Origin of the sequence: Siminovitchia fortis, from assembly GCF_003605365.2 — a bacterium.
Lineage (GTDB): Bacteria > Bacillota > Bacilli > Bacillales > Bacillaceae_C > Siminovitchia > Siminovitchia fortis.
On the sequence record NZ_QYTU02000005.1, the window covers coordinates 57,374 to 115,044 of the forward strand.

At 43.2% G+C, this 57,671-nt stretch carries 52 protein-coding genes and 1 riboswitch (2 of these 53 running past the window's edge); of the genes, 7 read left to right on the forward strand and 45 right to left on the reverse strand.

All coding sequences use genetic code 11. From position 1 onward, the window contains the following. The 7 genes from D4N35_RS04160 to D4N35_RS04190 all read right to left on the reverse strand — a co-directional run. Positions 1-85 carry the beginning of an ABC transporter ATP-binding protein gene (locus D4N35_RS04160; RefSeq protein ID WP_120070452.1) on the reverse strand. 671 nt of this gene lie to the left of the window's left edge, so 85 of the gene's 756 nt are visible here — the first part of the coding sequence; the start codon lies at positions 83-85; the stop codon falls past the left edge of the window. Continuing rightward, positions 82-846 carry an ABC transporter permease gene (locus D4N35_RS04165; RefSeq protein WP_120070455.1) on the reverse strand — a complete coding sequence of 255 codons (765 nt, stop codon included), beginning with the start codon at positions 844-846 and terminating at the stop codon, positions 82-84. The genes D4N35_RS04160 and D4N35_RS04165 overlap by 4 nt, the downstream gene beginning before the upstream one ends. Continuing rightward, positions 846-1,136 (reverse strand): MTH1187 family thiamine-binding protein, encoded by a 291-nt coding sequence (locus tag D4N35_RS04170; RefSeq protein ID WP_120070458.1) that lies wholly within the window; start codon positions 1,134-1,136, stop codon positions 846-848. The genes D4N35_RS04165 and D4N35_RS04170 overlap by 1 nt, the downstream gene beginning before the upstream one ends. A gap of 2 nt (positions 1,137-1,138) precedes the next feature. Continuing rightward, positions 1,139-2,146, reverse strand: coding sequence for an ABC transporter substrate-binding protein (locus D4N35_RS04175; RefSeq protein ID WP_120070461.1), 1,008 nt, complete (start codon positions 2,144-2,146; stop codon positions 1,139-1,141). A gap of 66 nt (positions 2,147-2,212) precedes the next feature. After that, positions 2,213-2,324: riboswitch (TPP riboswitch) on the reverse strand. Positions 2,325-2,516: 192 nt separating this feature from the next. Further along, complete coding sequence (locus tag D4N35_RS04180) at positions 2,517-3,755, reverse strand: helix-turn-helix domain-containing protein (RefSeq protein ID WP_120070464.1); 1,239 nt, start codon at positions 3,753-3,755, stop codon at positions 2,517-2,519. Between the two features lie 89 nt (positions 3,756-3,844). Next, a complete protein-coding gene (locus D4N35_RS04185) occupies positions 3,845-4,750 on the reverse strand; it encodes a TIGR01777 family oxidoreductase (RefSeq protein WP_120070467.1) in 906 nt (301 codons plus the stop codon). Between the two features lie 18 nt (positions 4,751-4,768). Continuing rightward, entirely contained in the window at positions 4,769-5,221 is a 453-nt protein-coding gene (locus D4N35_RS04190; protein ID WP_120070470.1) for an SRPBCC family protein, read from the reverse strand. 98 nt (positions 5,222-5,319) lie between these two features. Between D4N35_RS04190 and D4N35_RS04195 the strand changes: the two genes are divergently transcribed. After that, positions 5,320-5,880, forward strand: a complete 561-nt coding sequence (locus D4N35_RS04195; RefSeq protein WP_120070473.1) for a hypothetical protein — start codon at positions 5,320-5,322, stop codon at positions 5,878-5,880. A gap of 360 nt (positions 5,881-6,240) precedes the next feature. Here D4N35_RS04195 and D4N35_RS04200 read toward each other — a convergent pair whose 3' ends face one another. The 9 genes from D4N35_RS04200 to D4N35_RS04240 form a co-directional block, all read right to left on the reverse strand. After that, complete coding sequence (locus D4N35_RS04200) at positions 6,241-6,699, reverse strand: hypothetical protein (protein ID WP_120070476.1); 459 nt, start codon at positions 6,697-6,699, stop codon at positions 6,241-6,243. 137 nt (positions 6,700-6,836) lie between these two features. Next, on the reverse strand, positions 6,837-7,964 hold the full coding sequence (locus tag D4N35_RS04205; RefSeq protein ID WP_164876283.1) for a glycerate kinase family protein: 1,128 nt from the start codon (positions 7,962-7,964) through the stop codon (positions 6,837-6,839). A gap of 267 nt (positions 7,965-8,231) precedes the next feature. Next, entirely contained in the window at positions 8,232-8,891 is a 660-nt protein-coding gene (locus D4N35_RS04210) for a hypothetical protein (RefSeq protein ID WP_120070478.1), read from the reverse strand. A gap of 117 nt (positions 8,892-9,008) precedes the next feature. Beyond that, the gene (locus D4N35_RS04215; RefSeq protein WP_120070480.1) at positions 9,009-10,349 is read right to left on the reverse strand and encodes an ISL3 family transposase; all 1,341 of its coding nucleotides are present in this window, start codon (positions 10,347-10,349) and stop codon (positions 9,009-9,011) included. Between the two features lie 115 nt (positions 10,350-10,464). Beyond that, entirely contained in the window at positions 10,465-11,361 is an 897-nt protein-coding gene (locus D4N35_RS04220) for a DUF2268 domain-containing putative Zn-dependent protease (RefSeq protein ID WP_091772775.1), read from the reverse strand. Then, positions 11,345-12,118 carry a MerR family transcriptional regulator gene (locus tag D4N35_RS04225; protein ID WP_120070483.1) on the reverse strand — a complete coding sequence of 258 codons (774 nt, stop codon included), beginning with the start codon at positions 12,116-12,118 and terminating at the stop codon, positions 11,345-11,347. The genes D4N35_RS04220 and D4N35_RS04225 overlap by 17 nt, the downstream gene beginning before the upstream one ends. A gap of 406 nt (positions 12,119-12,524) precedes the next feature. Beyond that, positions 12,525-15,671 carry an Ig-like domain-containing protein gene (locus D4N35_RS04230; RefSeq protein ID WP_120070486.1) on the reverse strand — a complete coding sequence of 1,049 codons (3,147 nt, stop codon included), beginning with the start codon at positions 15,669-15,671 and terminating at the stop codon, positions 12,525-12,527. 173 nt (positions 15,672-15,844) lie between these two features. Then, positions 15,845-16,273, reverse strand: a complete 429-nt coding sequence (locus D4N35_RS18355; RefSeq protein ID WP_120070489.1) for a hypothetical protein — start codon at positions 16,271-16,273, stop codon at positions 15,845-15,847. Between the two features lie 83 nt (positions 16,274-16,356). Further along, positions 16,357-17,553 (reverse strand): CdaR family transcriptional regulator, encoded by a 1,197-nt coding sequence (locus D4N35_RS04240; RefSeq protein WP_164876281.1) that lies wholly within the window; start codon positions 17,551-17,553, stop codon positions 16,357-16,359. Between the two features lie 158 nt (positions 17,554-17,711). Here D4N35_RS04240 and D4N35_RS04245 point away from each other — a divergent pair, with 158 nt between their 5' ends. After that, positions 17,712-18,869: an NAD(P)/FAD-dependent oxidoreductase gene (locus D4N35_RS04245; protein WP_120070496.1), complete on the forward strand. Its 1,158-nt coding sequence runs from the start codon at positions 17,712-17,714 to the stop codon at positions 18,867-18,869. 37 nt (positions 18,870-18,906) lie between these two features. Here D4N35_RS04245 and D4N35_RS04250 read toward each other — a convergent pair whose 3' ends face one another. The 14 genes from D4N35_RS04250 to D4N35_RS04315 form a co-directional block, all read right to left on the reverse strand. Beyond that, entirely contained in the window at positions 18,907-19,500 is a 594-nt protein-coding gene (locus D4N35_RS04250) for a Uma2 family endonuclease (protein WP_208646265.1), read from the reverse strand. Positions 19,501-19,588: 88 nt separating this feature from the next. Further along, complete coding sequence (locus tag D4N35_RS04255; RefSeq protein WP_120070502.1) at positions 19,589-20,920, reverse strand: (Fe-S)-binding protein; 1,332 nt, start codon at positions 20,918-20,920, stop codon at positions 19,589-19,591. Continuing rightward, the gene (locus tag D4N35_RS04260) at positions 20,917-22,323 is read right to left on the reverse strand and encodes an FAD-binding oxidoreductase (RefSeq protein WP_120070505.1); all 1,407 of its coding nucleotides are present in this window, start codon (positions 22,321-22,323) and stop codon (positions 20,917-20,919) included. The genes D4N35_RS04255 and D4N35_RS04260 overlap by 4 nt, the downstream gene beginning before the upstream one ends. 138 nt (positions 22,324-22,461) lie before the next feature. Continuing rightward, entirely contained in the window at positions 22,462-24,330 is a 1,869-nt protein-coding gene (locus tag D4N35_RS04265) for a sigma 54-interacting transcriptional regulator (protein WP_120070508.1), read from the reverse strand. 115 nt (positions 24,331-24,445) lie between these two features. Next, the gene (locus D4N35_RS04270) at positions 24,446-26,086 is read right to left on the reverse strand and encodes a thiamine pyrophosphate-dependent enzyme (RefSeq protein ID WP_120070511.1); all 1,641 of its coding nucleotides are present in this window, start codon (positions 26,084-26,086) and stop codon (positions 24,446-24,448) included. A 110-nt stretch (positions 26,087-26,196) separates the two neighbouring features. Beyond that, positions 26,197-26,925 carry a cyclase family protein gene (locus D4N35_RS04275; RefSeq protein WP_120070514.1) on the reverse strand — a complete coding sequence of 243 codons (729 nt, stop codon included), beginning with the start codon at positions 26,923-26,925 and terminating at the stop codon, positions 26,197-26,199. Positions 26,926-26,987: 62 nt separating this feature from the next. Continuing rightward, positions 26,988-27,965 (reverse strand): ornithine cyclodeaminase family protein, encoded by a 978-nt coding sequence (locus D4N35_RS04280; RefSeq protein WP_120070517.1) that lies wholly within the window; start codon positions 27,963-27,965, stop codon positions 26,988-26,990. A gap of 11 nt (positions 27,966-27,976) precedes the next feature. After that, the gene (locus D4N35_RS04285; protein WP_120070519.1) at positions 27,977-28,231 is read right to left on the reverse strand and encodes an FCD domain-containing protein; all 255 of its coding nucleotides are present in this window, start codon (positions 28,229-28,231) and stop codon (positions 27,977-27,979) included. Next, complete coding sequence (locus D4N35_RS04290) at positions 28,228-28,944, reverse strand: ABC transporter ATP-binding protein (RefSeq protein WP_120070522.1); 717 nt, start codon at positions 28,942-28,944, stop codon at positions 28,228-28,230. The genes D4N35_RS04285 and D4N35_RS04290 overlap by 4 nt, the downstream gene beginning before the upstream one ends. After that, entirely contained in the window at positions 28,941-29,714 is a 774-nt protein-coding gene (locus D4N35_RS04295) for an ABC transporter ATP-binding protein (protein WP_120070525.1), read from the reverse strand. Before D4N35_RS04295 ends, D4N35_RS04290 begins: the two co-directional genes overlap by 4 nt. 19 nt (positions 29,715-29,733) lie before the next feature. Continuing rightward, positions 29,734-30,726 (reverse strand): branched-chain amino acid ABC transporter permease, encoded by a 993-nt coding sequence (locus D4N35_RS04300; RefSeq protein ID WP_120070529.1) that lies wholly within the window; start codon positions 30,724-30,726, stop codon positions 29,734-29,736. A gap of 3 nt (positions 30,727-30,729) precedes the next feature. After that, on the reverse strand, positions 30,730-31,632 hold the full coding sequence (locus D4N35_RS04305) for a branched-chain amino acid ABC transporter permease (protein WP_120070532.1): 903 nt from the start codon (positions 31,630-31,632) through the stop codon (positions 30,730-30,732). A gap of 80 nt (positions 31,633-31,712) precedes the next feature. Next, positions 31,713-32,897: a branched-chain amino acid ABC transporter substrate-binding protein gene (locus D4N35_RS04310; RefSeq protein ID WP_235870285.1), complete on the reverse strand. Its 1,185-nt coding sequence runs from the start codon at positions 32,895-32,897 to the stop codon at positions 31,713-31,715. Between the two features lie 769 nt (positions 32,898-33,666). Then, positions 33,667-35,148 (reverse strand): aldehyde dehydrogenase family protein, encoded by a 1,482-nt coding sequence (locus tag D4N35_RS04315; protein WP_120070535.1) that lies wholly within the window; start codon positions 35,146-35,148, stop codon positions 33,667-33,669. Between the two features lie 258 nt (positions 35,149-35,406). Between D4N35_RS04315 and sspO the strand changes: the two genes are divergently transcribed. Continuing rightward, the gene (gene sspO / locus D4N35_RS18270; protein WP_186306524.1) at positions 35,407-35,631 is read left to right on the forward strand and encodes a small acid-soluble spore protein SspO; all 225 of its coding nucleotides are present in this window, start codon (positions 35,407-35,409) and stop codon (positions 35,629-35,631) included. A 112-nt stretch (positions 35,632-35,743) separates the two neighbouring features. Then, entirely contained in the window at positions 35,744-37,423 is a 1,680-nt protein-coding gene (locus D4N35_RS04325) for a SulP family inorganic anion transporter (RefSeq protein ID WP_120070538.1), read from the forward strand. Between the two features lie 486 nt (positions 37,424-37,909). Here D4N35_RS04325 and D4N35_RS04330 read toward each other — a convergent pair whose 3' ends face one another. The 10 genes from D4N35_RS04330 to D4N35_RS18635 all read right to left on the reverse strand — a co-directional run bounded on the left by D4N35_RS04330 (position 37,910) and on the right by D4N35_RS18635 (position 49,454). Next, positions 37,910-38,830, reverse strand: coding sequence for a glycine betaine ABC transporter substrate-binding protein (locus D4N35_RS04330; protein ID WP_120070541.1), 921 nt, complete (start codon positions 38,828-38,830; stop codon positions 37,910-37,912). Between the two features lie 20 nt (positions 38,831-38,850). Continuing rightward, entirely contained in the window at positions 38,851-39,591 is a 741-nt protein-coding gene (locus D4N35_RS04335) for an ABC transporter permease (RefSeq protein ID WP_208646266.1), read from the reverse strand. Positions 39,592-39,603: 12 nt separating this feature from the next. Further along, positions 39,604-40,608 (reverse strand): ABC transporter ATP-binding protein, encoded by a 1,005-nt coding sequence (locus tag D4N35_RS04340; protein ID WP_120070545.1) that lies wholly within the window; start codon positions 40,606-40,608, stop codon positions 39,604-39,606. A 19-nt stretch (positions 40,609-40,627) separates the two neighbouring features. Continuing rightward, positions 40,628-41,284, reverse strand: a complete 657-nt coding sequence (locus tag D4N35_RS04345; protein WP_328591058.1) for an ABC transporter permease — start codon at positions 41,282-41,284, stop codon at positions 40,628-40,630. 158 nt (positions 41,285-41,442) lie between these two features. Further along, on the reverse strand, positions 41,443-42,315 hold the full coding sequence (locus D4N35_RS04350; protein WP_120070551.1) for a DUF6282 family protein: 873 nt from the start codon (positions 42,313-42,315) through the stop codon (positions 41,443-41,445). A 154-nt stretch (positions 42,316-42,469) separates the two neighbouring features. Beyond that, entirely contained in the window at positions 42,470-43,837 is a 1,368-nt protein-coding gene (locus D4N35_RS04355) for a sigma-54-dependent transcriptional regulator (protein ID WP_120070554.1), read from the reverse strand. 105 nt (positions 43,838-43,942) lie between these two features. Then, entirely contained in the window at positions 43,943-46,033 is a 2,091-nt protein-coding gene (locus tag D4N35_RS04360) for a PAS domain-containing sensor histidine kinase (protein WP_120070557.1), read from the reverse strand. A 124-nt stretch (positions 46,034-46,157) separates the two neighbouring features. Beyond that, positions 46,158-47,933 (reverse strand): nitrilase-related carbon-nitrogen hydrolase, encoded by a 1,776-nt coding sequence (locus D4N35_RS04365; protein ID WP_120070560.1) that lies wholly within the window; start codon positions 47,931-47,933, stop codon positions 46,158-46,160. Between the two features lie 74 nt (positions 47,934-48,007). Beyond that, a complete protein-coding gene (locus tag D4N35_RS04370) occupies positions 48,008-48,919 on the reverse strand; it encodes an alpha/beta hydrolase (RefSeq protein WP_120070563.1) in 912 nt (303 codons plus the stop codon). A gap of 367 nt (positions 48,920-49,286) precedes the next feature. Then, positions 49,287-49,454 carry a histidine phosphatase family protein gene (locus D4N35_RS18635; protein ID WP_120070612.1) on the reverse strand — a complete coding sequence of 56 codons (168 nt, stop codon included), beginning with the start codon at positions 49,452-49,454 and terminating at the stop codon, positions 49,287-49,289. 145 nt (positions 49,455-49,599) lie between these two features. Between D4N35_RS18635 and D4N35_RS04380 the strand changes: the two genes are divergently transcribed. Further along, positions 49,600-50,229 carry an SGNH/GDSL hydrolase family protein gene (locus D4N35_RS04380; RefSeq protein ID WP_120070566.1) on the forward strand — a complete coding sequence of 210 codons (630 nt, stop codon included), beginning with the start codon at positions 49,600-49,602 and terminating at the stop codon, positions 50,227-50,229. Positions 50,230-50,348: 119 nt separating this feature from the next. On the opposite strand, the gene D4N35_RS04385 is transcribed toward D4N35_RS04380, so the two are convergent. The 4 genes from D4N35_RS04385 to D4N35_RS04400 all read right to left on the reverse strand — a co-directional run bounded on the left by D4N35_RS04385 (position 50,349) and on the right by D4N35_RS04400 (position 55,992). After that, entirely contained in the window at positions 50,349-53,480 is a 3,132-nt protein-coding gene (locus tag D4N35_RS04385) for an MMPL family transporter (protein ID WP_120070569.1), read from the reverse strand. Then, entirely contained in the window at positions 53,477-53,926 is a 450-nt protein-coding gene (locus tag D4N35_RS04390) for a MarR family winged helix-turn-helix transcriptional regulator (protein WP_120070572.1), read from the reverse strand. The genes D4N35_RS04385 and D4N35_RS04390 overlap by 4 nt, the downstream gene beginning before the upstream one ends. A gap of 142 nt (positions 53,927-54,068) precedes the next feature. Next, complete coding sequence (locus D4N35_RS04395; RefSeq protein ID WP_120070575.1) at positions 54,069-54,623, reverse strand: nitroreductase family protein; 555 nt, start codon at positions 54,621-54,623, stop codon at positions 54,069-54,071. 76 nt (positions 54,624-54,699) lie between these two features. Then, complete coding sequence (locus D4N35_RS04400) at positions 54,700-55,992, reverse strand: pyrimidine-nucleoside phosphorylase (protein WP_120070578.1); 1,293 nt, start codon at positions 55,990-55,992, stop codon at positions 54,700-54,702. 152 nt (positions 55,993-56,144) lie between these two features. Here D4N35_RS04400 and D4N35_RS04405 point away from each other — a divergent pair, with 152 nt between their 5' ends. Continuing rightward, on the forward strand, positions 56,145-56,678 hold the full coding sequence (locus tag D4N35_RS04405) for a YceI family protein (protein ID WP_120070581.1): 534 nt from the start codon (positions 56,145-56,147) through the stop codon (positions 56,676-56,678). A 48-nt stretch (positions 56,679-56,726) separates the two neighbouring features. Here the strand turns inward: D4N35_RS04405 and mscL are convergent, their stop codons facing one another. Then, positions 56,727-57,125, reverse strand: coding sequence for a large conductance mechanosensitive channel protein MscL (gene mscL, locus D4N35_RS04410; protein WP_120070584.1), 399 nt, complete (start codon positions 57,123-57,125; stop codon positions 56,727-56,729). A 148-nt stretch (positions 57,126-57,273) separates the two neighbouring features. Between mscL and lepB the strand changes: the two genes are divergently transcribed. Then, positions 57,274-57,671: the 5' portion of a signal peptidase I gene (gene lepB / locus D4N35_RS04415; protein ID WP_390615269.1), read on the forward strand. The gene runs 166 nt beyond the window's last position; the window shows 398 of its 564 coding nt (coding positions 1-398); the start codon lies at positions 57,274-57,276; the stop codon falls past the right edge of the window.

The window sequence follows — 57,671 nt, forward strand, 5'->3', positions numbered from 1 at the left end:
CTTCCTCAACCGAAAGCTGTAAATCCTTCAATATTTCTTTTCCCGCAAAGCTTTTGGACAAATGTCTGATTTCCAAGTGGCTCATCTATTAACCTTCTTTCTTCTCCATTTGACAAGCTTAGCTTCAGCAAATGTAATGACGGCAAAAAACAGCAGGCTCAACATCATGATGATAAAAATCGCTACAAATACCCGGTCCGTGCGGAAAGATGAAGAGGCCAGTGTCATATAGACTCCAATCCCGCTTTTTGCCCCGAGCCATTCGGAAATCACGGCTCCCATCACACTGTAGGTCGCTGAAATTTTCAAGCCTGAAAAAACGGAGGAGAGGGCATACGGCCACTCCAGCTTTGAAAACATCTGGATTTTGGAAGCCCCCGCCATCAGCATGTAATGCTTCATATCATGCGGAACATTCCGGAAACCGTCCATAGCCGCAACGGTCACCGGGAAAAAGCAGACAAGCGTAATGACGATGATTTTGGGCAGCAGCCCGAAGCCGAACCAAATGACCAATAGCGGGGCCAAGACGATGATTGGAACATTTTGCGATAAAATCAATAGCGGATAAACTGACTCCTGGACTCCCGGGAGTAAATGCAAAATGACGGCAGTCAGCAGGCCGACAGCACAGCCGATCACAAAACCTCCGGCTGCAAGCCCCACGGTCGATTGAAGATGCGGCAGAAGCCCCTCGAAACCTTCTATTCCTTCGGCAAAGATGGAAGAAGGTGCAGGAAGGAGCCACTCGGGAATATCGAGCATTTTTACCGCCAATTCCCATATACATAATAAAAGGAGGAGGACCGCTGCCGGCCTCCATCCTTTCTTTGCGACCCACTCCATTATTGGTATTTCTCCGTCAATTGGCCCATTGTTATCCCTTCCGGCTGATATAGTATTTTCACCTGGGAAATGACATTGCTGCTGCCTATTTCAATCATGCGCTCATTCATTCTTCTGATGACTTCCATCAACTCGGAGAATTCGCCTTCCATCGTTGTTTCCAACGGGTGCACCTCATATTTGACCCCTGCTTCCTGTATCACTTTGATCGCTTCATCCACATAGGGAATGACGTCTTCGCCGTTCTTTGTTTTCGGGATGATTTGTATGCTGACTAATGAGTTGGCCATTTTCAGTCCTCCTTTTCAGGTAAAAATTCATTGGTGAATGCTTTATCCACATTAATTTCTTTTTCAAGCAATCCTTTTTCGAGCATCCAATCCATATAATTTTGCCACACTTCGGCTTTTTGTTCTCCCCAGCGCGGGGCATCATCCTGATAGCGCGGTGCCAGCCATTCCTGGCTTTTCTTTACAAGTTCTGCGTCCAGATCTGGAACGGCTTTGATTAAAATATCAGCGGCCTCTTCAGGCTGGTCGATGGCAAATTCATAGCCTTTTGATACTGCAGCCATGAACGCTTTGACAGTCTCCGGATCTTTTTCAATCATTTTTTCGCTCGTCGAAATAACAGGTGTGTAATAATCGAGCTTGTCCGAGTAATCCGTAAGGTAGACCATATTGATCTTTTCACCGCGAAGCTCCGCTTCCACTCCGGTCCACGCATAATAGATCCAGGCGAAGTCAATATCTCTTTTTACAGCCGTAAAAAAGTCGGCATCCCCCATGTTTACGATGTCCACCTTCTCAACATCCGCACCTTCCGTTTCCATCAGGGATGCCAAAACCGCTTTTTCAAGCGGAGCCCCCCATCCACCATACGCTTTTCCTTCAAAGTCCTTTGGCGACTTGATATTTTTTTCTGCCGGGGATGCAAATCCCGATGTGTTATGCTGGATGACCGCGCCAATTGAAACAATCGGGACATTCTGAACACGCGCTTCCGTTATGCTCTCCTGATAGCTGACACCAAACTCGGATTTCCCTGAAGCCACAAGCTGATCCGCTCCGGCTTCCCCTGGCAGGATGATGTCCACATCCAATCCTTCCTCTTTGAAAAAGCCTTTCTCCTGTGCAACATATAACCCTGTATGGTTCGTGTTCGGCGACCAATCCAGGACAACAGACACCTTTTTAAGACTTTCCTCTTTCCCGGCTGAATCGCTCTTTTCCTTCGCTTGTCCACCGCAGCCGGCCAACAGTAATAAAACACTAAAGATACTTGCCAACCATTTTTTCATTGAATTTCCTCCCTGATGTCATATAAGAAATGGCGCCAAGGGAAAATGAACCCAAGGCGCCAAGGCATGCTAAAATTTGACGTTCCCTTCGCTGGTATGAGCCAGATCAGGTTCAAAGGGTCAGCATTTTCCCCGAATGCTTTCTCAACCGGCACCACCGGTTCCCCTACTTCATCATTATTTAATTCCCCCTCATTATAGCAGAAAAAAAAGAAAACTGCTCCAAAAAGAGCAGCTTCCCTGATCTGTACGCCAAATCAAACTGGTGGAAAAATAGGCGGTGACTGCGGAGTGATTCCGCCTCCGATAATCGGAGCAATGTAAAATACCCATGCAATGCTTGCGGTTACAAATAGTTTTTTCATTTTCATCACCTCTCTGCTATTTTTTTATAATAATAAAGTGCTCTATCCGTATCTCTAGCTAAATAATATTCTGCTAAGGATAAAGCATATTTATTATAATCTTCAATGAAAAAGAACTTTTCCAAAAACGGCAAGACATCGTTTTCAAGAAATGCCATTGCCTTTTCTTTATGGTCTTTTAATAAATATTGATAATATCGAAAAATCAATTCTTGCTTTTTCATAGAGTTAGCCTTTGTTTCCCCCAAAATCTTAGAAATATTCCGAAGTGCTTTTTCTTTCTCTCCTAGGGAGATCAAAAGCTCAGTATAGCTGCATAAGCTTACCAGGTATTCTTTCTGTGATTGGGCTTTTTCCATTGAAAGGAGGTAGTAATCAGCGGCCTCTTCGAATTTTCCCGTTTTTTCAAGCAACAGGGCGTAGTTGTTATACATGGTAGAAATTAATTCTTCTGTATTGATTAAATTCATGTTCCTGAATATAAAACGATACTGCTCTGCAGCATTTTCGTATAAACCCAGATCTGTGTATGCGATACCCAACAAAAACTGAGTATGTAGTATACGCAAATAGTTAAAAGTCCTGGAGTATGCCTCCAAAGCACTGTGACCATAAGCAACACTGCTGCTGTTGTCTTTCAAGTTGGCATAATTAAGTGCAATAAAATAATACATTTCCGCTTGCCAAGGGGAGGGCAATAAGTCGTTTGCCTCAAGTTTCAACAAAGTATCCAGTGACTTTTTATAATCTCCTTTAATAATATCAAATGCAGCATTGATATATTCATAAAGCTCTTTTTCTTGGGCACTTAAAGAATTCAAAATTTGCCTCAGTGTTTCCTGTTCCTTCACGGCTCTCTCAAAGTCATTGACGAGCAAAAAATATCGATATAAGTATAGGTGGTAGCGTGCAATGTAATTGGAGAAAGTAATGTATTCCCGCTGTTCTTCAACACGTTGGTAGCACTCTTCTGCGCGCTTCTTATCGTACGAAAGGACAGCATCCAATAAATCAGAGAGGTCGGCTGCAATCGTTTCCGAAGCTCTTTGAATCGAGTCTAACGAAATGCCCAAACGCTCGAGCAGGAGCATGATAGTTTCCTGATTCACTTCTTTGTTGTAATTCTCAAACTTGCTCAAATGTGTAACGGAACATATGCCATTGCACAGCTCAGATTGCGTCATATTTCGTAATTGGCGGTGATATTTAATCATTGCGCCGATATTCATTTTCTCCAAATTCATCTTTTCATCCTCTGGTCATACTACTTGTATAGATAAATAGTAGCACAATTTGGATAATAAATCTATTTTTTTCATGAACTTGTAATTTTTTACACTGAAAAAATATCTTTTAATGCCTCTTTTAAATCCGGAAACAAATAATCATATTGATTCTCCATTGCTTTTTCCGGAATCACGCGCTGGCCGCTTACCAGCATGCTGCTCATTTCTCCAAGCATTAATTTTAAAGCAAACTCGGGGACTGGAAGCCAATGCGGCTTTTCCAGAACGGAACCGATCACCTTCCCGAAATTTTTCATCTGTACGGGGGTTGGTGCAGTGACGTTGAGCGGGCCTTCAATGGCTGGAGTGTCGATCGCGAACTTGATCATGCCGGCGGCATCTTCCACATGAATCCAAGACACCCACTGTCTCCCGGACCCCACGGTCCCGCCGATGCCGAATTTATAGGGCAGCGCCATGAGCGGAAGCGCACCCTTATTGCCGAGAATGATTCCGAAACGGGCAAAAACTGTCCTGACATCAAGCCGGCTGGCTTCGGCCGCTTTTTCTTCCCACTTCTGCACAGTGCCGGCAAGAAAGTCACTGGCATTGCTTGTGCTTTTTTCAGTAAAAGTGTCTGTGTCCGACATACCGTAATATCCAACGGCGGAAGCGTTGATCAGGACTTGGGGCTTGCTCTCCAATTTTTCAATCAGCCGAATGATTTCCCCTGTGGCCTCCATCCGGCTTTTGATGATCCGCTCTTTCTTTTGCTTTGTCCAGCGAAAACCGTTGATTGATTCTCCGGCCAAATTCACGATGGCATCTACGTTTTCCAAATTTTCTTCTGGACGGCTGCCCTGCTTGAGCCACTCGACGGCCTGCATCCGGTCCGTCTGTCGGATCTTTTCAGCGTTTCTTGATAAAACCGTTACTTGGTTGCCATCAGCCAACAGCTTTTCCTGCAAAACCTGTCCGAGAAACCCGCTTCCGCCTGCAATGACTACATGCAATTGCTCCACACTCCCTTCTTACGAAAATATTTTTTTCACTTTATCATTCCGGTATGTAAACATCTCAGTCATTTTTCCTTTGACAAAGGGATGAAAAGCCGTACCTATCGCGCCGAATGGAAGAGCATACTGCAAATGGTCGCGGACTTCCGTCCCTTCTTCATTGTGGAAAAACAGATGTTCATGCCGCCAATAGGCGAACGGTCCTTTTTGCTGCTCATCTATGAAACGTTTAAGTTTTGCAACTTCTTTTATTTCGCCTTCCCACCTGGTGCGAAAGCCTGGAAAAGGGGACAGGGAATAGCTGATCCTCTGGCCTGTGAGCATGGAAGAAGGCGGTTCCTGCACGAATTGGAGTTTAAACTTTGGCGGCGTAAGTACGGCCAAATTATTTGGATTTGAAAAAAATTCCCACACTTCACTAATCGGAGCATTTACAATCAGGCTGTTTTCCATCGTATATATCTTCAAGCCGGCACCCCCTTTTCCCTTTATTATATGGTTTTATACGTTAAAAAACTGAGTAAAGCCAAATTAATAGGCTATAATGAAGAATCAGGTGATCTTTTATGAAAAATGATAGAAAAGCCCGGCTGAAAAAGCTGGTAAAAGAAAACAAAATAAAACGAGCGAAGATACAGCTTGCGGACGATTTATTGAAACACTACGGCATCAATATTTCCGGGAAAGAATATGCTGATTTTCAGATTTCCGAGAAAGTGCATTATGAAGTTTATGAGCAAATTAAAACTGACGAAACCAAATCTATGAGTTTCTCTTATAATGAAGAAATGCTCAAGTCGAAGATGAATTTTCTCTTTGACTACTTTCGGGATTACGGAAAAGAAACCATTTTGTTTTACCCATCCACATTCGGCTTTTACTTTAGAAGCAGCAATCAGCTTTATCTTGATTACCCAATTGCCCTCAAAATTCCGTTGGCAGAATGCAAAGAGATGGTAATAAAATTGATGTTGGACATGCGAGATGACTTAATTGTTGTATCGGAGAACTTAAAATTTGGGTTTGTTTTAAGTGAAGATGAATATTCATATGTGACGATAGATTATTGGGTAAAAAACAAAGGCGCAAGCGCCGGTTTATCGACGTACAGACTGGAGCGCTTCTGACGAGATAAAGGAAACACGCGCAGCGCAGCGGAGCGATGTTGCCTTATCGTAGGAAAGCTACTACTTGAGATGGCTTCGTGTGATGCTTCCTTGAGTTGGCGTCGTGCAGCTTTGCGACGAGGTGAGCCCATACCTCTTAGAGTAAGCTGCGCCGCAGGAGCACATTAAGCGTGAAGTCTGCTAGTCGATAGGCGCTGGCCTCCTTAAAGCGCCACGTCCTGTGGCGCCGGCGGCACTAGGACTTCCTGTCCGTCGGAGCCGGACGTAGCACAAAAAGATAATGAGTTATCAACAACTTAAGCGCTTTATACGCTAAACATATAAAAAGCCGATCGTTTAATGGATCGGCAATTTACATACTTATGTTAAGCTGATTGATTTTAATTCTTCCTGCTTTTTTTCAGTAACGGTAAATCCCAGTTTTTCAAGTGTCCGGATGATGCCGCTACAATAGTCTTTGTGTGCAATGAGGAACGTGCGGTCCGCTTCAATTTTTTCCTTTACGCTGGAAAGCATTGAGAAAAGTGCCGCCGTTTTTTCGTACGTTTCGTCTTTCGGCATATCTTCCAAAAGTGAGGTTGCTTCTTCTGTGACCGGCAAAATCCATATTTCGCACGGATTCGGAATTTCAAGCAGTTGATTGAATACATCCATTTTTTCCAACGGGGTTCTAAACGTAAAATCGGTCAGTTCATAAACACATGTTGTAGAATAATCGATATCAGGAAAAGGTGAAGGATCGCCTTTTACGAAAGATTTGACTTTTAAATTGGTTTCGCCAAGCGTATGGTCATCCGAGTGAGAAGAAATCGTATTCACTGTTATGCCCCCTCTCCAAATTTAGAGCTGTTCTTTTCTCTAAAAAGAGAAATACCCTTCTTTCCGGAATGTTAAACAGGGGCTCTCCTATAAACGCATCGCAAACAGCGGACGCTTTGAAGGATAAGGGAGGATATTTATTTGAAAAAGGTACGGCAAACCTGCTCAGCAGTATGTTCAAGGAGCTCGGGAGCTGATTCCATTGCTTCAGCAAGTGTCATTGGCCTCGTCATAATGCTGTGGACACTGACCACTCCAAATTGGTAAAGTCTTTCGATATCTTTCCCGACAGATCCTGCGATAATGATGGTTGGTACCCCCATATTCTTTGCTGCCTGCGCTGCTCTCATCGGCGTTTTGCCGAAGGCTGTCTGGAAGTCGGCCTGCCCTTCACCTGTGATTAACAAATCAGCACCTGCCAGCTGTTCCTTTAGCCTTGTATATTTCATTACAACCTCGGCACCCTTTTCCATTACAGATGGAAAAAATGCCTGAAAGGCACCGCCGAGTCCTCCGGCCGCCCCGGCACCCGGCATGTTGTGCAGCTTTACGCCCATAATTTCTTTTACCTTGTTCGCCCAATGCGTCATGTTTTGATCCAAAATTTGGGCGGTTTCTTCCGTAGCTCCTTTTTGGGGGCCGAAAACAAAGGAAGCGCCGCTTTTACCGACGAGCGGATTTTCAACGTCCGACGCGATAGCAAAATGACTTTCCTTGATGCGCGGATCAAAATTTTCTAAAGATATTTTGTGAACTTGGTTTAGTTTTCCGCCCCCGAATCCGATTTCTTTTTTTTCCTTATCTAAAATCTTTATCCCGAGCGCCTGCAGCATTCCTGCTCCGCCATCATTTGTCGCGGACCCGCCAAGCGCTACAATGAAGCTTCTAAAACCTTCGGAAAGGGCGCTTTTGATCAGTTCGCCTGTCCCATATGTCGTTGTAATAAGCGGATTACGTTCCTTTTCTGGGACCAGATCCAAGCCGGAAGCGCTCGCTATTTCTATGACGCATGTTTTTTCATCTCCAAGAATGCCGTAAAAAGCTTCGACCGGCTTTCCAAGCGGACCCGTTACTGTAACAGCAGTCTTCTTTCCGTTCGTTGCTGCCACAAGCGTATCCATCGTTCCTTCACCGCCGTCGGCCAAAGGGACAGTGATTGTTTTGGCGGCGGGAAAAGACTTTTTTATCCCTTTTTCAATGGCTGATGCGGCTTCAAAAGCGGAAATGCTGCCTTTGAAAGAGTCGGGTGCAATCACAATTTTTATTTTCAACTGCCTCCTTTGGAATTTCACTCTCCCTCATGGTATATCAACTTGTAGTCCGAATTAACCTTTCCCTTCCTCCCCGGTTACATATCCTTCCTATTCCAAGTTAATCTCTTTGATCACTTCGGAGTATTTCTGATCAATGAACTCCAGGATCACATCTTTCATTGTTCGATCAGTTAAAACAGCAATCTCTCTTATTTTTTTTGTAACCAGGTTCAGCTTCGATGACGATCCGGTCAAAAACCGACATAAAAAACTCCCTCCCTAATTTGTTTCAAAATAAGCGCTGTTAAGTAAATGGTGGGTCACTTCGCCCACATCCCCATCAAAGGCATCAGTAACACCCCATACCTCTTTCACCTTTGTACCGTTGATATGATGGTCCAGATCATGCAGGATCCGGTGAACATAGTGTAAGGCATCCTCATCTTTTTTCATGAAGGCCAACTCCAGGAGCGCCTCAGCATTTTTTAAATCATTCTCCATTTTGCTCGGTTCAACAAAATCATGTAGATCCAGGAGATACTCCGCCATTTCAGCTGGATCCAGGGTCTCCCAAAGTATTTGTTCACCTTTTTCCCATCCTAAAAGTTGATTATAATAATCATGCAGCTTTTTCAGTTTTCCTTTGCCATCTACTTCATAGCCAGACTTCCAGACAACATTTTGATCATACTCTTTTATTTCCGGCATGGGAGGACCGACATCCGACTGCGGCCAGTTACGGTAATCTTTTACCCACTCAGCGCCCGCCGGAGCGTCCGCTGGCTCAATCTCTGGTTCCGTTCCATCCAGCAAGGAATTCGCTTCAGCTTGAATCTTTGCCTCAGCAGAAATATCACTCGTGAATTTATAAACACCTACACCGATCAAAGCCGCCAGAGCGACCGCCCCGGCGATCACCAGACTCTTTAATTTGGGCATCGATTTTCTTTCCTCCCTTTTATTTATCACTTGATGTAGAAGCCCCGCAATGCAAATGTTAATGCTAGTACTAATGTTAATAATATTGGGTAATCGGAAAATAGTGTGGAAAGAGGGTTAAAAAGTACCCTCTTCCATAGCCTTAGACAGTGTGGAAAAATCAGCACCATAAATTTCTTCATACACCCATTCATAACCAGTTTGTGACCAACTTGGGAATTGATCGGGTAACATTTTTCCAAAAGTAACTTCAACTTCTTTGAATTTCTTTTTCTTTTTAACTTTACGATAGCCTTGAGTAAACAAAATCTTTGCTCTAAGGGCTTCAAAAGAATAACCACGACCAACATGGTTCATTGTCTTAATTAAACGATTGAGGGATTCCGTATAAGCGTTTGTAATAGGAGAATTGAAATAGTTGAATATTTCTTCTTCCCAATTATTCATAGCCCTAATCAGATCTTCAAAATAAGTCATTAATTCTTTAGGTACATTTGAAACCCAATTTTGATAGAGTATATAGGCATCGTTGATTGATTCAGCTTCATAGATGTCAAAGAATTGCTCTTTGAGTTCATAAGCCTGTCCGAGTAATGGAAAGTTCTGAGTCCATACCTGTAGCTTTATCTGGTCATCAAAGTCTGTTAAGTCTTTACTCCTTGTAAGAAGCACATAACGATCTCTCATAAGTTGTCTACGTTCTTTGGCTGTAATATTTTTACGGTTAGCTTTTCGGATTTTCTCTAAGGCTTCATTGGCTAATTTAACGACATGGAATTTGTCAATTACGATTTTGGCATGTGGTATCACTGTGTTAACAGCACTCTTATAAGGATTCCACATATCCATTGCTACAAGTTCAATTTTATCAATGTCTTGGAGCTTTGAAAGATAACTGATAACATTATCTTTATTGCGTTTGCGTAAGATGTCAATTACTGACTTGTTTTCAACATCTGTGATGACACAACGATAGTTTTTAAGTAAATGGACTTCATCAATACCAAGCCATTTAGGAGTTCTAAAATCAGTTTGAGCTTCAAGCTCATCAACGTAGTCATTAAAGATGTTTCGTACAGTCTTTTCGTCAACGCCAATCTCTTCTGCAACACTGGTAAACGTTTTTACAAGGCTTGCTTCTTGAATCCAATTAATTAGCCTATTGGTAACAGAACGGCCTTCATCTATATCTGGAAGACTTTCAAAGAATGTAGCCCCACACTCATTACATTTGTAACGTTGTCTTTTAACGAAGATGCCAACTCGTTTAGCGTGCATCGGCAAATCAAAGAATAATTGTTCCTTTTTACCATGCTTATATAGATTAGCAACCGTACCACATTTTGGGCAATAAGAAGGAGGTGGCAATGTAGTCTCAACTAAGAACCTATAATCATATTCACTCTCCTTCATATCAAGAATCTTAAAACTTGGTAGATTGAGCATATTAGTTGTCATTATTTCATTTCCCTTTGTTTTATTGAGCATTTAATAAGAAAATCATATGAATTGCAGTTAAATAAGAAAGGCATTACTTAGCTATCACAGTAATGCCTTCATTAGTACAAACAGGTTATTTAGAAAACAGTCCACAATTGCTTAGTATTTCATCTGTGCCAAGTAAGGTAGCTTCTTCTATCCCCACATTATTGGTTTCCATGAAAGACTGCACTGCATGGTAGCCTACTGCATAACCAGCAAATGGTGATAAGCCAACAGGTTGATAGCCTTGTTCCTTTGCAATGGTATCACCAAACATATAACTGCTGACCTCAGCAAACCCTTTAATATCTAAAGCATCCTTTATAACTTCTTTTGAATATTCTAAGTCCTCTTTATCAAAAGAAGTAACCCAAGGTCCTAAAAGATCTTCTCCATAAAGTTCTTTTGCAAATGACTCAGCTAAACCCTCTATAATTAAGTAATCACCAACGGTAACGTCTCCATGATCCCAATCAAAATATGAAAAACGGATATTATGATGGAATTCATGTGCAATTACAGCAGGAATCCTTGGAATATTATAGGAGTTTGGGTAAATAGATACTTGAATAAACCCTGGAATTCCTCCAAAACCACAATAACCTTTTTGTAATTCGAGCTTCTTCGGGTCAGCTATATACATACCAAATCTCAATTCATCAGCATTAATATTTATATTATTTTTTTCAATAAAATCAATACAATGATTCAAAGTGCTATGTGCTGTTTGAAGAGCCTGAATTTCTTTTAAACTTTCTAATGCTTGTCTTCCAGTTTGAGTATCTGATACATTAAGATAGCCAAGCATATTTGTAGCCATTATTACATCATACCCATTAGGTTGCTTAGCCTTTAATGGAACATTAATCATATTCCACATCTTTTCAAAAGGCTTCATCATTGAGTACCGATAAAAATTTTCTTTATCTTCTTCCATTGAAAACAATTTATCGTATTGTTCAATTGTATCCTCAATTATTATTTTCATTGCTACCACCTCTTATTTGATTATTCGTAAAGACCTCCATCGCCTTACTCATGAGTTTTGCTAAACCCTCACCATACTGATCTATATTTTTTGTGAAACGTTCATCATTAATATAAAGTTGACCTAATCCATAAAAGGCATCAAGAGAGTACTTACTAAAATTTTCATTTAAAAAGTCATACCATTGTTTAATTGTTGCTTGTACCTCTTGGGATTCGGGGGATTGATCACGAAGGCATGCAAGTTTATTGAAGATCATATCCCATCTATCAGATAAATCATTTTGTTCATCTTTGGACATTCCCTTTAGTTTTGCGTTTATCTCATCAATAGATTGATTTCCCCAACGGCGACGAGCCTCTTCTTCAAATTGGTTGAATCCAACGTTAATTCCCTCAAACCTCTCTTCATTCGTCATTTGTATTTCTCCCGCCATATGTTTAATCGTCTTATCAATGGTTTCAATCATTTTATCGACTTTTTTTCGTTTCTCAATCAACATTTTTCGTTGTAAAATCAATGCTTCTTGTCGGTTAAATAAAGGGCTGTTAATAATCTTTTTAATTTCCTTTAAGGTGAATCCAAGTTCCTTGAAAAATAAAATTTGTTGTAATGTTTCAAGGTTTTCTTCTGAATAGAGTCGATAACCAGAATCAGTGATTTCTTTTGGGGTCAACAATCCAATCTGATCATAATGATGAAGTGTACGAATACTAACACCAACCAATTCTGCCACTTCTTTTACCTTCATATCCATCACTTTGCACCTCCTTCAATTACCACTATAGAGTATTAAGTTACGTTAGAGTCAATAGAAAGAAGATACTTTATGAAAAGGGATTTTGTATTGAAATACTTATTTTTAAATGAAGAGCTTTTTTGTGAGCAATTATGAGGGTTTATAAGAATTCCACACTATTATCCGATTTACGATAAGATAAACATTATCTATTTATTTGGGGTTTTCCACACGATAATCCGAATACCCATAATATTTTTATTAATAATGCTATCGTTAATGCTAATGTAAAATCAAATTATCATCCCCTGACACCGCAAGTCAAGGAGACGATTGTTTGTTATTTAGAAGCTTGATTTCAGGCTCCTTCTCATTATAATTGGCCGAATACTAAAACCCCCGGCAGGCCGAGGGTTTTAGTAAATTATTTTTTATATTTTTTCACCTTCACTTTTGCAGCTTTGCTTGTATTTCCGGCTGCGTCTTTTGCTGTCACAGACAGCGTAGTTCCGGCTTTTTGCTTCTTGATTTTCACTTTGAACTTGCCTTTTGCATCGGCCTTTTTCTTCCCAAGCGTTTTTCCTTTATGTTTTACATAAACAACGGCATTCTTTTCTGTTTTACCGGAAACAAATTTGTCCCGATCCGTCACCTTGTTTACCTTAGGCACCGTCGGAGGAGTTTTGTCCTTAACCGTCACTTTAACTGCCTTGCTTTCATTTCCTGCAGCATCTTTTGCTGTCACATAAAGAACAGTACCGGCTTTTTGTTTCTTAATCGCGACTTTAAAATTACCCTTCGCATCAGCTTTTTTCTTCCCTATTGTCTTCCCTTTATGCTTCACGAAAACCATTGCACCGGATTCCGTTTTACCGGTCACAGCCTGATCCGAATCGCCGACCGACTTCACCTTCGGCTCTGCAGGCGGTGTTTTATCAATCACAACAATTTTGGCTGCTTTGCTCTCTTTTTTGGAAACACTCTTAGCAGTAATAGAAAGCTCCGTCCCGGCTTTTTGTTTCTTAATCTTTACTTTGAATTGGCCTTTGTTGTCGACTTTGGCCTCCCCAAGCAACTGTTTCTTTGCTTTAACAGCAACGGTCGTTCCTTTTTCCGCCTGGCCTGTCACAACTGTATCACCGTCACTTACCGGCTTTACTTTAGGGGTTTTAGGAACCGGTGTTTCCTGGACTGCAACCCTGATGGAAGCCACTCCGTCATTTGCCACCAATTGCAGGACTTTATTCGCTTGCTGCGGGCGAATCGGAATTGAAAATGTCCCGTTTTTCTCCGCTGTCCCTTCTGCGATAAGAGTTTTACCATCCTTTAATTCAAGCTTCGTTCCACTTACTGCTTTCCCCGTGATTTTTGTATCATTGTCGCTTAAAGGATTGATAGCAAGTCCCAAGCCAACAGTATTGAAGGCGCTCCAGACATTCAGCCTGCCCCAGCCGGAAACTTCGTCGTATCCCGGTTCTAAGACTCTGACCGGATAATCGTCGTCCACGTAATCCGGTTCACTCACAGGCTCCTCAACAGCAATATCGTCTGCTGTTTCGGTCAATATCCTTCTTACTTTTTCCGGTTCCAATTTCGGATTTTCAGACAGTAATAATCCTGCAGCAGCCGCAACATGAGGGGTTGCCATCGATGTACCGCTGAGATAAGTGACATTTCCGTTCGGAAGCAAGCTCGGAATGTCTGCCCCTGGAGCCACGAGATCAAGTCCTTCTCCGTAACTCGAAAAGTCGGAAACAATATCAAGCCTGTTAGATGCCCCCACGGCAATGGAATACTTGGAAGCAGCCGGGTAATCCAACATATCCACCCCATCATTCCCGCTGGCGGCGACGATGGTCACATTTTTAGATGCAGCATACTTTAACTGTTCTTCTATTACCCTGCTATACGGCCCGCCGAGACTAAGGTTAATGACACGGGCCCCTTTGTCTACAGCGTACTTGATTCCCAAAGCAATTTTCTCAGTATCGCCGCTTCCGCTGGCATCAAGGACTTTTACAGGTAAAATTTTCGCGTTTGGATGGATACCCGTCATGGAATAATTATTATCCACTCCTGCTGCAATGATTCCTGTAACGTGAGTTCCATGGCCTTCGTCATCGTATGCATCATCATCTCGGTTCGCAAAATCATACCCCGGAATAACTTTTTCTTCCAAGTCAGCTAGAGTATGATCAACTCCTGTATCCACGACTGCAATGACAACATTTCCGAGCTGTTTTTTCTTATAAGTTTCATAGAGTTTTTCAAATCGGATATCGGCGTTAGCCTTACCATGATCTTGCCCTGTATTTTTCAGGCTCCATTGCGAGCCGGACTGGACATCTGTAAAAGGTGGAACAGGTGGTTTATCGGAGGCATTTTTATGATATGTATACACAGGCTCCGCATACTCTACTTCCGGTAATTTCTCCAAATTTTTAGCTATTGTCTCCGGTTTTTCACCCGCGTCCAGAACATACATATTATTCAGGGAAGTGGCATTCCCCTTAACCGTTTTGATAGAAGTTGATTTCGCGATCCCTTTAGCCTTCTTTTGAAATTCAGAAGCGGCTTTTCCACTCTTTAATTTAACGATGACCCGGTCTGTATCCGATTGTGAAACAGCCATTCCATTTTCTTGTAAAATTGTAGAAATCTTTTTATCTATCAACTTGTCAATGCCGATCTCTTTTGCGATTTTTTCAATTTCCGGCTTAAGCCAGCCGGGCACATTTTGGATGACAATCTCATACAGTTCATTGATCGCTTTCTGATCCTTTTCGGTCAAAGAATAGTCACTGCCATCCCCTTTTTCCGCCAGCTCACTGAAAATCGGCTTCAATTTGACCAAATCGTTATAAACTTGATCTTTAGTCTTTTTGTCAAAAGTCATTTTGGCGACAAGGAAAGGCGCCACCTTATAGTACAGGGAAGTCAATTCTTGTCCCTTGTCCGTTTTTGACAGCAGTTCGTCTCTTACCAGCCGGAGTTCTTTTAAAATTTCCACACCCGCTTCCCGTTTATTTACACTTAATTCAACGGGACAAGCCTCCTCTGGCAAGTCGGCCGGGGACAACGTTTCTCCTTTATAGCCGATAGTATAATCGACTGCCTGCGGTTCTTCCATTTCACCTTCGTTTTCTTCTGTTTCTATCTCTTCAAAGGTGCCGTAATATTCCACTTTAATAAAATAAGCGCCTTTCCAGGCGTGCGGCATATGAATGACTGCAGATGCCCCTTCAGTGATTTCAGCTCTATAGTTATCAAACGTAAAATCCTGTTCAGCCCTGTTTTTATCAGGATAAACTGAAACATTTCCTTCAAAATCTCCGGAGACTTCTATTTCCATATGCGTATCTTGTTTAATCTCCTCGTCCGTCGGCTCTATTTTATACCATCGAACTTCTCCAGGTTCACTGAAACTTCCATTCAGCGTCTCGCCTTTTTTAAGCCGAATCGCCTCATCTGCAGTTCCCGGACTGGCTTGCGGAGCAAGCGGCTGCACTACACTAAGAAACAGCATAATAGCTAGCAGAAATGCAGTGTACTTAATTTTCCCCTTTTTCATACATTCACCCCATTAATTTAATATAATAGGATTATACGATAATTCAAGATTAATTAATAGCTACTTTGGAAATATTTTTTATCTATTGAAAAAACTCCCACCATGAAAGTAGCGCACAAAAAAAAAGAAACCCTTAATAATTCCGGATTTCTTAAGTAATTATATCTATCCATTTAACCCTGTCTGATCAGGCGTTGTATTTCTGTCTCCAAAACAAAGACCCGCTTGTTTAATGCAGCGTTTTGGTCATCCACATGTTGGGTGATTCGGTCGGTGTAGTCTCCAAGATGTTGAATAATGCTTTTATGCAACTGTTCCTGTCCAGTTTTCAAATCTTTTACTTCCTTTTCTATAACACCCATTCGTTCATCGATGTTGTCGAAACGTTGCTCAAAGGCATCCATTCGACGATCCATGTTATCAAGCCGCCGGCCAAAGTCGTCCATTCGGCGATCTACTTCATCAAACCGCTGGCCTAAACCTGCCATTTGGCGGTCCATGCTATCTAAATGATGTTCAAAACTGCCAATTTGCTCTTTAATAGGTTCTATTTCTTCTTTGATGACTGTCCGGAGCGCTTTTATTAATTCTTCATTCATCATTTGATACCCCCGATAGTCCTTAACCCATTAAATTATATCACAATTCAAATGAGACCAGAGCTTAACCGATTTTTTATCACTTTTCAAAAGCTGCCGGCAGAATGATTTTTTCCTTTTTTCAACGCCACATACAAAACAAGACACTGTTCAAATGACTGCGTATCAATATGAAAAATCTCGCTGATTTTATTAAGGCGGTAGATGAGGGTGTTCCGGTGTACATACAGATTGCGGGCCGCCCGGCTGATGTTCATGCTGCTTTCACAGTATGCAATGAATGTTTTTACAAGCATATCCACCTCAGGATGCTTCCAGATGACATCGATATCATCAGCAAATGATTCCAGGAAGGAAAGATTGATTCCTTCCAGAAATATTTCGGGCAAAATTGTCCAACTGTCAAACGAGTAAACCGCATCTTCCGGCTCTTTCTCCAATCCTACCATCAATGTTTTGTATGCCTGATCATAAGAACGCGAAGCGCCTTCGAAACCTTTGTAGCTTTTTCCGTGTGATATGGATACCTTGCAATGAAGATTTTGCTGTTCCATAAAGGATGTCAATTTTTCCGCCGCATATTCACAAAGGTTCTTTAATTTCGGGAAGTCACAGGCCTTCATTTCCTTGATGACAATCCATTTATCCTGGGCAATGGGACAGACAATATCATCCATGTTATTCTGAAACAAATGGCAGATGAGGTTATTCAGTTCAAGAAGCGACAGATTGGCAAATTGTTTGGCTTCCGTATGGGTCCTGACAAGCGACGGAAGATGGACCAGGATGCAGACCCTGGGCTCGTCAAATTGAACGCCGAGCAACTCACAATAGCTTTCAAGTTCTCTCTCATTCTCCCATTCTTTATAGTGAATCAGGTGCTGGGCAAACACTTCCGTCGTTTTCATTTGTACGAAGTAAGCTTCTGTGCGGAAATTTTCCTGAAGCATCATTTCCACATGATTCCGGACGAACTTGACATATTTTTTGACTTCCGAAGGCTCACCGATAATCCCGAGCACACCGATGACTTGATTGTTAAAACGAATGGGGACAGCCACTCCCGGCAGGACATTTTCAAGCGCTGCCGCTTCTTCTTTTGTAAAAGCAACCTCTCGTCCCTCTTTGATCACCTGGATGGACACGCGATGGAGGGTGCCGACACGTTCTTTGCGGTCGCATCCGATAATCAGGCCCTCGGCATTTGTAATACTCATGGAAACTCCCAATAAAGCTGAAGTTTGTTCTACAATGGATTGTGCAACTTGCTCAAGAACCTTCACGCTCTTCACTCCAAATAACATTAAGATTTCATTGCCTTTGATCGGATTATATCAAATTTTCTGTGCATTCGTATTCCAAATTTTGTGCAATCTGATGATTGATTCATAGGGGAAGTCATCTATAATTACAGTAAAAACCAGGCAGGGAGGGAACTTTTTTGAAGAATCATATCATTATTGTGGGCGGAGGCGTCATGGGCTCGAGCACCGCTTACCATCTCCGGAAAATCGGCTTTGAAGGAAAAGTTACAGTTTTCGAGAAAGACCCGGTTTACGAATACTCCTCCACTCCGCGCAGTGCCGGGGGAATCAGGCAGCTTTTCACCACCGCCATCAATATAAAGCTGAGCCGATACAGCCTTCAGCAATATAAAAAATTTCCGCAAGACATGAAAATCAACGGCGACCCGGCAGAAATCGACTTCAAACAGCGCGGCTACCTTTTTTTAGCCACAAAAGAAATGCTTCCTGCCATAAAAAAACAGAAAAAGCTGCAAAACGAAATGGGAGTCCCTTCACAGCTGCTCACCCCAAATGAATTGCTTTCCGTCATTCCAGAGCTGAATATCGAAGATTTGTCAGGCGGACTTTACTGCCCGGAAGACGGCTATTTGGATCCTTATTCTGTCATGCAGGCATATAAGCATCAGGCAAGGGAAAGCGGCGTGGATTATATTTCAGAGGAAGTTGATACGATCCTATGTGAACAAGATCAAGTGAAAGGCGTCCGTACAAGAAACGGAAACCGCCACGATGCTGATATTGTCATCAACTGCGCAGGTGCGTGGGGACCTGAATTAAGTGAAAAAATCGGGCTTCCCATTCCTGTCGTCGCCCTAAAACGGCAGGTGTTCCTGTTTGATACATCCGTGCCTCTTCAAAAGCCGCTGCCCCTTACGGTTGATACAACAGGCGTCTATTTCCGCCATGAGGGCGACCGGGTCATCACCGGCTTTTCTGAAAAAGTAAAACCGGGCTATGACTTCAGTTGGAAGCGCTCTTATTTCGATGAGCTATGGCCGATCCTGGCTCATAGAGTACCCAATTTTGAAAGCTTGAAGCTGGAATCGGGCTGGGCCGGATTGTATGATCACAATACGAAAGACCAAAATGCAATCATCGGAGGACATCCGAAAATGAAAGGCTATTACATGGCGCTCGGATTCAGCGGGCACGGAATGCAGCAGGCTCCCGGGGTCGGACTGGGATTAGCGGAGTTGATCGTCAAAGGCCAATATGAAACACTCGATTTGACACCACTCCGATTTGAGCGGTTTGCCGAAAATGACCTCGTGCTCGAGCAGGCAATTGTGTAATTAAGATGACGGCTCAACACTTTGCACACAAAATAAACTATTCATTCTTGAGATGCGGAATGTTTTTCATGATATCTGCCATGGTAAAGGAAATACAAGGGATTTTAGGGGAAGTGACTTGTTCGTCTTCCAGGAAAATATTAATGGGCTCATACCGGTCATCTTGCAGCACATATTGTTCCAAGGTACCTGTTTTTGGTTCGACAATCCAATATTCGGGAATATGGTAGGCGGCATAGGTTTTTAATTTATCAATCTTGTCCCTTTTAATTGTGGAAGGAGATAGAATTTCAACTACAAGATCCGGGGGACCTTCAATACCGCGGTTGCTAATAATATCTATGCGTTGGCGCTGGACCAATACCAAGTCTGGCTGCCGTACTTCGTCAGGTGCTAAGATAACATCAAGCGGTGCGTTTAAAATAATGTAATCAGATTCACAGCTTCTTGCAATCGCCTTTTGCATTTCAAAACTAATCATTTGATGGGTGACGGAAGGGCCGGGGCTCATTAACACCAATTGTCCGGCTGCCAATTCATAGCGATTGCCATCATCAATGGATGCATAATCATCATAGGTAAGATTACTTTCTTTCAGCAAATCCGATCCTGATTTTTTTCTGTTCATCATGATTCCTCCTCTCCTTTGAGGATAGTATACCATTTTTAGAATATTTTACGAACTTAAACCCGGCATCATAGATGCCGGGTTTTGGTTATTATTGGATATCGCAGGCTTCCGCCAATACTTCCACAATATGAAGAGCTTGTGTCTGTTCCAGGCCGCTTCTTTCCACACCCAGTTTCATTTGCAGCAAGCAGCCGGGGTTTGTCGTGACAATCGTTTGTGCACGGGTTTCTTTTGCCTTCACCATCTTGTCATCCAATATTTTCATGGATTCCTCGAAATGGATGAGGTTATAAATCCCCCCAGATGCGCAGCAGCGGTCACTTCCTTCCATTTCCGAAAAAGTGGCTCCCGGAACTGATCGGAGCAATTCCCTGGGCTGCTCATATACTCCCTGTACATTCCTTAAATGGCAGGAATCCTGGTAAGTGATGACACCATCCCAATCTTTTTTGAATGGCAGCGGACCTAGTTCAACAAGGACTTCCGTTATATCTCTTGTTTTTTCTACAAAAGCCTGCGCACGTGCACGCCACTCAACGTCCTCCTTGAATAAGTGGCCATACTCACGAAGTATTGCTCCGCAGCCGCCGGCATTATTGATAAAATAGTCGGCTCCGGATGATTCAAAAGCCTCGATATTCGCTTTTGCCAGCTTTCTCGCTTCTTCCATGCTTCCTTGATGGGCGTGAAGCGCTCCGCAGCAATTTTGTCCTTTTGGAATAAACACTTCGCATCCGACGCTTTGGAGCAACTCGATCGTCAACCGGTTAACCTTGGACATCATCGCATCCATGATGCAGCCGGGGAAAAAGGCCACAGTCATTTTTTTAGAACCGCTGGAAGGAAAGACATCCCCGAATTTATAGCGCTTCGAAGGAGACTCCACAAGAGGAAGGATTTTCTCGAATTGTCCCATCGGTTCGGAAACTTTATTGACAATCTTCAGCTTATGGGCGAGCTTGTTTACGCCTGTTTTTTGATAAAGCCATGTCGCGTTGCCCAGGAAGCGAAGCCGATTCTGATGCGGAAAAACATTGTTGAGCACTTGATCCCGTATTTTCATTCCCGCAGTCCGCTTTTTCTGCTCCTCTTTTTGCTGTAAAGTAATGACCTCTTTGGCCGCCTCGTAGATTTGACCGTACGGAACGTTGACCGGGCAGGCCACCTCGCATGCACGGCAGCCGAGACACAGATCGATCGGTTCGGCGAGATCCTGCTGCAAATCTATTTTTCCTTCTGCGGCCATTTTTACAAGATTGATCCGGCCGCGGGGAGACTGTGCTTCATTGCCCATCGATTCGTACGTCGGACATGCAGGTAAGCAGTATCCGCACTGGACGCACATATTCGCAGCTTCATAGGAAAGGTCGTGGAGCAATGAAGCATATTTATGATCTTGATTGTAACCGGACTTGCTCATATTAGCGCCACCTTTGTCTGGCCCGGCTGCGGAAAAATTTTACCGGGATTTAATATTCCGTTCGGATCCCACGCATCTTTGATCTTTTTCATCATCATAAGACCTTCTTGGCCCAATTCCATTTCCATATAAGGAGCTTTCAGCGTCCCAATTCCATGCTCGCCGGAAAGAGTGCCGCCAAGTTCCACAGCCGCCTCAAAAATTTCGCTGACCGCATCTTCCACCCGCTTCATTTCTTCCAGGTTGCGTTTATCCGTAATGATGTTCGGATGAAGATTTCCGTCTCCGGCATGGCCGAACACTACAAGGTTTAACTGATATTTATCCCGGATGACGTGGAGACGCTCCATCATTTTCGGAATTTCGCTTCTTGGAACTGTCGCATCCTCGGAAATTTTCGTCGGGCCCATTTGCGTGATAGCAGGGGAAACCATTTTTCTCGCTTTCCAAATGCTGGCCCTTGAAGCTTCATCCTGGGCCACTTTCACTTCTGTTGCATGTTGTTTCAGGCAGATTTCTTCACATCTCTTCATTTCTTCTTCAATGGCCGCTTCGTGGCCGTCGATTTCAATGATGATGATCGCCTCTGCATCGACAGGCAAGCCGCTCGGAGTATAATTTTCAACCGCTCGGATGCACGCATTGTCCATCAATTCCATCGCGCTCGGTAAAATTCCCGCTGATAAAATATTCGTGATGGCGTGCCCCGAATCTATCAATCTGTCAAAGGAAGCAAGCAAAGTTTTCCTTGCCTGCGGCTTTGGGATTAACCTCAAAGTCGCTTCTGTCACGATTCCGAGCGTGCCTTCAGATCCTACGATCAGGCGCGTCAGATCATATCCGGTCACATTTTTGACGGTCTTGCCTCCGGTCCGGATAATCTCTCCGGTAGGTGTAACGACTTCCAGACCGATTACATATTCCTTTGTCGTACCATATTTCAATCCTTTTGGTCCGCTGGAGTTTTCAAGCAGGTTGCCTCCGATTGTGGATACATGGGAACTGCTTGGATCAGGAGGGTAAAACAGTCCCACATCTTCCGCCTGCTTATGGATATCACCGGTAATTACGCTTGGAGAAACAATGGCCAGCAAATTTTCACGGTCGATGACAAGCTTCTTTTTAAATTGCGACATATCCAGAACGATGCCGCCTTTAACGGCCAATGATCCCCCGCTTAAAGACGTAGCCGCTCCCCTCGGATAAAGGGGAATCTTATGTTCATTGGCGAGTTTGACCAGCGAAGCAATCTCTTCTTTATTTTCGGGCTGGATGACCAAGTCCGGGAGATACTCCCCGAACGAAGCATCATAGCTGTATGAATAGCGGTCAGCCAGGTTTGTTAAAATACGTTCTTTTGGAAAAATGGATTCGACGAGCTTGGATAATTGTTCTGTTTCCATATGGGTCACTCCATCTATATAAAAGTGAATTCTTCACTATTTATTCTTGCAATTATTATGCCAACATCAAAACCAACGTGTGATGTATTTATTGCATTATAAGGTGAAACATTAAGAACGATTATGTTTCATTTTGATTCAATCTATATCAATATTCCATTTTTTCAATTTCCGCCAGAACGTTGTCCGGCTCATGCCCAATTCAGAAGCTGCTTTCCCCTTATGAAAATGATTCTTTTCAAGGGCCTTAAGAATTCGCTCCCGTTCCGATACATATGTCCTTTCTGTTTCAGCCCTTTTTGGAAGGTGTTTTTCAACCTCCAACACATCAATTTCTTGATCCTTGCAAAGGACCGTCAGCCGCTCGCAAAAGTTTTGGAGCTGCCGGACATTTCCTTCCCACTCCTCTTCTTTCAATCGTTCCTTCGCTTCGTCTGTCAACCGGCTTTTTTTCATAAAAGTTTCAGCCAAAACGGGAATGTCTTCGCAATGTTCACGGAGGGGTGGCAGATGAAGATCCAATACACTCAAGCGGTAAAAGAGATCAGCCCTGAATTCATTGTTTTTAACCATTTCCATTAAATTTTTATTGGTGGCAGCAATAATCCTTACATCGACAGGGATGATTTTATCGTCCCCAATCCGCATGATTTCCCTTTCCTGCAGTGCTCGAAGCAGGCGGCTTTGAAGATGGGGGGAGATTTCCCCGACTTCATCCAAAAAGAGGGTCCCCCTATGGGCAAGTTCAAAAAATCCTTGTTTTCCGCCCTTCATCGCACCTGTGAAAGCACCTTCGGCGTATCCGAACAGTTCACTCTCCAGCAGACTTTCAGGCAAAGCTGCACAGTTGATTGCAACAAAAGGATTCTTTCTTCGATTGCTGTAATTGTGAATGCTTTGGGCGAACATTTCTTTTCCTGTACCGGTCTCACCGACAATCAAAATATTTGAATCCGCCTCACTGTACAGCTTCGCGATTTCAATTGTCTGCCCGATCAACCCACTTTTATAAACAATGTCGTTGAAGTTGTATTTCGCTACATGCCCCCGGGAATGAATTTGCTTGCGGATTTTTCCTTCCATCTCCTGAATCCCTGTAACATCCTGGAAAGCTACCATATCCCCGGTTTTTTTGCCTTTTAAAAAAATCCCGGCTTTTTTTACAGATAATTGGATGGAGCCGTAACTCACAATCTCTTCCTGGAAATCATTTGGACTCAGCAGAAGATCAAGAAACTTGCCCTTGTTTAAAATGCCGGTAACAGGTTTGCCGGTCAAATCCTTTTGATAGATGGATAAAATTTTTTGCGCGGAGGAATTAAAGACTGAAATTCTCTTGTTCAAATCAACAGCAATCACGCCTTCATACGCGTGGTCGAGAATTGTCTGATAGCGCTTGGCCTTCTCCTGCTCTTTCCTGCTGACAATCGCCAGGCGCTTCGCTTCAACGAGCGCCTGGCGGAAGGATTCTTTCCCTGTTTCAACGAGCATCGTTTGCAGCCCGATCCGTTCGGCATATTTATTCGTATTCAAACCGCTTATCACAATCTTACATCCGTCATTTGCCGCTTGATCCACAGTCCGGTCTGATGCAGTGATATCATCCAAAATATACTTCTGGATGGGCAAATCTATGATCGATTCCAAGTTTTCAACACCGTAGATCATATTGGCCGCGCCAATAACAGCAACCTTTTTTCTCCCGAAACGCTCCTTGCATTCAACAAGGCTGCGGATCAGATCAATTCCTTGGACAGGTATATCGACGATGGGAACGGATTCATTATGTTCTTTTAAAAGCTTCGTTACCAGCCCTCTTGAAATAATCACATCCGCCTCAACTTTTACCTCATGGATTTTATCCGTAGGAATAACGACTTCTTCTAATTGAAACTTTATGTTTTCCTCCGGCGCATCCTTCGCTTCCTGGAGAATGAACTCCTTGAACCTTTCCATGGCGTCTTTTATATAACCTTTGCGAGGTACAACAAGTTTAATGTTAATCAAAGGAATCTCCCCACTTTCAGTTACCTTAAGTGTAAACTTTAGGGGCGATGGCTTCCAGTCCAATCATTTGCCATTAAAACAAGGCCCGCTCTGGGGAGTGGGCCTTGTTTGAAATTTATGTTGCCGCCTGCGCTGCAGACATGATATTGGGATCCGTCTTGATTTCAATCACAAACGGCTTGCCGCTTTGAAGTGCACGCTTGAAAGCAGGCTTAAACTCTTCATTTTTTCTGACCGTTTCCCCATCACACCCGAACTGCCTGGCGACCGCCGCAAAATCCGGGTTGGTAAGAGGTGTTGCCATTACACGATTCGGAAAATGCTTTTCCTGATGCGCACGAATTGTTCCGTACATATTGTTGTTGACGACAATGGCAATCACCGGGAGATTGGAACGAACGGCTGTTTCCAGCTCAACCATTGTCATCATGAACCCGCCATCACCCGAAAAAGAAATGACGGTCTTATCGGGGCAGGCCGCTTTGGCGCCGATCGCCGCTGGCAACCCATATCCCATTGCACCGGACGTTGGGCCGATATATTCTTTTTCATTCGTGAAACGGAAGTATTTCGCAAGCCAGCCGTAAAAATTCCCTGCGTCACTTGTCAGGATGCTATTGTCCGGCACCTCAGCCGCGATATCCGCCATCACGGCATTCAGTTCTGCGAATTCTTGAGAAGCGGATGGGGCCGGCGGAGTTGATGAAGCCAAATAAGCTTCATGGCAATTCTGGACCGCCTTTTCGCGGCTTTCATCCTTGACGGGATTCGCCAGTTCAAGCGCTTTTTGCAAAAATTTCTTTGCATCCGACACGACTGCAAGCGCAGCTGGGTAGGCTTTCCCGATCGAGTCCGGCGAAATATCCACTTGAATCAATTCAGTTTTTTCATTCAATAATGTGTAATCCTGCGTCGTCACCTGTGAGAAACGGGTTCCAACTGCAAGAACTAGGTCCGCCCCTTTGATATACTCAATTAACTTTGAGTCGGAGCCGAATCCGAGCCATCCCGCATAATTCGGGTGGTCATTTGATAACACATTGAAGCGCCTGAACGCAGAGGCAACGGGAACTTTCACCTTTTCGGCGAACTTGACCAAATCCTCCCGGGCGTTGGCGGCAATCACACCGCCGCCAGCGATGATAATCGGCTGATTGGCATTGTTTAATTTCGCCAATACTTTTTCAACTGCTGCATCACCAGCTTCCGGCTTTATAACCTCTGCGACAGTGCCTTCATGATAATCAATGACATCCTCCAGCATATCGTGGGGAAGAGAAACAACCACCGAGCCAGGCCTTCCTGAACGGGCTATGTAAAATGCTCGGTGGAGAATCTCCGGAATCCGCTCCGCCGTATCGATTTCGACCGCCCACTTGCACAAATGGCTGAAATAAGCGGCAAAGTCAACTTCCTGAAATGCCTCTTTCCCTTTGAACGGCCTTTCCACCTGCCCGATCAGCGCGACAAGCGGCGTTGAGTCCTGCATAGCAGTGTGAAGTCCGATCGATAGATTCATAGCCCCCGGCCCTCGGGTCGCCATACAAACGCCAACCTTGCCGGATGCTTTTGCATAAGCTTCGGCCATAAAAGAAGCGCCACCCTCATGGCGTGTCGAAATCAAATCAATTTTCGGATGTTCATACAACCCGTCAATGACTCCCAGATAACTTTCCCCGGGTACACAGAAGGCTTTTTCCACTCCTTCCTTCTCTAAAACTTCTACAACGATATGTCCGCCTGATAATTTTTTCATTGCTTACCTCCGGTCCAAAAATGATAAGACGGTCCAGTTTGTTTCCTGCACCGTCACTTTTTATTTCTATGATAATAAAAATATCTATTATTAGAAAGCTTTAAATAATGTTAATCTTTCTCCTCCACAATCGCCACTGCCCGCATCGGAGCACCGCTCCCTTTTCCGATTTTAATCGGGAAACCGGCAAATTTGCAGGTTGATCCGGGAATTTCGGACAGCCCCGTCATATTTTCAATCATGTACCATTCATACTTTTTCATCAGGCAATGGGCCGGATAACGCTCAGGGGCATTTGGTGCCAGGCCGGAATCAGGATCGTGGATGTAACGGTCCAGTTCAATGGTGACCATATCTACCCCAAGCGTGATCATCCCTTTATTGATCAACCATTCAATCGTTTCCGGCAATATATTGAGCAAATCCCGGAAATATTCGGGAGTGCCATACAGTTTATCCCTTTCCGTTTTAAGGAGGACAATATGGAAATCTTCCAAATTCACCTGTGCTTTTTCCGCTGACCGTTGAATATCTTCGATCGTGACATCGGCATTTGCTTCCATATGTGAAAGATCAAGGACACAGGCCTCTCCATAAAAAGCTTCCAATGGGATTTCATCCGTATATAGCCCGTCAGGATTAAAATGTTTGGTCGCATCCATGTGAGTGCCGGCATGGTCTCCAATATACAAAGCGCATTCGTAAAATCCGTTTGCTTCATATGTAGCGAAAGTGCCGATCATGGATCTCGCATTTTCACCAAGCTGCTGGTATGGGTTCTCACCGTAGCTTGTAAGAGTATGGGATAAATCTATCAGTCTTTCTTTCTGCTTTCCCAATCAGGATTCCCCCTTTATTTTTGACGAAATTCCATTGCCATTTAAGTGGACGAGTTCAATCCCTACAGCGTAATCCGCTGGCCGATATTTTCTCTCAAAGCTTTTTCGTATAAATATTTGGCCACGACGATATCAGCAGCCGCAAAACCGACGGATTTAAAAACTGTCAACTCCTCGTCGGTCTCTCTTCCTGCTGCTTCATTGCTGATGATGAATCCCAGTTCCGAATGGATCCGCTCAGGGCTGAAATGCCCTTCCTGTATCGGGATTTGCAGGCAGCCCGCTTCTTCCAATGCCGCCTCAACTGATTCCACGACCACTTTATCCGCGCCTGCCACCGCATGTGTTGGGAGTTCCTGCATTGTCGGCTGATAGGAACCGATCGCGTTCACATGAACTCCAGGCGCCAGCCGGCTTGAAAAAACAGGGGTGCTTGAACTGGTAGCCGTCACTACGATGTCAGCCCCGTCAATTGCCTGGTCCGCATCCTGATGCACTAAAACTTCTACCTCATGCCGGGTCCTGAGCTGTTTGGCCAGATCATACGCCTTCTTTTCACTGCGGTTGTATAGCCTGATTTTTTCAATATTCCTTACCGCCATCACTGCTTCACATTGCCCGATCGACTGTGCACCCGTCCCTATGACGGAAAGGATCCTGGCATTTTCCCGCGCCAAATATTTGGTGGCCGCTCCGGACAATGCCCCTGTTCTCATTACCGTTAAGTAGGAGCCTTCCAATAGGGCAAGCGGTTCTCCTGTTTGCACATCCGCCAATAAGACCACACCGTTGATGGCAGCCTTCCCCATCTTTTTATTATTAGGAAAGCTGCCGACATATTTCATTCCAAGGCTCCCTGCACCTTCTGCAACCGAAGGCATGAAAATCGCATGCCCTTCTGCTTTTTCCACATTTAAGACAGTCCGTACGGGCGTCACTGTTCTTTTCGCCGAGTATTCTTTCAATGCGGTGGAAACAGCCTCGATCATCTCCGGCATATGGAGCAGCCTTTCCTGGTCACTCGCGCTTAGGACTAACATTTCCATTCCCCCTACAAATCTGCCATTCTTCTTTTCACATCCGCAAGATGGCGTTTCATTGAGCGTTCGGCTTTTTCTGCATCCCTTCCTTCAATCGCCTGAACGATGTCCCTGTACTCCCTTAATAAAATTTGTTCCTCCTTTGCACTGCCAAAACGATGGTTTTTGCCAAAAATCCCCATCAGTATTTCTACAAGTTTAACATTCTTCGCTGCCGCAGCAACAGCCAGATGGAATTGACGGGCCGCATCCAGGCTAAATATCAAGCTCCCAAGTAGGCCTTGATAATCCGGTCATCATCTCGGAGTACTTCGGCCGTATCATGCAAAACAATTTCCCCTGTTTCAATGATGTAGCCGCGGTCGGCCAATCCAAGAGCGGCCCTTGCATTCTGCTCGATCAACAAAACAGTTGTCCCCTGTTTATTGATTTCCTGGATAATCTCCATGATCCCTTGAACAATGATCGGAGCGAGACCCATGGAAGGTTCATCGAGCATCAGAAGTTTCGGCTCTGCCATCAATCCCCTGCTTATGGCCAGCATTTGCTGTTCTCCTCCGCTCAGGGTTCCGGCCAGCTGATCCTTCCTTTCTTTCAACCTTGGAAAAAGCTCAAATGAGCGGTCAATGCCGTCTTTCAAAAATGCCTTATCCTTCCTTTTGGTAAAACCGCCAAGCTCCAGATTCTCCATGACGGTCAACCCTCCGAAAATCCTCCGCCCTTCCGGAACATGGGTGATCCCGGCTTCTACGACTTGATGGGGCGGCCGGCCTGCGATGTTTTTACCGCCAAATTCCAGCGTTCCGCTTTTGGGCGGAACCAATCCGCTGATTGTCTTTAAGGTCGTGCTTTTTCCTGCGCCGTTGCTTCCAAGCAGGGCGACAATCTCCCCTTCGCCCACTTCCAGGGAAACGCCTTTCAAGGCATGGATTTTTCCGTAATATGAGTGAATCTCTTCAAGCTTTAACAATGGGCTCAAACCGCATCCTCACCCTTCCCCAGATAAGCTTCAATCACTTTGGGATTCCTTAACACTTCTCCCGGCGTTCCTTCAGCTATTTTTTGGCCGTAGTCAATCACAATCACTTTTTCAGAAATTTTTTTGATCAGGCCCATATCATGGTCAATGATCAGGATGGTTATTTTATAGTTCTCCCGTATTCTTAAAATCAGGTCGACAAGCCGTTCCTTTTCTTCAAAGTTCAGGCCTGCGGCCGGCTCATCCAACAATAAAAACTTGGGCCTTGTGGCTAAAGCCCGGGCTATTTCCAGGTAACGCTGAACCCCGTAAGGCAGGTTCTTCGCAGCCCGGTAGGCATACTCCCTGATTCCGACAAAATCGATGCATTCCATCGCTACCTCTTCAATTTGTCTTTCTTCGTCTCTTTGCGCCTTTGTTTTTAAAATGGCACCCAAAACCAGTTGCTTCGTCCTGCAATGCATACCTGATTTCACGTTGTCCAAAGCGGAAAGGTCGGGAAAAAGGCGCAGGTTCTGAAAAGTCCGTGCCAGCCCCATTTTGGTGATTTTGCTCGGCTTTTTGCTATTCAAGCTCTCTCCGTCTAAAAACATCGATCCAGCTGAAGGCTTATAAAATCCGGTGATCATGTTAAAAACAGAAGTTTTGCCTGCTCCGTTAGGGCCAATGACACTGACAATCGAATTTGAGTCAATCGTAAAGGATAAATCATTAACTGCGACCAGACCGCCAAAGCGGAGAGTTAAATTTTCCACTTGTAAAACAGCCATTTCGACACCTCATTTCTAATCACTGGCTTTTTACGTCCAAATCGGAATGATCTCCTGTAATGGGCGGGGACGGTGGTTCATCCGATTCCGGCTCCGTCTCATATTTGGCGGGCCACAATCCTTGCGGGCGGAAAAGCATCATGATAATCATAAGCAAACCGAACACCAAATATCGCCAATCGGAGACGTTCCGCAAAAACTCCGGAAGCACGATAACTAAAATGGCCCCGATCGTCACCCCGGTCACGCTTCCGATTCCGCCGAGAACGACCGCCAGCAAAATCATGATGGATTGCAGCACCTTAAAACTGTGCGGTGCCACCGCTCCCATTTTTACAGCGAAAAATGAACCTGCCAAACCGCCGATAATGGCGCCGATCACGAATGCCAGCAATTTCATTCTGACCCTGTCAACACCCATTGCCTCTGCAGCGTCTTCATCTTCGCGGATATACGTCCAAGCCCTTCCGATCCGGGAACGGCCCAGACGGGCTGTAACAAAAATAGTGATAACAGCAAGGATTAAAATCACAATATAAAAATCCAGCTGGCTCTTTAATTCATATCCTCCAATGTTGGGACTGGGGATGCCGAATATTCCCGTAGCCGTACCAGTAATTTCCAGATTCGTTGCCGTAATCCGGATGATCTCGCCGAATCCGAGAGTGACAACTGCCAAGTAATCACTGCGCAGCCTGAGTGAGGGTGCTCCGATAATGGCGCCGCTGATCGCTGAAAACAATGCAGCCACCGGAAGCGTCATCAAAAACGGCCACTCATAAGCTGTCATTAAAATCCCTGTCGTATAGGCTCCAATCGCGAAAAAGGCGGCATATCCAAGATCAAGCAATCCCGCATATCCGGCAACGACATTCAATCCTTGGGCCATGATGATGTAAAGCAGAGCGAGCGTAGCGACATCAATCCAATAATTATTTGTCATGAACGGAAACGCCAGGGCTGCCAATAATAGAACGGTCAATACGGCTGTCCGCTTCTTAAGAACACTCATCGGCTACATCCTCTCCGTCACTTGCTCACCCAGTATGCCTGTTGGCTTGAAGACAAGGAATAAAATCAATATGGCGAAAGCGATGACATCTTTCCAGGCTCCACCGATCACCATCGTGCCGGCCGTTTCCAATATACCGAGCATGAAACCGCCAAGCATCGCCCCCTGGATATTTCCGATGCCTCCCAAAACGGCAGCAGTGAACGCTTTTAACCCCATGATGAAGCCCATGAGAAAATTGATCGTCCCGTAATAGACCGCTGTCATGATACCCGCAGATGCAGCCAGGGTCGTTCCGATAAAAAATGTCATGGCAATCACACTGTTGATATTGACGCCCATGAGGCTGGTTGCTGTCTGATCCATCGAAATCGCCCTCATGGCCTTCCCATATAACGTTCCGTGGACAAATCTTTGCAGCCCATACATTAAAGCTGCGGCAACCAATACTAAAATAATCTGTGAGTAAGTGATGTTTGCTCCCAGGATGTCAATGCCAGCAGTCGGTAATTTAATGGGAAAAGTCAGGTAATTCGGGCTCCAAATGAGCATGGAACCATATTCCAAAGAGAGGCCTACTCCAAGAGCCGTAATCAGAAGAGAGATGCGCGGAGCATTCAATAAAGGGCGGTACGCCAGCCGTTCCACCCCCATGCCGACCATGCCGACCAAGATAATCGAAACAATAAAGACAATTCCAATCGCCAACATGCCCGGACCGGCGGACCCGCCCATCAAAAGCGATATCCCGGTATACCCGATAAAAGCGCCAAACATATAAAAGTCCCCATGTGCAAAGTTCAACAGCCTGATAATTCCGTAGACCATCGTATAACCAAGGGCGATCAGACTGTAAAATGCCCCCAATACAAGTCCGTCCCCAAGTGCCTGAACGAGAATCTCCATATGACGATCACCGCTTTCCCCTGTTTTTAAAAAAGAGAGTCCCTTGAAATGGCAAGGGACTCCCTTACTCCCTCGTGTGGTTACTCTACAATTTCAAATTTTCCATTGTTAAGCTGGATCAACAAGAAATCCGCGTTTTCCCTTGTCCCATCCTCTTTGAACGTGTATGTTTCTCCAAAGGCTGGAAAATCTTTCGTTTCGCTCAACGCCTTGATCAACGCTTCTTTGTCGTTAGGGTCACCTACGCGTTCAATCGCATCAGCCGCCAGGCGGATTCCGTCGTATTGCCTATGGCCGAACGTCAAAGGATTGTTTCCGTATGTTTCTTTGTATTCTTTTACAAAGGCCTTTGCTTCCGGAGTATCAACGTAATTGATTGTGACCGCCTGTGAAAGGATGACGCCTTCCGCATCCTTTTCGCCGGCCACTTCAACGAACGGCTCGGTCGGATTGCCGTCTCCCGCCATAAACGGACCGCTCACACCTTTTTGTTTGAACTGCTTCATGATCAATCCGCCGGCATTATAAAAGCCTGTGAAATATGTCGCGTCCGGATTAAGGGATTTAAGCTTTGTCGCCAATGCCCCAAAATCTTTCTCTTCAGGGTTGATCGCTTCAAATGCGATTACCTTCCCGCCGTTTTTCTCGTGCAATTCCTTTGTAATGTCGGCAGTGTCCCTCGCATAGTCGGAATTATCGTGAATAAGCGCCAATTTGTCCATGTTGTTGTCTTTTAAATAGTCAGCGACCCTTTTGCCTTGGTCAAAAACCATGCTGTTGATGAAGAAAAGGTTATTGTACCCCTGCTCAGGAAGCTGCGGTGAATTGGCTGCAACCATGATCGTCGGCATTCCCGCCTTATGGAGTACCCCGCTGGCAGGCAGGGCGGCAGCCGAACAATAATGTCCGACAACAATGCTGACGTTATCCTGGACAAGCTTATTCGCTGCTGTCACGGCCTGCTGCGGATCACAGGCATCGTCGACCATAACCAGTTCGATATCTTTTCCAAGGACACCACCGGCTTCATTGATGTGCTTGGCTGCCATTTCCGCTCCGTTTGCCATGTCCTTCCCTTCAGCTGCACTCGGTCCAGTGGTCGGTACGGATACACCGATTTTGATCGTATCGCCTCCGGATGAGGAACCGCCGCTATCACTGCTTGTACTCTTTCCTCCGCTGCCAGAACCGCAGCCGCTCAGGATGAACCCCAGCATCAACAAAGCCGCCATGATAATCGAAAACCTTTTTCGTTTGAACATCATTGAATTCCCCCTATTGTTTTTTAAAAAGCCGGCAGGTTTTAAAAGGGCAACCACCTCCCCTAAACGGTGAATGTATGCGCTTACAATTGAGATGTACAACCATCACCTTTTCCAATCAAATGGAACATAAATAATTTAATCCTTTTAAATATTTCGTTAAATTTAACCGTATTAGTCTGTTGGCCAGGTGGCCCGGCGGTATAATTAGATCAAATTTACTGTATTTTAAATGTCATGTCAATAATTTATTTGAATATTGCCAAAACTGTATATAATTCGACATCATTATTAAAGTAAAAAAAAAAGCAGAAGGCACTTTTCAATTCCGTTCAATATCCTTCTGCTGTTTCCGAATAGAAAAAAGTTTTTCTGGTACTGTCTAGCTTCAGCGCCTAGCTCCTCGAGGTCATAAGCCAATCGCTGCTGAGGGCAAACTACGCCTTCTTCAGCGCTCGTCTTATGCTTGTCGGGGCTGACTTAGGCGCTTCCGCTTTTCTATTGTCCAGCTCCGGGTGGCAGGGGCTCGAGGTCGCTTCAAAAAAACCAATGAAGGCATAAGGCGCCTTCACTGGTTTTTTCTCCAGCGCTTGTCGCCCCTGGGCAGCCACCCTCCGCTTTTCTATTGTCCAGCTTCAGCGCCTATCGACTAGCAGACTTCGCGCCTCCTCCTACGATAAGTCAACATCGGCTCCTTCGTCGCCGTGTTTCCTTTATCTCGTCGAAGGCACTCCAGTCTGTACGTCGATGGACAGGCGCTTCCGCTTTTCTATCAATAATTATCAATTTGCGCACGCTGGATTTTTCCGCTGTAGTCCACGTAGACGGATCTCCACTCGGTGAATACATCAAGTGAGGCAACGCCGGAATCGCGGTGACCGTTGCCTGTTCCTTTCGTTCCTCCGAACGGAAGGTGGATTTCAGCACCGGTGGTACCTGCATTCACATAGACAATACCTGTATCAAAATCACGCATAGCGCGGAAAACTTTGTTTACGTCAGCTGTAAAAATGGAACTGGAGAGCCCAAACTTCACACTGTTGTTCACTTCGATCGCTTCATCCAGATCTTTTACAGGAATGAAAGATACGACCGGTCCGAAAATTTCTTCCTGGCCGATCCGCATGTCGGATCTGACATCCGTGAAAAGAGTCGGCTGATAGAAGTTTCCTTTATCCAATCCGTTTTCTGTGGCGATTTCCCCGCCTGCCAGGAGCTTCGCTCCCTCTTCCTTCCCAATTTTCACGTATTCGTGAATTTTTTCAAGGGCATCACGGTTAATGACAGGCCCAACATCGACAGATTCATCCAAACCGTCGCCAAGTTTCAAGTCCTTCATTTTCTCAAGAACCTTCTGTTCCAGTGCTTCTTTGACCGATTCCTGGACGATGACACGGCTGCAGGCAGTGCATCTTTGTCCGGACGTACCAAAGGCGCTCCACACGATTCCATCTGCCGCCAGATCCAGATCCGCATCCTCCAATACCGTCACGGCGTTTTTTCCGCCCATTTCAAGTGAAGTGCGCTTCAGCAGTTCACCGGCCCGGCCATTGATTTTGGCTCCGACTTCATTTGATCCTGTAAACGAAACAAGGTCGATATCAGGATGCTCGACAATGGCGTTTCCGACAACGCTTCCCGAGCCGTACACAAGGTTGAGGAGCCCTTTTGGCAGCCCGGCTTCTTCATAAATTTTCACAAATTCCGCTGCCAAAAATGGCGTTTCGGATGCAGGTTTCCAAACAACGGCATTCCCCGCAACCAATGCCGGGAGAGACTTCCAGGAGGCAATGGCGATCGGGAAGTTCCAAGGCGTGATCAATCCTGCCACACCCACAGGCACACGGACACTCATGGCAAACTTGTCCCTTAACTCGGACGGAACCGTCTCCCCGAACAGCCGGCGGCCTTCCCCTGCCATATAAAAAGCCATATCGATCGCTTCCTGCACCTCACCGCGTGCTTCAGCTATGACTTTCCCCATCTCTTTCGTCAAGACCTGCGCCAATTGCTCCTTGCGCTCTTTCAACAAATACGCCACTTCATATAAAACGTCTGCACGTTCGGGAGCCGGTACAAGCGCCCATTTCTTTTGTGCTTCCTTCGCGGCCTGAACCGCACGATCCACATCTTTGGCGGTGGAAACGGTCACCTCGCCAAGCACCTCGCCGTTCACCGGATTCGTATTCTTGATGAATTCGCCTGATTCAGAAGGAACCCATTCCCCATTAATAAAGTTTACATATCGTTCCATACGTCTGACTCCTCCTTCATTCGTTCATTCTGTATCAATCAAAGATGTCTTGCCGTTCATCCATCAATTATATCAATCTAAACGCTTTCATACTATTACTTTAACAATTTGACTTTTATCATTCTATGGTCAACCTGTACAAAAATGAATGATTCACATGCCTGTATATTATTGAAAGCATACAATTGGCGTGCAGCATTCTTTTGTATTGAATATTTGAATCGGGCAATTGACAAAATATTATTGGAGGTGATTAGGATGGCTAAAAGAACACAAAGCAACATTGAAGGGATGAACCCGGAAAAGAAGCAGGATTACGGGGCAAAGATTGATCCAACCGAGCCATTGAGCGCAGCACAAAGGCTCAACAACAAAAAAAGAAAAAGAATCAGTAAAAAACTTGGAAGCGGTCCCTTCTTCGCTTCCAAGTTTTTTATCTTTTTAAAGGCCTTTCGTTTATTCAATAGACTGTATGTTTATTAAAAATACTGCATTGATTTTCGCATAATACAGGAGTATAATAAGTATAGATATACAAATACCATTCATTTTTTCTTTTAGTTTTTCGGAAATAAATATATAGAGGTGTTGCTGTTTGTTTGCTGATGATCGATTTCGCGATTACCAGCCTGCAAGCCTCCGCAAAGATTTCATTTCTGGGATCACTGTCGGTATCGTAGCCATTCCTCTTGGGATGGCTTTTGCCATGGCTTCCGGCGTTAAGCCTGAATACGGTATTTACACGACGATTATCGCTGGATTAATTGTATCTTTGCTCGGCGGCTCCCGCTATCAAATCGCGGGTCCTACGGGGGCTTTCATTCCGATTTTGCTTGCCGTAGTACTTCAATATGGTTACGAGGATTTGTTGATCGCCGGCTTGATGGCCGGGGTCATGCTTGTGGCAATGAGTTTTTTCAAACTCGGAAATCTGGTTCATTTCATTCCAAGGTCCGTTACCATCGGTTTTACCACGGGTATCGCCGTCATCATTTTCACTGGACAGCTCGGCAACTTTTTCGGCTTGGATTTGGACAGTCATGAGTATTTCCACCAAAATATGGCGGAGTTTTTCAGCCATTTGGGAGTGGTCAACGGATATAGCATCCTGACCGCTGTCATCGGTCTCCTTGTCATTATTTTCGTGCCAAGAATTTTCCCGCGTGTTCCCGTGCTGCTTGTGGGGTTGATTATTCCCACTATATTTGCGGCTCTTCTTTTTCCGGGACAGGTGGAAACGGTCGGCACTGCGTACGGGGGCATCCCGCAGTCTCTTCCCAAGCTGCAGTTTCCGGAAATCACATGGGCAAAAATCGGCACGTTGTTCACTCCTGCGCTGGTCATCGCCGCACTGGGGGCGATTGAATCATTGCTGTCCGCAGTAGTTGCGGATGGGATGACCGGAGACAGGCATAATTCCAACCGTGAATTGTTCGGACAAGGAATTGCCAACATCGTTGCTCCATTGTTCGGCGGAATTCCTGCCACGGGAGCAATCGCCCGTACAGCAACGAACATTAAATCCGGTGCAGTAAGCCCGCTGTCCGGAGTCATTCACAGTGTTTTCGTACTTTTGACGCTGCTTTTACTTGCGCCCTATGCTTCTTATATTCCACTGGCAGCCATGGCGCCGCTTCTCATGCTTGTGGCATGGAATATGAGCGGATACAAATCATTTAAACAAATATTGCAATTGAGGACGAGCGACTCATTGGTTCTTGCCGTTACCTTTCTTCTGACTGTGTTCATAAACTTGACCGTTGCTGTCCAAGTCGGCCTCTTGCTAGCGGTCCTGTCTTTTGTAAAAAAGAAAAGCGAACAGCTTCAAATCGACGACCCGGTCGACATCCAAAGACAGCGGCAGGAATCATTGGATTTGACAGCACATTTTCAAATGAAGAAGTTCACCATCAGGGGACCGTTATTTTTCGGAACCGCACAGAGCTTCGAACATTCCCTCATGGCTTCGATCAGGAGAATGCCCCGGGTGATCCTGCTCGACATGCAGTATGTAACGATGATTGATGCGACAGGCGAGGATAAACTGTCCCTCATTATCGACAATATCAAAAAAGCAGGCAGCACCGTCCTTATCTCAGGACTGCCGGACTGGGGACTCGACTTGTTCAAGAAAAGCGGCTTATATGAAAAAATCGGCGCTTCCTCCTTTTTCCCGGATGAAGCAAGCGCAAGGGAATCGTTCTTTAAAAAACAAGAAACGATTGAGTCTGCCGCAAGGGAATCGTTCCAAAGAAGAAAAAAATCTGCGGAGTGATTCCCGCTTTTTTTTGCAAATCTTAAATTTAGATATCACCTATGCCTGCGTATATTTATTGCTTCCGGGGAGTTTCTAAATTATGTTCCAAGCATCCACCTGGTGGGCGCCGTTTAAAAGAAAAGCAAATGCTCTATAATAAGCATGGGCAATCAGATGTTCCGCATTACAGGGCAGATGATGGGTTCGCTCATGCTCCTTGGACCTGTGCATCAATGACCGATTAAAAGGAAAAACCCGTGTAATACTACTAAAACCAATAAACGGAAAGCCAGTCTGCTGCTCTTTTTCAGATGGAGTAAGCTACGTAGGAAGATTCGAGCGGTAAAACGGAACCCCCCTAAACCTTGAAACGAATAAAAGTTAGAAGGCAAGGGGGGTAAAATTCCAATATTTGTAGTGTGTTGATATTGTTTGAAATATTATAGGGTTTATTTTTCTTTCCAGGACTTTTTTATAGTTGTATAGTATGGAAATTTTCCCCTTCTAATTAATTAATCCCTCTTCTTCAAGCCACCCTCTCGCGACTTCATTCACGTTTTCATGCTTAACATCCACTCGAAAATTTAATTCTTTCATTGTATCACCATTTAATTTATCAGCTAATTCATTCAAAAGATCTCCAACTTCTGAATACTTATCCAATATCTCCTGCCTTACGACTGGGGCACCATTGTATGCAGGAAAAAACATATTGTTATCTTCTAAAGTAACAAGGTCAAACCCTTTAATACGGCCATCTGTTGCAAAACCTACTGTAACATCTACTTGCCCCTCTTTTAATGAGTTATATAAGAGGCCAGTATCCATTTTAACAACATTTTTTGCAGGAAAAGAGAAATCATATTTTTTCTCAAGCCCCTTTAAACCATCTTCGCGTGCATAAAATTCTGAGTTTGTTGCAAACTTAAGTGTGTTTGGGTCTTTATTTACTAAATCAGCCAGGTCAGAAATAGAATTAACATTTAATTCCTCTGCTCGGTCTTTTCGCATTAGAAGAGCATATGTGTTGTTAAAGTCCGACTTGTTTAACCAGACAAGTTTGTTCTTTTTGTCCATGTCTTTTACTTTTTCATATGCTTTGTTTGGATCCGTTTCCACATCCTGTTTTAAATAAACCATTAATGCTGTGCCGGTATATTCCCAGTAAACGTCAAGCTGTCCATTTTCAAGTGCAGACCGAGCAACCGTACTTCCCATACTACTTGCTTCATCTACTTCATAACCATTTTCTTTTAAATAAATAGAGGTAATTTTTGTTAAAATATGTTGTTCCGTGAAGTCTTTCCCACCAACCGTGATTTTACCTTTTTCTTCTTTTCCTTGTGTTTTCGTGTTTGAAGAATTACATGCAGCGAGCGCCATTGTTATAAGTCCTATTAAGACGAGTTGGACTACTTTCCTCATAAATATATCCCCCTTAATTTTTAAATCGTTTCTACGTTTCTTTGCAAACCTTTTGGTATGACCAATTTCTCCACTATTCCAATTAATAAATCAATTGAAATTGCCAATAAAATAACTGGAACTGCTCCTGCCAGCATAATTCCGGTATCGTAAAGCGATATCCCGGTAAAGATTAGGTCACCTAACCCACCACCGCCAATTAAAAAAGCAAGTGCTGCTGTTCCAACATTAATAACTACAGCAGTACGGATCCCTCCGATGATCGCATATAATGCATTGGGAATTTCAATTTTTAATAGAAGCTGCCTTTGTGTCATTCCCATCCCTTTTCCGGCATCAAGAATGGCTGGATGAACAGAATTTAATCCTGCAATGGTATTGCGCAATATAGGAAGCAGCGAACTGAACCAAAGAGCAAAAACTGCGGTTTTCCAACCAATTCCTAAATAACTCATCACCAGTGCCAATATGGCAATGCTTGGAATAGTCTGCCCGACATTCGCTATATTTACCGTAATAAATTCAAACCTTTTAAACTTTGGCCGTGTGACAAAAATGCCTAATGGTACAGCAACGAAAATAGCGGCTAAAGATGAAATCGCTACCAATTTTAGGTGCTGGCCTGCCAGGAAAATTAAATCATCAACATTAGCTGCCATGAATTGAAAGGCACCGGATTTAATCACATATATTACTAACAAAGCAACAAGTATCAATAATCCGATTCGAATTGACATTTCCATTTTATTTCTTAATCTCATGAGATTCCCACCTTAGTGAACCATGGTCTTTAAACTTTGAGGATGCACATTTGTTAATGCTTCAAAATCCGCAATACTTAACATACCCTTCGGCAGTCCACTTTTATCAGTAACCAGAGCTTTCTCCGGGGTTGAAGACAATAACATTGATAACGCCGTACGGAGATCCGTATCAAGATCGATTACCACCTGGTTTTCCCCTTTTTGCAGGTTAATAGTTTCATTTATTTTATTCTTTTTTGCCAGCAAATCCTTAACTGTCAATAATGTAAGGCGCTTAATCTCACGGTCGTCCCCAATGAAATCCTCTACAAATTGATTTTTAGGTTGGGCTAAAATTTCATCCGGCGTTCCATATTGCATTAATTGTCCATCATTAAAAATTGCAATAGTGTCTCCTAATCGAATCGCTTCATCAATGTCATGGCTGACGAAAAGAATTGTTTTTTGTACAGTTCTTTGAATTCGCAAAAACTCATTTTGTAAATGTTCGCGGATAATTGGGTCTAAAGCTCCGAACGGTTCATCCATTAACATGACCGGAGGGTCTGCCGCCATTGCTCTAGCCACACCGATACGTTGCTGTTGACCACCTGACAACTCCCACGGAAAACGCTTTCTATATTCTTCGGGATTTAACCCCATCATTTCCATTAATTCTTTATAACGCTTTTTCATTTTATCCTCATCCCAATTGAGCATCTTTGGAACGATATTAATATTTTCTTCAATAGTCATATTCGGAAATAGGCCATTTTGCTGAATTACATATCCGATAGAACGTCTCAATTCAATTGCATCCAGTGAATATATGTCTTTCCCATCTAATTCAATGGAGCCTTCCGTTATGGATACCAGCCGGTTTACCATTCGTAGTAATGTTGTTTTACCACATCCCGATGGGCCTAAAAGAACGCAAATTTGTCCTTTTTCAACAGTCATATTTACATTATCCACTGCTTTAATCTTTTTTGTACTACTATCATATATCTTACAAACATTGTTAAACGTAATCACACGCTGTGCATCTCCTTCCTTATTTCGACTGAGCAGTTTTTGGTGAAATCCACTTCTGGACGAGGCCTAGCAAATAGTCGGAAACAAGAGCCAAAATGGATACAGACACTGCTCCAACCTGTACCATGGCAGTGTAGCTGGTAGAAATACCCCTGGCAATATAAACTCCTAGTCCACCTGCACCTATATAAGCCGCAATTGCCCCTATTCCAATTGTTAAAACTACCGCCATCCGAATTCCTGCCATGATCATGGGAAGTGCCAGGGGAATCTCCACTTTGCGAAGGCGCTGCCAAGTGGTCATACCAATGCCAATAGCAGCATCTCGCATATTTGGATCTACATTTTTAACAGCAATAAATGTGTTACGAATTATAGGCAGTTGTGAATACAGGACAAGAGCAATGAAAGCTGGCAAAAACCCAATTCCCTGGTTAATAATCGATAGAATGGGTATCATGATTCCAAACAGGGCAATACTCGGAATAGTCATCATGATACCAGCAAAGGTTAGTACTAAATTGGAGAGTTTTTCATGCTGGGTAATATAGATTCCAAATGGTACCCCAATTAAGATTGCAACGATAACAGCAAAACCTACTAACCGAACATGTTCCCATGTCATAACAAGAATTTCATTCCAATTAACACTGACAAATTCAACAAACCCCATCATTATCCCCCCCTTTATCAATCAATATTAACTATTTATCATTGCAAGTTTAGTGCCAAATTGAATTCGCTATATTAACAGGCGTTTCGTTCGATATTTGTTAAATTTTTTTAATTAAAGTAAAAATTTTTTGCTTTTAATAACCACGATTATCCATAGAATTAAATATCTAACAGCTTTCTAGGATTATCTACAATCATTTTTTTCACCTCAGCTTCTGTAATACCTGCTTTTAAAATCTCTCTGATAAAATGATCAAGTGCTTCAATAGGCGGGATGTTATGGTCTTGGCCATAATCGGTTACAAGAACACAGGAATTTACACCTATTTGACGAATTGTGTCCGCCATCTGTGAAACGGATAAATCTAGAAAATCCTGGCTGCAAGCTAAGTAACATTTCTCGATAATAGCTCCTTTTTTTGCGAATTCTTTTTGGAGCTCTATAGAAATTGGTGCAATACCTAGATCAGCATGCTGTATTAAGATTTTTTCGACACCATGGACTTTAGCAGCATCAATTAATACAGCAACCTCTTCCGCCGCCAAATGCCCGGTGGCCAATGTAATATTTGCTTCCCCTATTAATGATAAAATCTCGTTTACTTCTGGTTTTATTTGCTTGTTTTCATTCCAAATAGTTAAGCCTTCTCCCGGAGGAAGGGATCGCTCACTATTAAATAAACGAGTTTTCTTTTTTCCAAAATGGTTGCAATGCTGGTGTGCCGATATTGTCGGCATCCAAATAATTTTTGCCCCCTGCCTGATTGCCATATCAACTGCCTTAGGGGACAACCCCCCTGTGAACTCATTTAAAACAATTCCCCCATATACATGCAGGTCAGGCTCTTTTAATCGTATTAAGGTCGCACGATCAATAGTTGATGCTTCATGGGATTTTAATATAACTCCAGCCATTTTCGCTATTTTCACATCGTTTATTAATTCCCAATCTGTTTGCCTTCTTGAAAAAACACTCGGATAACTATGACAATGAAGTTCAATCGCTCCCTCTAATAACGGATGAAATTCCATTCTCTTCACTTCCTTTTTGTTTGATCATTAACCAATTTGCAAGAACTGTACCAATGGGGTTCCAAAGATATTTTACTGAAAATTAAAATACCGAATAATGGACTGTTTAATAGCCCATTATTCGGTATTTATTTTATAAACTCGGAAAATTCCTTTATTGATTAAGATATTTGTTTAATTTATAAGATAGCAACTGTCTTGAAATACCTAGCTTTCTAGCCGCGGCTGCAACTTGTCCATGCTGTTCCTCGACTGCTGTTAATATAAATTTCTTTTCAATTTCTTCTAGCTGTTCGGGAAGCGTTTTTCCTTGATTTAATGAAAAAGACTCCAAACGGAATTGTCTGTTATTATACTCTTGAATTTCACGCGGAAAATCACGAATGGATAAATTTTCACCATCACATAAAACAACGGCCCGCTCCACTGCATTTTGAAGTTCCCGAACGTTCCCCGGCCAATCATAGTTAGTCAATATTGTTAAAAGGTGAGATGATACTTTATAGTTAATTTTGGTCTTCTGGCGGTGCCTTTCTAAAAATTCTTCAATGAGCAACGGGATATCATCTATTCGATCCCTTAATGGCGGAATATACATATCAACAATATTTAACCGATAAAATAAATCTTCCCGAAATTTCCCTTCCTTCACCATTTGTTTTAAATTGCTATTAGTGGCAGAAATAATACGAATATCCACCTGTTTTAGCTGATTGCTCCCAAGACGCATAAACGATTTTTCTTGGACTGCTTGTAAAAGCTTTGCTTGCAGCTGCAAAGAAATTTCACCAATCTCATCTAAAAAGATTGTCCCTCTATGTGCCGCTTCAAATTTTCCCGCACGGCTCGCTGTTGCCCCTGTAAATGCCCCTTTTTCGTATCCAAACAACTCACTTTCCAATAAATTCTCTGGAATTGCCGCACAGTTTACTACAATGAATGGTGCCTCACTACGATCACTCAATTGATGGATTATCTTAGCAATCATGCTTTTACCCGTCCCGCTTTCACCATGAATTAGAACAGTAGCATCTGTAGAAGAAACACGTTCAACCAGCGTATAGATATCCTTCATTTCGTTGCTAATGCTAATTAACCCTTTTGTTGGTTCTACTTGTTTTAGTTGCTCTTTTAAGTACAAATTTTCTTTTTTCATCTCTAACCAGCTAAAAGCTTTATTTATTGCTAACTCAATTTCATCTAATTTAGCAGGCTTTACGATATAATCTATGGCTCCTGATTTCATAGCTATAACGGCGCTTTCTATATCACCATAGGCTGTCATGATCATAAACAGCTTTTGTGGATAAAGCGAGACAAACTCTTCCAGCAGGTCCAAGCCATTTGCATCCGGCAGTCTCAGATCCAGAAGTACAAGATCAAAATCATTCTCTTTCACTTTCTTTCTTGCCTCTGCTCCGGTCGCGGCTAACTCCACAATAAATCCTTTCTTTCGAAAAGATAAGGATAAAGCTCGCAATAGTCTAATTTCATCATCCACAAACAAGATGCTTTTTTTCACGCTAACCCTCCTCGGATAATATTAAACTCTTCAGAGCAAATGGGTATTTGTGGTCTATGATTATTATCTTTGCATGATTATATTAAACCATATCCGTGGTTTTTCCTATTTGACTTTCGGCAATGTAATATAGATTGTTGTTCCTTCATCAAGTGTACTTTCCGCCCATATCCTACCATTATGCTGAACAATGATTTCATGGGCAATCGATAATCCGAGTCCCGTTCCTTCATTCTTTGTAGAATAAAGCGGGTTAAAAATCCATTTTATATTTGTTGGTGAAATGCCTTCTCCTGTGTCTGAAACTGAAAGTTGCCAATGGCCATCATTATCTTCAAGCAAAATGTTAATAGTTCCGCCCGTCTCCATTGCTTGCAGACTGTTTAATATAACATTTAGGAGGACTTGAATTAACCCATTTCTATCTCCCAATACTAATGCCCTATTAACCTTGTAATCAACATTTAAAATGACATTTTGATCGTTCATCTTCTTTCTTAATAAGTTTAACAATTCATCTGTAACACCGATCAAATCAATCATATTTTTCCTTTTTTCTGATCCATTTTTAGTGAGGTGCAAAAAATCCGTTAAAATATTATTCATCCGGTCAGTTGTTATTAAAATATCGTCTGTTAATTGATGTACAACGAGCTTGTCTTGAAGTATATCCTCTAACTCAAGACGCAGAGCCTCTGTTGAAGCCTGAATAATACTTAATGGATTCTTAATTTCATGGGCAATCCCGGCCGTTAGCTGCCCCAAAGAGGCTAATCGTTCACTCTGTTTTAAATAATCCTCAAGCTTTTTTAGTTCACTTACATCGCGTATCACAATAATTGAGCGAATATCCTCATGCTCTTCTCCGGTAAACAAAGAGGCATATAATCGAATATCGCGTACTTTTCTGTCTTTATCAATAACGTGGCTTTCTATTTCTTCAATTGCACTTCCCTGCTGAAGTGTTTTTAAAATGATTAAATTACTTACATTGTTAATGGGTAATTCAGTGATATTTTTACCAACTACCTCATTGCGGTTATAGTGCATTAGCTTTTCAGCACCCGTGTTAAAGGTTGTTATCTTTCCCTCTATATCGGTCGTTATAATAGCATAAGGAATCGACTCTAGAATATTATGCAGATTCTTTTCTTTTTTACGAAGCGATGCTGCCATTTCAGATAAAACGATTGATAGCTCCTCTATTTCATCATTTGTTTTTACAGTATGAAAGACTTTTTGCTTATCTTCCTTATAATCTTTAGCTTGTTTAATCAAAACCTTTATAGGGCGAACAACTTTAAAGGCACTGATAATTGCAAGGCCAACGGCAATAATAAATACGATAATAAAGCCTTTTATGAGTAATTGCGTAATCGATTGAGCTGGGGCCATTGCTTGTTTAATGGGCTCACCAACAATAAGCCCTACTTCTCCTAAAAAAAGCGGCCTATACGAAACGACCATTTCTTCATTAAAAATCGGACCTCTCCAAACACCAAATCGTTCCCTTTTTAAATATAGAGCAACTTCATGATTCTTAATGGATTTTCCTATATAATTTTTGTTTTCATGGGCTATAATTGCACCGTTTCGATCAACCATTGCATTTATGCCCCCTTCACCTATGCCGAATTTCTCAAGCAAATCAGATAAATTATTTAAATTTAAATAAGCGATTACGGATCCTAAATATTCTCCATCATCACTAACAGTCGGATAAGAAACGATAACCGTTTTGCGTCCATCAGGGAGTGTAATAATATTTGAAATGTATCTGGTTTTACTCCATGACAAACGCTCTAACGTTGAACTTATTGGAATACGTCCAGAAAATGCAATGTCTGGAATGCGTAAACTCTTTTCATTCTCTTTATATACTTCAACGAACAAATAAAGAGGATCCTGGGATATTATTGTTTCGATTTCTTTTTGATAAATCATCGTATCATCAGAATCCAAAGTTTCAACAATGGAAGAAATTTGTCTCATGTCAGAAATAACGTTTTGAAAGACGCTTTCCATATGAGCGCCAAGTGTTTTGGCAAAAAGTTCATCCCGGTATTCCATTTGTGACTGCACCGAGTTGTTCATTACGTTAAAAACAATAATGTATAACACCGAGAGTACAAATAAAATAACAACTAATACAGTAGTTACATATCGCTTTGTAAGTTTAGATTGAAAGATTGTCATAATAAAACCTCTAAATGGATTTTGCTGAATAGTAAATAAAGTACTTTGTCAAAAACAAAGTACTTTTTTATATTCTATAGATACGAATTCAATCCCTTTAAAGGACAGTAATCGTAATATTTATTTATAAAGAGTTATCCAGAATGAGCGGATGATAAAAGTGAGGGCGTCGGGATAACCGCAATTTTTGTTGATCAAACCACCAATCGGTTTGGATCTTGGGTACCTTGACTATAAACACTTCTTCTTTATGTGAACTTGCTACAAAAGGTATGTCATTGCTGTAAATAGGATCAAGTGTATATAATGCACTTCCGCCTTTACATTTTTGCTCGGTTCCAGTAAAGTTTGCTATTAATGTTCTTGTTTGTGAAAACCTTGCTACAGCATCCCAAGTGGTCATTGAATTTAAAGGAAAATTATTTTCCATCATTTTTGGATGAAGCGTTAACGTTTGGCCAAACTCGCCGCTCCAAATAGAAGGAATAATAATGAATTCAGCATGCTTTATGGCCATAATACCTGCTAATTCCGGATAAGATGCATCATACCCCACCATTAAACCTACATTTCCCAGGCCCTTAATATATTTCACCTTGATCTCTTCTCCTGGAGTTGCCCATTGTTCTTCTGAATCGGTCAGGTGGATCTTCCGGACTTTCAGTCCGACTTGGCCATTAGGTTTTAACAATACTGCTGTATTAAAAAGCATAGTTCCTTCTCGCTCAATCATACCGAAAGCAATGTAAGCTTTGTATTTTTTTGCAAGTCTTTTCATTTCATTTACGGTCAGGCCATCCATTGTCTCGGATAATTTGAAAATCGCGTTAACCTCAAGTGAATTTACCGGACCGATTAATGAAAGTTCCGGAAAAACAAAAAGTGATAATACACTCCCTTTTTCTCGGGTTCTTATACTGGCCTCAGATAATAATGCATTGATTTTTTTCAGATTTCCATTTTTATCCCCAACATCCGGAGTATATTGAACTAATCCCGCAGAAAAATTTACGTGGCTTTCCATAATATTTTCTGTGCCGGATCCTATTTTTTGTTTTTTATTTTTCCAAGGCCCGCCATGTAACATTAAGTCGTAATAGATATCGGGACGCCTTTTTTTTATTCTCCTTTTGGAATCGTTATCATACTGAGCCGGGTCAATATCAGCATATATAATGGTTGGGCTGTTTCTAACCCGGTTTTTTTCAATGTACGGTGATTCAGCTAACTTTTTTCCTTCCGGTGACCAAATAGCACTGGCTCCTACCATATGATAACCATCTTCGGTATTCGAACGGTTTGCTCCAACCACATACATACCGTTCATTTCTGCCCATGCCTGCAACATAGAGATCGATCCGCCTGTTGAGTTTGTTGGAAAACACAATATATTTGCTCCATTAACCGCAGCTACTCTTGCAGATTCAAAATATGACGAATCCATACAAATAATTATGGATATATTCCCAATCTCGGTCTCAAAGACTGGGACACCTAAATTTCCCCCGCTTGCCCAGTTGTCTTCTACTGCCCAAAGATGGATTTTTCGATATTTTCCTATATAACCCTTTGGACCAATAAGGACCGCTGAATTATAATAAAGACCGTCTTCTTTATCAATCTCAGCCATTCCTATTACAATATAAGTGTCATACTTTCTCGCTATTTCTTCGAAAGCCATAGTGGTTTTTCCTGGGATTGTATCTACATAAGGACTTATTGCTTTACGATCTTCATAATGATAACCTGTTGTCGCCATTTCCGGTGTAACGATCAACTTCGCTCCGTTTGAAGCAGCCTCTGTTACTGCTTCTTTTAACTTTTGAATATTGTCATCTAAGTCATTTAATTTAGGATTAAATTCAATGCTTGCTGCCTTAAAGGATGTTGCAGGCTTCATGACAATTCTTCCCTTCATTCAGTAAAAATAAAAATAATAAAGTTCTAACTCTTCTTGATTATTTAGGATTGTTTTTAAATAACCTTTTCTTTTTTCAAGCCAATCGGAATATTTCGGCCGAAGAACCCTAATAATTTAATAATAAGTTCTTGAAATATTTTATTGTCATGAAACATAAAGTCATTGTGCTTACCATCAATAATATAAAGTTCTTTAGGATCATTTGCTGCTTCAAATAGTTTATACGCTTCATCGACCGGATGAAGTAAGTTGTCTTTTCCGTGAGCAATAAATAATGGAACAGTTACATTTTTCACTTCTTTTACAGCATTCATATTCATAATCGAATCTGTAAACTGTAGTGAAGTCTGTTTGCCAAATGGAGATAAAATAGCGAGTTCTTTTTCAACATAATCGGCCGTTGCCGGATCAAGCGGATAATGAATAAAGGGATCTGCCAGTTCTGATTGGCCTGTGAGCACTCGTTGTTTACGATCATTATTCACTGCTTTTAAAATTTCTTTCCATTCCACATATGAATGGATGGAGCGAAGCCATTCTTCTCCATGATAAAAGCCATTTAATGCTGCCACTGCCTTTACACGAGTATCGTTTGCAGCTACTCGGACAACATTTGATCCACCCATTCCCCATCCGATTAAACCAATATTCTCTTCATCCACTTCCTCTTGCAATGATAGAAAGGTAATAGCATTATGAATATCTTCAACCTGTTCATCTAAGATCACGCGTCCTTTTGTCCCTTCACTATTTGCAAATCCTCTATAATCAAAACCTAGGCAAATATAACCTTCTTTTGTTAAGTTTTTTGCAAATAACCTTGGATAAAACTCATTAAACCCTTGATAACCGGAGTTTGGAATGATAGCCGGTCTCTTTTCACCTGGTTTGTAATCATCTGGAAGATATAAAGTTCCATCTAATTTACTTCCTTCACTATAAAAATAAATTTGACGTTCAATCATTTTTTCTCCCCCTAATATCAAAAATATTCATTTCCTTTTTGTTTAGTTGCAAGCTACGTGCCAATCTCTATATTTCATGTATATATTCGATTTAAACATTTTAAAAATTCCATTTAACATTCAGATACGGAAAAAAGTAAAAAATATTTTACAACTTTGAAAAAATATATTACAGAATATACAATCGTTAAAGAATTGATGGAATATTTTTTCCATTCCCTCTGCTGCTAAAAGAAAAAGTGCATGATGCCGGTCTTTCGCAAGGCGGATAGGACCGGTATTATTTCTTTCAATTTTGTGTTGCTTTAAAGACATGGACGGGTACCGGTTCAAATAATATATTTTTCATAAGAGAGAGCCCTGTGGTTCAATGCAGCGGACCCTTTTCATAAATGCACAATTCCCCATTTTCGAATCTTCTTTTCCGGGCACCCGCATATCCCTGCTTTTCAAGCTCTTTCGCAAGGACATAGAGGAAAAAGCCGTGCGATACTATTAAAATATTCTTCTCTTCTTTTTTCTTAATAAAATCCAGAAACTGCCGTGCCCTTTCCTTTGATTCTTTCCGTGATTACCTTGAAATGCCTGACCAATCCAATACGCATAACTCCACCTCACTCCTCCATTTTAATATATAGTTGTACATAACGGGTATACAAAACGGGAGGGGAGTTGAATGGATGTTTAAAAATCGGAAATACAATTTGACAGGCAAAAACTGGCTCATTATCGGTGACAGCATTACGGATAAGCGGCATCATCCCAAAACGAAAAAATATCATGAATATATAAGGGAGAAAACTGGATGCAAAGTGCTGGATTACGGTGTTTCAGGATCAGGATTCACTGTGAAGGAAAGCTTTTTGGAAAGGCTTCAGAGGACGCCGCCTGATGCGGATTACATTACCGTGTTCGGCGGGACGAATGATTTTCGCCTTGGCAGCAAGCCTCTTGGCGTTTTTCAAGACAAGAATAACGATTCTTTTTACGGGTCCTTGCATCTGTTTTTTGAAGCATTGATCAAAAAATATCCGACAAAGATATTGAGCGCCATTACTCCTCTGCCCAGATGGAGAGAAAGCGAGGGAGACTGGAACAGCAGGGGCGAAACATTGAAGCAATATACCGAAGCGGTCAAAGAAGTGACTGGCTTTTATGGAATCCCGTGCAAAGACATGTACTCAGAAGGCGGCATTTATGCGAAAAATCCTGTTTTCATTACCACCTTTATGCCGGACGGCCTGCATCCGAACAGCGAGGGGCATCGGCTTTTTCATAATAAAATTTTAACTTTTTTGGAAGGATTGTAGGGGGTGCTCACGTCCGAAATCCGAATCATGGATAGTAAGTGCCGCCAATCCAGATACAAACTACCGAGGATGCACTGTAAAAAAACCGGGAAAGCATCCGCTCTCCCGGTTTTCCCTCCTTACTCATCACTTTTTCTGGCAATAAATGGCCACCAATTCGCTTTCCCCAGCATGTTAATCAACACGGGAACAAACAGCGGCAAAATCACCAAGGCATAGAATAATAGACCAGATAATACTAAAGTAGCAATCTGCAGCATCGACAGAACGCCCGAAGGCAGCATGGCCGCAAATGTTCCCGCCAAGATGACGGCAGCGCTCATGATGACGGTGCCCATGTTTTTCATGGCGAGGATGATGCCCGTTTTGACATCCAGCTCCTTATACTCCGAAAAGCGATCCATCAGGAAGATGGAGTAGTCGACGCCAAGGGCGATCAAGATGACGAATCCGAAAAACGGCGTCACCCAGTTGATACCCGGATAGCCGAGTATATTGACAAAAATCACTTCAGTCATGGCGATGGAAGAATAATAGGTTAAAAGGAGCGATGCAATGATATACACCGGCATGACGAGTGACCGGAGCAACACAACCAAAATCAGGATGATTCCGACCATCATAAAGGTGACGGTTTTCGTATAATCCGAGTCGGACATGGACTCCAGGTCACGGTTCATGCTCGAAACACCGCCGATTCCCACGTTCGCCTGTTCGAGCTTCGTATCTTTCGTTGCGTTTGCAATTGTATCTTCAATGCTTGAAATCATATCCATGGACCGCTTCGCATATGGATTGGAATCGAGCACGATATCCATTGTCGTCATTTTTCCATCAGCGGACATGTAAATATCGTACACTCTCTGAAAATCTTTGTCTGTCAGCAATTGGTCAGGAATATAAATGCCGGATTGCTGCAAATCTGTATCTTCCGCTATGTCGTCCAGATGCTTTTTCGCTTCACCGAACCCGTCTTCAATTTTTCCAAGCCCGTCAGTGCTTTGTGATAGGCCGTCGCCCAATTGATCAAGCTGATCGCCCATCTGTCCGAATCCGGATTGAAGCCTTTCCTGGCCGTCAGCAATTTCTCCCATTCCTGCTGCAATGGAAGGGATTTTTTCAACGACCTGATGCTGGCCTGATGTCGCTTGCCCCAAGCCTGATTCTAATTCGCCCAAGCCTTTTTCCACTTCTTTCAGGCCTGATGAAAATTGGCCTAAGCCTTCAACAACTTCAGACAGATGCCCATTTGCCGTTGCCAAGCCTGATTGGACCTTGCCCAATTCTCCGTTCAAAGCCGAAACAGTTCCGCCGGCAATGGCCACCTGTTTCGTTGCATTTTCAATCCGTGACTGGATATCAGCCAAATTCGGGTCACCGGCGATTTCTGGATGGTTTTGTACCAGCTTGCCAAGCGGTTCCCCTAGACCTGCGAGTTGCTGCTGGGCTTCCTCCAGACCTGCAGGCACTTTTCCGTATTCAGTGATCAGTTTTTCAAGCCCGGATTGCGCTTCCTTATATCCGTTCAGCAGTTCCCGGGTTCCTGACTGAAGTTCCGCTGCCTGGCTGCTTGCCTGCGCCACCCCTTTTTTCAATTCGCCCGCACCGGAAGTGCCTTGCCGGATACCATTTTCAATTTCACTTAATGCGTTTTGCAATTGGCCGACACCTGATTGAAGCTCCTTTGTTCCGGCTGTCAAATCGCCGATGCCCGCCGTTGCTTTTTCCATTTCAGGCTTGGAATCTTTGATAGAGGATGCCGCTTCATTCAGCCCATCCTTAATCTTTGATATGCCTTCCGTTCCTTCTCCGATCCCTTTTCCAAGTTCATCCGCCTGTTTTTTCACATAGATTTCTTCTATTTTATCGCCTGTCGGCCGCGTGACACTGCGGACTTTTTCTACATGATCCAGTTTTTCAAGATCATTTCCGATTGACTCAATCAGTGTCAAATACTCTTTCGATTTCATCGAATCATCGTTTTCGAGTACAACTTGAATCGGCATGATCTCGCCAGGCCCGAAGCTGTCAGCCACGATATTGAATCCTTTGACAGACTCGTATTCATCGCCGATTTCATCCAGCGAGTTAAAAGAAAGATCGCCGTCATAACTGACTAGAAGCGGAACGGTAAATATGGCCACAATCCCTAGGGCAATCAGAGGGCGGGTAATCGCAAGGTTCCCCATCCATCCCCAAATCCGGCTTTCTTTGTGGGAAATGTCTTTTTTTACCGGCCAAAAAAGAGCCTTTTTCAATGTCATCATAAAAAACGGAACAAGCGTAAACAATGCGATCATCAACATTAAAACACCGACTGCAACTCCTACCGCGGACTGATACAGCTTGAATGTCGCAAAGCCGATCGAAGCAAAACCGATCATAACGGCAACCGCACTGTAAATGACCGTTTTTCCGGCGGTCTTATAAGTGGTTGCAATGGCGGACGGAATATCCTGCCCTGCCGACAATTCTTCTTTATAGCGGCTCAGCAGCAAGATACAGTAGTCTGTTCCGACACCGAACAGTACCGCTACCATGAATGTCTGTGTAAAATTGGAGACCGGGAAATCCAGCTTATCCACCAAAAATGCAACAACTGTCGAGCTCACCAAGTACGTCATTCCAACCGTCAACAACGGCACGAACGGAGCGACCGCCGACCTGAAAACAAGGAGCAGAACGACCATGATAAAGATGACTGTGATCACTTCCGTTTTTTTCAGGCCTTTTTCAGAACTGATGATCACATCTTCATTGATCAGTGAATTCCCTGTCATGTATGTGTCAACGTTCTTTGTTTTTATTTCCTTTTCCAAGGGACCGCGGACATCCTTTACTTCTCTGCCGTCCATTTTGACATCAACCAACGCGATGACGGTATTGCGATCTTTTGAGACAAGCTGGCTCTCTAATTCCTTGTCATCAAAATGGGAGGTAATGTCGCTGATGCCCAGTTCGGATTTTTTCTTCTCCAAATGGCCTATCGTTGCATGGATATTTTTAAGCTGTGAATCGGACAGCTTTTTCTCATCATGGAATACAACGATGAACGCTTCGGTGCCTGCTTCTTCCGATGAATGTTTATCGATAATATCTGATGCAACTGAAGAAGGATAGCCGTCTGCGATTGCAAGCTGTCCTTTATCCCTGACAAGCTGGTTCATATCCGGAGATTTGATGATCAAAGCAACGGCTGCAACGATCCATAAGGCTAGAACAACCCATCTGAAACGTAAAATGGTTCTCATTGTTTTTCTCCTTCGTATTTCTCAATATAAGTGGCAATTTTCTCAAATACATTCAAGAAATTCTCCATCTCTTCCTTTGGGATATCACGAATAATCGCCTCAACGAATTCGTTGATTTTGCTTTCAAGTGTCCGATAAAACTCCATTCCTTTTTCAGAGACCCTCAAATATACATTTCTGCGGTCCCCTTCATCCCTTTCACGTTCCAGCAAACCTTTTTTCACTAGCTTATCGACCCGTACTGTAATGGCGCTTCTATGTACAAAAAGCAGGTCGGCCAGTTCAGAAGCGCGGATCGGCCCGTTTCTGTAAACCATACGGATAAGTGTAAATTGCTCAAGGGACAATTCCTGTAAAAGCTGTTCCGGCACAAGGGTCGACATCCCCTTTCGTCCATGCAGCATAATACTCATGAACCGCTCAAAAATGAATTGATTATTATCCAAATTAATTCTCCCCTTTAATAGTTGACCCCATAAACTATATAAAAAAAGAAGGGGCGTGTCAATGTAAAAAAATTTGGGGCCAGGCCCCCGGTGCGTTAACGCGTTAATACGTTAATACAGCGGGGGCCTGGCCCCAAATCAATTAAAATGCTGTCATTTTATCGGCAGGATTCGTCCTTTCCCGCTTTCTCCGGCCAACGATCTCTTTGTCAAAATAGCCAAGGTGCAAAACACCGACGATTTTTTCGCCCGGCTCCACTCCAATGGCTGATCGGAATTTCGGATCATGGATGTGAGCCGGCGTTTTCCAGCAGACGCCCAATTCTTTTTCCCAGGCAAGAAGCTGGAAGTTCTGCAACAGGCAGCATGTTGCAGCAAAATCCTCTTCCCACACTTTTTGGCGCGGGTCGGCATTCATCACCGCGATTAAAAATGCAGGCACCTCTTCAAATTTCCTTCTTGTCGCAGCATGTTTGGCAGGCTCCTGGCACTCCAGGACCGCCTCGATAAAATCATCCTTCCGCTCTCCGGAAACGAAGATGAACCGCCACGGCTCCCGGTTTTTATGGTTGGGCGCCCAAACAGCCTCCTCCAGCAGCGATAAAACGAGCTCCTGGCTCACTTCTTTATCGATAAAACCTGTTTTTACAGAAGTTCTGTTACGAATGATGTCCACAATCGAGTTTGTCGCAAGCACTTATATATTACCCCCAAGTTGTAATTGAGAATCCCTATCATTTATCATATCATGAACAGCTTAATTTCGGAAGGGTTCACCCTTTGATCAAAGGAACAGCTGAAGGACGACGACTTGAAATTTTAAACGCCTTTAAAACTTTCCTTGCAGAAACCGCGGCATCTTCTGTGTTGCTGTGGATGATTGCAATCGGCTCATCTTTTTTCACTTCATTACCGATTTTTTTACGTAGAACAATGCCAACGCTCAAATCGATCACTGAATCCTTTGCAGCGCGGCCCGCCCCAAGAAGCATGGCTGCTGTCCCGATTTCATCAGCAGCAATTCCTTCCACGAAACCGTCCGCCTCAGATAAAACCGGAATCTTATACTTGGCGTCAGGCAGCTTCTCCGGATGGTCGACAACCGAAGCATCCCCGCCCTGCGCCGATAAAAAGGTTTTGAAAACCTCGAGCGCCTTTCCGTTTTCGATGGCTTCCTCCAGCATGGCGCGCGCCTCCGCCTCTGTCTGCACTTTTCCAGCAAGGACAACCATCTTGCTGCCAAGAACGAGGCACAGCTCATACAAATCAGCGGGGCCGTTCCCTTTCAATGTATCGATCGCTTCTTTCACTTCCAACGCATTTCCGACTGCATATCCGAGCGGCTGATTCATATCGGAAATCACTGCTGCCGTTTTCCTTCCGACCTGTTCCCCGATTTCAACCATAGTTGAGGCAAGAGCCTCGGCATCTTTCATCTCTTTCATAAAAGCACCGGATCCCACTTTTACGTCCAACACAATGGCATCCGCACCAGCCGCAATTTTTTTGCTCATGATGGAGCTTGCAATGAGAGGGATTGAATTGACGGTTGCGGTCACATCACGCAGACTGTAAATTTTTTTGTCAGCCGGTGCGAGATTGCCGGATTGGCCGACAACCGCCAGTTTATTTTTATTCACCAGGCCGATGAATTGCTCCTCGGATACTTCCACGTGAAAACCCGGTACCGCTTCTAACTTATCGATCGTTCCACCTGTATGGCCAAGCCCCCTCCCGGACATTTTCGCTACCGGAACACCGGCCGCAGCTACAAGCGGCGCTAAAATCAAAGTGGTTGTATCTCCCACCCCTCCTGTGGAATGTTTGTCGACCTTGACTCCGTGAATTTTGGATAAATCGATTTGGTCCCCCGATTTCGCCATGGCCATAGTCAGTTCCGCCGTCTCTTCCGCCGTCATTCCTTGGAAATAGACAGCCATCAAAAAAGCAGACATCTGATAATCAGGGATTTCATCCTTTATGTAACCGTCTATTACAAACCGAATTTCCTCGGGCGTAAGGTTCAGTCCGTTTCTCTTTTTCTCAATCATATCAACCATGCGCATAATCCCTTCACTCCTTTGGCAAAATATCCGTTAATGTGATTATCAATTGAATATCGTGCCTTGTCAAAAAGATGCTTTACAATCAAAGAAATACCAACTATAATAAATATATAAACTTACTAAAAGTAACCTAATGAGGAGGAGTAACAAAGATGACCAATTCTACATGGACACTTGATAAAGCACACAGCGAAATTGAATTTTCGATCCGCCACATGATGATTTCCAGGGTTAAAGGAGCATTCAGGGATTTTGATGCTGAAATTGAGGCGGACCCTGCAGATCTTACAACTGCAAAAATTCAATTTTCCATTGACATTGCAAGCATTGACACAGGAAACGAGGATCGTGATAACCATCTCCGTTCCGCCGATTTTTTTGAAGTGGAAAAATATCCGAAACTTACTTTCACTTCAACTTCCATTGAAAAGCAAGGCGACGATTACGCTGTAACAGGTGATGTTTCCATGCACGGCGTGACAAAACCCGAAACATTCACCGTAACATCCGGCGGTGTGGTGAAAGACCCTATGAGCGGCGCGCAAAAAGCCGGTTTCAGCGTAGAGGGGAAAATCAAACGAAGCGACTACGGCTTGACATGGAATGCTCCCCTCGAAACAGGCGGAGTGCTTGTCAGCGATGAAGTAAAAATCAACATGGAAATCCAGGCGTCAAAAGCGGAATAAAAGTTCAAATCAAAACAACCACGTGAAGATTTCGCGTGGTTGTTTGTATTATTCCGTGTCTCTCACTCTTTTTTGATCCTGCAGGAGATCCCTGATTTCAGACAACAGTTCAATTTCCGGATCAACTTTCGGCTCTTCCTCCGTCTTTTCTTCTTCTTTCTGGATTTTCAATTTGGCCAGCAGCTTAATAAAAATGAAAATGGACATTGAAATGATTAAGAAATCAACAACACTTTGGATAAATATGCCGTATTCAATCACAACATCCCCTATTTTAACGGACAATTTTTCAAAACTGTAGCCTCCGAGAAGCACCCCGACAAGCGGCATGATGATATTTTCTACCAATGAGGAAACAATTTTTCCAAAGGCACCGCCGATCACAACGGCGACAGCCAAATCCAATACATTTCCTTGAACGGCAAACTTCTTAAAATCTTCCCACATTCAAATCAACCTTTCAAAAAAGACATACTATCATTCTACAAAAACATCGAAATATCTCAACACAAGAAATATATTCCAGCTATCTGTTGCAAGAAAAGCGGCTTTCAGAGAAAATAATGATACAAAGAGAGAATTAAGAGGTATGAGTATGGAAAATATACGAAGTTCGAAGAGTATAGCCAGCTGGATTCCACCCATCCTGCTTGCCTTGGGGCTGGTGATTGTCATCAGGACTTTCCTGTTTTCTCCGATGATTGTTGACGGAGCTTCAATGGAGCCGACACTCCATGATCATGAAAGAATCATCGTCAGTAAAACGATTTCTTGGACAGGTGACGTAAATAGAGGCGATATTGTCATCATCAAAGGGGATGACCGAAAAACCAATTATGTAAAAAGAGCCATCGGGCTTCCCGGCGACATCATTGAAATGAAAGATGACCAGCTATTTATCAATGAGCAGCTGGTGAAGGAACCTTATCTTAAAGAAAATATGAAAGCTGCAAAAGAAAAAGGCACCAATCTGACTGAAGACTTCGGGCCGAT

Bases quoted from the DNA above. Each gene is read 5' to 3' on its own strand.
- D4N35_RS04165 (WP_120070455.1), bottom strand. From the start codon at position 846: ATGGAGTGGGTCGCAAAGAAAGGATGGAGGCCGGCAGCGGTCCTCCTC.
- D4N35_RS04170 (WP_120070458.1), bottom strand. From the start codon at position 1,136: ATGGCCAACTCATTAGTCAGCATACAAATCATCCCGAAAACAAAGAAC.
- D4N35_RS04175 (WP_120070461.1), bottom strand. From the start codon at position 2,146: ATGAAAAAATGGTTGGCAAGTATCTTTAGTGTTTTATTACTGTTGGCC.
- D4N35_RS04180 (WP_120070464.1), bottom strand. From the start codon at position 3,755: ATGAATTTGGAGAAAATGAATATCGGCGCAATGATTAAATATCACCGC.
- D4N35_RS04195 (WP_120070473.1), top strand. From the start codon at position 5,320: ATGAAAAATGATAGAAAAGCCCGGCTGAAAAAGCTGGTAAAAGAAAAC.
- D4N35_RS04210 (WP_120070478.1), bottom strand. From the start codon at position 8,891: ATGCCCAAATTAAAGAGTCTGGTGATCGCCGGGGCGGTCGCTCTGGCG.
- D4N35_RS04215 (WP_120070480.1), bottom strand. From the start codon at position 10,349: ATGACAACTAATATGCTCAATCTACCAAGTTTTAAGATTCTTGATATG.
- D4N35_RS04220 (WP_091772775.1), bottom strand. From the start codon at position 11,361: ATGAAAATAATAATTGAGGATACAATTGAACAATACGATAAATTGTTT.
- D4N35_RS04225 (WP_120070483.1), bottom strand. From the start codon at position 12,118: ATGGATATGAAGGTAAAAGAAGTGGCAGAATTGGTTGGTGTTAGTATT.
- D4N35_RS04230 (WP_120070486.1), bottom strand. From the start codon at position 15,671: ATGAAAAAGGGGAAAATTAAGTACACTGCATTTCTGCTAGCTATTATG.
- D4N35_RS18355 (WP_120070489.1), bottom strand. From the start codon at position 16,273: ATGATGAATGAAGAATTAATAAAAGCGCTCCGGACAGTCATCAAAGAA.
- D4N35_RS04250 (WP_208646265.1), bottom strand. From the start codon at position 19,500: ATGATGAACAGAAAAAAATCAGGATCGGATTTGCTGAAAGAAAGTAAT.
- D4N35_RS04255 (WP_120070502.1), bottom strand. From the start codon at position 20,920: ATGAGCAAGTCCGGTTACAATCAAGATCATAAATATGCTTCATTGCTC.
- D4N35_RS04260 (WP_120070505.1), bottom strand. From the start codon at position 22,323: ATGGAAACAGAACAATTATCCAAGCTCGTCGAATCCATTTTTCCAAAA.
- D4N35_RS04270 (WP_120070511.1), bottom strand. From the start codon at position 26,086: ATGAAAAAATTATCAGGCGGACATATCGTTGTAGAAGTTTTAGAGAAG.
- D4N35_RS04280 (WP_120070517.1), bottom strand. From the start codon at position 27,965: ATGTTAGTCCTAAGCGCGAGTGACCAGGAAAGGCTGCTCCATATGCCG.
- D4N35_RS04295 (WP_120070525.1), bottom strand. From the start codon at position 29,714: ATGGCTGTTTTACAAGTGGAAAATTTAACTCTCCGCTTTGGCGGTCTG.
- D4N35_RS04300 (WP_120070529.1), bottom strand. From the start codon at position 30,726: ATGAGTGTTCTTAAGAAGCGGACAGCCGTATTGACCGTTCTATTATTG.
- D4N35_RS04305 (WP_120070532.1), bottom strand. From the start codon at position 31,632: ATGGAGATTCTCGTTCAGGCACTTGGGGACGGACTTGTATTGGGGGCA.
- D4N35_RS04310 (WP_235870285.1), bottom strand. From the start codon at position 32,897: ATGATGTTCAAACGAAAAAGGTTTTCGATTATCATGGCGGCTTTGTTG.
- D4N35_RS04315 (WP_120070535.1), bottom strand. From the start codon at position 35,148: ATGGAACGATATGTAAACTTTATTAATGGGGAATGGGTTCCTTCTGAA.
- sspO (WP_186306524.1), top strand. From the start codon at position 35,407: ATGGCTAAAAGAACACAAAGCAACATTGAAGGGATGAACCCGGAAAAG.
- D4N35_RS04330 (WP_120070541.1), bottom strand. From the start codon at position 38,830: ATGAGGAAAGTAGTCCAACTCGTCTTAATAGGACTTATAACAATGGCG.
- D4N35_RS04335 (WP_208646266.1), bottom strand. From the start codon at position 39,591: ATGAGATTAAGAAATAAAATGGAAATGTCAATTCGAATCGGATTATTG.
- D4N35_RS04345 (WP_328591058.1), bottom strand. From the start codon at position 41,284: ATGATGGGGTTTGTTGAATTTGTCAGTGTTAATTGGAATGAAATTCTT.
- D4N35_RS04350 (WP_120070551.1), bottom strand. From the start codon at position 42,315: ATGGAATTTCATCCGTTATTAGAGGGAGCGATTGAACTTCATTGTCAT.
- D4N35_RS04360 (WP_120070557.1), bottom strand. From the start codon at position 46,033: ATGACAATCTTTCAATCTAAACTTACAAAGCGATATGTAACTACTGTA.
- D4N35_RS04365 (WP_120070560.1), bottom strand. From the start codon at position 47,933: ATGAAGCCTGCAACATCCTTTAAGGCAGCAAGCATTGAATTTAATCCT.
- D4N35_RS04370 (WP_120070563.1), bottom strand. From the start codon at position 48,919: ATGATTGAACGTCAAATTTATTTTTATAGTGAAGGAAGTAAATTAGAT.
- D4N35_RS04380 (WP_120070566.1), top strand. From the start codon at position 49,600: ATGTTTAAAAATCGGAAATACAATTTGACAGGCAAAAACTGGCTCATT.
- D4N35_RS04385 (WP_120070569.1), bottom strand. From the start codon at position 53,480: ATGAGAACCATTTTACGTTTCAGATGGGTTGTTCTAGCCTTATGGATC.
- D4N35_RS04400 (WP_120070578.1), bottom strand. From the start codon at position 55,992: ATGCGCATGGTTGATATGATTGAGAAAAAGAGAAACGGACTGAACCTT.
- D4N35_RS04405 (WP_120070581.1), top strand. From the start codon at position 56,145: ATGACCAATTCTACATGGACACTTGATAAAGCACACAGCGAAATTGAA.
- mscL (WP_120070584.1), bottom strand. From the start codon at position 57,125: ATGTGGGAAGATTTTAAGAAGTTTGCCGTTCAAGGAAATGTATTGGAT.